A 56,355-nucleotide genomic window follows, 5' to 3' on the forward strand; every position below is an offset into this window, starting at 1 on the left:
ACCGCGATTGAAGCAACGTTTGGGGAGTGATCGAGGATGCCGATCAACTACGATGAGCTGATGGCGCTGAAGAACATCGGGCAGAATTATGCCTATGGCGATCGCGAGGTGATGCTCTATGCCTATGGCATCGGCATGGGCGCCGACCCGATGGACGAGAAGGAACTCGCTTTCGTCAACGAGGCCTGTGCCGAGCCACGGCCGCTGAAGGTCGTGCCGACCTTTGCTTCCGTGGCCGCGTGGGGCGCGGGCCCCGGCGAGATGAAGCTCAACCGCGTGCTGGTCGTCGACGGCGAGCGCGACATCACTTTTCACAAGCTGCTGGCAACAGCCGCCAAGATCACTGCCGACTCCACGGTGCTGGCGGTGTCAGACAAAGGCAAGGACAAGGGCGCCGTCATCCGCCATCAGACTATTTTGCGCGACGACAGCGGCGCGCGGCTCGCGACGCTGGTGGCCTCGCGCTTCGCTCGCGGTGACGGCGGCTTCGGCGGCCCCTCCGGCGGAATCCCCGATCCGCATCCGGTGCCGACGCGCGCGCCGGATATGAGCGTCGATATCGCGACCCGACCGGATCAGGCGCTGATCTATCGCCTCTGCGGCGACCGCAATCCGCTGCACTCCGATCCCGAGTTCGCGCGCCGCGCCGGCTTTCCCCGGCCGATCCTGCACGGCATGTGCACCTACGGCATCACCTGCCGCGCCGTGCTGCAGACCTATGCGGACTACGATCCATCAGCGTTCCGGCAGCACGGGGCGCGGTTCTCCTCGCCGGTCTATCCCGGCGAGACCGTGACTGTCGATCTCTGGAAGGATGGCGATCTGATCTCGTTCGAGGCCAGAGTGAAAGCGCGCGAGGTCACGGTCATCAAGAACGGCAGGACGGTGTTGGGATGATACTCGCCGTCATTCCGGGGCGGCCGCGACAGCGGCTGAACCCGGAATCTCGAGATTCCGGGTCTGGTCCTTCGGACCATCCCGGAATGACAGCAAGATGAGGAGGCGCAGATGGGATTGCTCGACGGCAAGGTGGCGCTGATCACAGGCGCGGGCGGCGGCTTGGGCGAAGCCTACGCAAGGCTGTTGGCGCGTGAGGGTGCGGCCGTTGTGGTCAACGATCTCGGCGGTCCGCGCGACGGCACCAGTGCCGATCAGGCGATGGCGGAGAAGGTCGTCGCCGCGATCAAGGACGAGGGCGGCCGTGCGGTGGCGAACCGCGCCGACGTCTCGACCATGGCCGGCGGCCAATCGGTGTTCGACGATGCCATCAAACATTTCGGCCGCGCCGACATTCTGGTCAACAATGCCGGCATCCTGCGCGATCAGACCTTTGCCAAGTCCAACGAGGCCGACTGGGACAAGGTGATCCAGGTGCATCTCAAGGGCACCTTCTGCTGCACGCTTCCTGTCTTCCGCTGGATGCGAGACAATGGCGGCGGCGTCATCGTCAATACGTCGTCGACCTCGGGCCTGATCGGCAATTTCGGCCAGTCCAATTACGGCGCCGCCAAGGGCGGCATCTGGGGCCTGTCGAACGTGCTGGCGATCGAGGGTCGCAAATACAACATCCGGGTCTGGACGCTGGCGCCGGGCGCGCTGACCCGGATGACCGAGGACCTGCCGCGCTACAAGGAGAATCCCGGCTCGGCGCTGACGCCCGAGGGCATCGCGCCGGCGGTGCTCTACATGGTCAGCGGGCTCTCCGGCGACCAGACCGGCAAGGTGCTCGGCGTCTCCGGCCCGCGCGGGGTCCGCGAGATGCGGATGATGGAGATGGAGGGCTGGAAGCCGCCTTTCACCGGCTGGAAAGCGGAGGATATTGTCAGCCATGCAGAGGAGATATTCTTCTCCGAAGAGGAGATCAGGAAGTCTGCGCGGCGGTTTTGATGTATTGAGGTCGTCATTCCGGGCCGCTCGCGATAGCGAGCGGACCCGGAATCTCGAGATTCCGGGTTCGATGCTGCGCATCGCCCCGGAATGACTACGAAAGGATGGACAATGAAACTCACCGCCGATGCCAAGGGCACCTTCGCGATCGCGCCGACGCCGTTCCATGATGACGGCCGGATCGACGAGGCCTCGATCGACCGCCTGGTCGACTTCTATGCCGAGGCCGGCTGCGACGGCATCACGGTGCTTGGCATCATGGGCGAGGCACCCAAGCTCGATGCTGCCGAGGCCGAGCAGGTGGCCGTGCGTTTCGTCAAACGCGCGAAGACCATGCAGATCATCGTCGGCGTCTCCGCGCCGGGCTTTGCGACCATGCGTGCGCTCGCCCGCGCCACCATGGATGCGGGCGCCGCCGGCGTCATGATCGCGCCGCCGCCGCATCTGCGGACCGATGACCAGATCACCGGCTATTTCAAGCAGGCGCAGGAAGCGATCGGCGAAGACATTCCATGGGTGCTGCAGGACTATCCGCTCACGCTCAACGTCGTGTTCACGCCAGCCGTCATCCGCAAGATCGTCATGGACAGCCCGTCCTGCGTGATGCTCAAGCACGAGGATTGGCCAGGCCTGGAGAAGATCTCAGCCTTGCGCGGTTTCCAGAAGGACGGCTCGCTCCGGCCGCTGTCGATCCTTTGCGGCAATGGCGGGCTGTTCCTGGATTTCGAGATGGAGCGCGGTGCTGATGGCGCCATGACCGGCTATGCCTTCCCCGAAATGCTGGTCGACATCGTCAAGCTGTCGAAGGCCGGCAAGCGCGATGCCGCGCACGACTTGTTCGATGCGCATCTGCCGCTGGTGCGTTACGAGCAGCAGCCGGGCGCAGGTCTCGCCGTGCGCAAATATGTGCTGCAAAAGCGCGGCGCGATTGCCTCCGCCGCGCAGCGCAAGCCGGCCTCGGGCATCAGCGCCGCCGCAAAGGCCGAGGTCGACTATCTGCTGTCGCGGGTGGCGCGCTATGATCGCCGCGCCAATTTGCAGCCGCAATCAAGTGCCGCGGGGTGAGCCATGACTGAACCTGCCGCCATCCGTCCGGCCTCGACCGTGCTGCTGCTGCGCGACGGCGCAAGTGCCCGCGAAATCGAGGTGTTCATGATGGTGCGTCACCATCAGATCGAGTTCAACTCGGGCGCGTTGGTTTTTCCCGGCGGTAGCGTCGATAAGACGGACCAGGAGATCGCGGCGCGCTCTGAGCTGTATTCGGGTGGAGCGGATTTGGGCGAGGAAGCACTCGGCTTCCGCATTGCTGCGATCCGCGAGACGTTCGAAGAAAGCGGCATCCTGCTGGCGCGGCCGCAAGGCTCAAACGCGTTGATCAGCGCGTCGCAGGCGCGGGAGATCGAGGCCGTCAGTCGTGCCGCCCTGTGCGAAGGCAACACGCATTTTCTCGATATCGTGGCCGGCAACGATCTCGTGCTCGCGCTCGACGCGCTCGTCCCTTATGCGCATTGGATCACGCCGGAAGGCATGCCGAAGCGCTTCGACACCTGGTTCTTTCTGGCCGCGGCGCCGCCGGACCAACTCGGCGCCCATGACGGCAAGGAATCGACCGACTCGATCTGGGTCTCGCCGCGCGAGGCGCTCGCAGGCGGCGACGATGGCCGCTTCAAGCTGCCGTTCCCGACCACGCGCAACCTGATCCGGCTCGGCAAACAGCCTGATGTTGCCACGGCTTTGGCTGTCGCACAGCAGATGGAGGTCGTGACGGTGATGCCGGTCATGACCAAGACGGCCGATGGTGGGCGCCAGCTGCGTATCCCGCGTGAGGCCGGCTACGATGGGGAGGTGTTCGCGTTTGGGCCGGCCGGCTGATTGGCGGTATTTGGTGCCGGGGGCACGAAAGCGGTTTTGTTCGTAATCTGTTCTGATATTCCGGACTCCGGTCGTATATAGTGCGGGTCCGAAAAGCGGACCCCATGCGTAGGCCAGCAGCCTTGGCGGCATTATCAAAATTCATTCGGTTGAAGTCGTTATCGATCGGGCAATTGACCTTTGGCAGCTTTCTTCTGCTGCTCGCGGTGATCACTGCCACCAGCATGGCGAGCGTGATCGCGATCCGCCATATCGATGCGACCTTTGCCGAGCTGCAGCGGCTGCAAGGCGTCGGCGATCTCGCCGAAGAGATCGACCGGCGCATGAACGAGCTCCGACTCGCTGCGCGCGATTTCGTCACCGACCCCGGCGCACGCTCGGATCGGGTCGGGCAGGCGGCAACCGAGCTCGGGGCGCTCTTGAAGAAGACCCGGCTCGAGCTTGCGCCCGAGCAGCAGGCGACGATCGACGGTGTCGCTCAGCGGCTCGCCAATTATCGCGAGGGTATCGATCGCATCAGCGCCTTGATCGCGCATCGCGCCGAGCTTCTCGCCACGCTGCCGGCGGCGCGGGTCCAGTTCGAGGTGGCGATCGCCCAGATACCGGAGCGGTCGACGGCGCGGGCGCTGTTCCGTTTGCAGAACCAGGTGGGAGCCGCGCTGCTCGCGCGCGATCCCGCCGGCGCCGAGCAGGCTGCGCGCAGCATGCGGGCGCTGCAAATCGACGACCAGGCTCTGCGCTCGGCCACCGATAGCTACGCTGACTCCATTGTCGCGATCGCCGGGACGGAGGACGAGATCGCGAGGCTCGACAAGGAGGTGCTGGGAACCGAGGGCCGGCTGATCGGACGCGTCACTGAGCTGCTGCGGTCGCTGAGCGCCCAGCAGGGGCGGGTCCTGTCACGCGACTTCGCTCGCACGCTCGCCGAGACCAAATGGCAGAGCATCATTCTTGGGTCGACCGGCGTGCTGATCGGCATCTTTGCCGCTTTGTTCGTGGTTCGCCGCACGGTGCGGCCGCTCGCCTCCATCGCGGGGTCGATCCGGGCGCTGGCCGCAGGCGAGAAAGACGCCTCAATTCCGCAGACCGAGGTCGAGAACGAGATCGGTGACATCGCGCGTGCGGCCGAAGTGTTTCGTCGCACCTTGCAGGAGGCCGATGCCGCGCGCGAGGCCGCGGTGCGGGCACTTGCCGAACAACGCCTTGCCGAGGAGAGCTATCGCAAGCTGTTCGAGGCGTCCATTGATGGCATCTACGTCACCACGCCCGGCGGCCTGGTCGTCGACGCCAACCCCGCGCTCGCCAGGATCATGGGCTACGACTCGGCCAGTCAGCTGATCACCGGCGTCAACGACATCGCTGAGACCATCTATGTGCATGCGTCGGCGCGCGAAGAATATCAGCGGCTGATGGGGCGCGACGGCATGGTGCGCGAATTCGAATACCAGGTGCGTCGGCGCGACGGCGACATTCGCTGGCTTTCGGACAGCGCCACCGTGGTGCGCGACGAGAACGGCGAAGTAATGCGCTACGAGGGGATCGTGCGCGACATCACCGATCAGAAGCGCGCGGAAGATGCGATCGCGGAAGCGCGCAAGCTCCTGCAGCAGGTCATCGACACCGTACCCGCCGTCATCAACGTCAAGGACCGCAATCTGCGCTACGTCCTGATGAACCACTATATGGCCGGGATCTTCAACGTTGCGCCCGAGGAGGCGCTCGGCCGCACCACCGGCGAACTCATGTCGCGCTATGGCGCGAACAAGACCGACGAGAACGACAAGCGCGTGCTCGCAACCAACTCCGGTCTCGGCTTCTACGAGGAAGAGTATCTCGACTCGTCCGGCACTATGCGGCAATGGCTGGTCAACAAGATGCCGATCCTGGATGCCGACGGTGAGGTCGACCGGATCGTCACGGTGGCGCTCGACATCTGTGAGCGCAAGAAGAGCGAGCATGAGATGCGCAAGGCCAAGGAGGCGGCCGAGACGGCGCTGCGCAATCTCCGCGAGACGCAGGCCTCACTGATCGAGGCGGAGAAGCTGGCCGCTCTCGGGCGCATGGTTGCCGGCGTCGCGCATGAGGTGAACAACCCCGTCGGCATCAGCCTGACCGTGGCCTCCGCCCTCGAACGCAAGACCGAGCGGTTTGGCGAGGAGGTCGCGCGCGGCGAGCTGCGCCGCTCCAGTCTCAACGACTTCCTGGAGACCAGCCGCAATGCGGCGGGACAGCTCGTGGCGAACCTGAACCGTGCTGCCGAGCTGATCCAATCGTTCAAACAGGTCGCAGCTGACCGCAACTATTCCGACCAGCGCAGCTTCGACCTCGCCGATCTGACCGAACAGGTCGTCATGAGTCTGCGGCCAAGCCTGCGCAAGCACAATCTGACGCTCAATGTGGACTGCCAGCCCAATCTGGTCATGAACAGCTATCCCGGTCCGTATGGTCAGGTGCTGACCAATTTGTTTCTCAATGCGGTCGCGCACGCGTTTCCCGACGGCCGGCCTGGCATCATCGAGATCCAGGTTCGCGAATCCGGGCGGGACAATGTTGAGGTCATCTTCTCCGACAATGGCTGCGGAATGAGCCTCGATGTGCGCCGCCGCGCGTTCGACCCGTTCTTCACTACCCGCCGCGACCAGGGTGGCACCGGACTCGGACTGCACATCGTCTACAACATCATCACCAACCGACTCGGGGGCCGGCTCGATCTCGACTCCGAGCCCGGCGGCGGCACGCGCATTCAGATCATTCTGCCGCGCATCGCGCCTTTGGAGCAGGCTGCGGAGTAGGAGCAAGAGGAGTACGAGCAAGAGCTGCGCTGTTTTCGGCTCACTCGGAACTCGCGTTGCTGTGAACGGATGGCACTGCATTTTCCCGTAGTGTTGCGTCTTGACTGTCACGAAGCCGCGAACGAATCTAATTCTGGCCCAGTTGATGCATATTCTTCAACGCACCGTGGGGTGGTGCAGGAGCTAGATCGATATGAGCAACTGGATGTTTTCCGGCGGCCATGCGCCGCGGCAAGTTGGTGACGCGTCCCCCCGTAACGAGCATCGGAAGCAGCAGGTGAGGCGCTTGAAGCCATGCTTTCAAGTGACGGGTGCAGCGTTGCTGATCGCGCTTGCTGCGCCGCCCAGCTCAGCGCGCGACCGCGGCCAGTTTGTCAACTCGTCGCCGGAGATGAAGGCCTGGTTTGACGGTCTGCGCAGCGGCAAGGGGCCGTGCTGCTCAGATGCCGACGGTTCGGCGGTGAGCGACGTGGATTGGGAAACGCGGAATGGTCACTATCGTGTACGCATCGACGGCGAATGGATCGACGTACCGGATGACGCCGTGATCACCGAACCGAACCGGGTCGGCCGCACCATGGTGTGGCCGATGCGCGGCTATCAGGGCGTGTCGATTCGCTGCTTCATGCCGGGCAGCATGACGTAGGCGGCGCAGGCCGCCGCAAGTCGCTGCAGCCTGTTCATGCGTATTTCTTGTCGCGCTCGAGCAGCTCGACCGAGATGCCTTCCGGGCCGCGGATGAAGCAGATCCGCACGCCGGGCCGGATCGTGGTGGGCTCGGTCGTGAACGTCACGCCCTTGCCCTTGAGTTCGGCTGCCACGGCGTCGATGTCCTTCACCGTGAGGCCGAAATGATCGAGCCCCTGATGCGGCGTCACGGGAGGCGCGCCGACGCCGTCGCCGGGCTCGACCTTGGCGATGAACACGCTGGCGCCGCCCAACCTGACGTCAATGCGACCAGGGTTGCGGATGATCTCGCCCCCGAGAATATCGTGGAGCCACGTCGCTGTCGCTTCGGGATCGGGGCTGCGCAGGTGAATGTGGTCCCAGGTGACCTCGGGCATGGGCGACGTCTTTCGTGATGATGTGACCGCGCTTCGGCGGCTCTCGCGGAGAAAGGATGGTGAGGGGGTCATGTTAGCGAGCGGAGCGCACCAAGGCCATCCCTGCCGGCAGCGGAGAATCATGTCCGGGAGTAAGCTTGCCCTCCAATCGTCGGCTTTACGTGGAACCAATATTGCCGCTGCGCATTGGGATCTTGGAGCGCGGCTGACTGGGCCGTCGATGGTGCTGACATGAGCGCAGGGCTCTACCGCTTGCTGTGGCGCCGGTTCGGTGGAATCGGGACATCATTCGGCGCCCGCGCGGCGAAGCCCATCCTGCCATGGAAGTCCGCGTTGATCGGATTGGCAGTGTTTGCGATCCTGCTGGTGGGCGCTGCCGCTTGGCTCGTCATGTCGGTTGATGACAGCGAGAGCGCGGACAGCACTGTGACGCAACTGACCGGCGACAATTCGGCGGACGACAGCTCAGTCACGACCGCCATGTCCTCTGATCCGCGACCAGCCTCGCCTGCTGGCCAAGGGCAGCCTGCGCCGGCCAGCCAGAGTCAAGCCAGCATAACCCCGGCCGCCCCGGCTATCGACGAAAAGCCGACCGGTGCGGTCGAGCCGTCACCATTGGATGGCTTGAGGATCAGCTCGCAATCCTGGCGCCGCGGTGGCCTCGGTTCCAAGGCGCTGGTCACCTTTACGCTGCGCAACAGCAATCTCTACGCGGTGAAGGATGTCGAGATCTCCTGTGCCTTTAACCGGCGAGATGGCAGCCACGTGACCGACCGAAGGCGGCTGGTTCCCGGTGAGGTGGACAAGAAGAGCCGCAAAACCTTCGCGGCGGTCCATGTCGGATTCGTCAACGTTAACGCCAGCAAGGCGAACTGCACTCTGGTCTCTGCGAGCAAAAACTAGGAATTCTGCGCAAAGTTGCAGGCGCGTTGAACCGCCATGGCTCTGTCTGGAACATATTCTTGTAGTCCCGGTTAGGACGATAAGTCCGCGTCTATCGCGGACGGAGTGGTACTGTTATGCCTCTGTTGCGCTATTTCGTGTTCGTCGGTGGAGCCCTGCTCGCGCTGTTGTTCGTCTGCGATGCGGTCTTTCCGAGCGCTCCGCTCCCGACCCCGTCCAGCGCCGGCTACGAACTGCCCGCCATTCGCATTCGATCAAACAGCAAATGGCCTGAACGTGTCGTGATCGATACGTCGATCCCAACGCCGGCGCCGGCAAAGGTGGCCGCGGCCGAACCCGTTACCGCTGGGCCGGCGATGGCGCACGTGCGCGACGCGCTGGCACAGATGCCGGCCAAGGAACTGAAGCCAGGGGTTGGCCAAGCGCAGCGGGCAGCGGCGCCGGCGCCAACCCGGGTTGCCGAGACGACGGCCAAACCAACCGAACCAAAACCGCAGCCGAAGCGGAAGAGCGCCAGGACTCATCCTGGACGACCCATGATTATCGTCGCACAGCAGCCGCGTTTCGGCTGGTTCGCTTCGACCTGGTAAGCTGCCCGTTCTCCCGGGCCTAACAGCCGCGGCAGATGCTCTTCATCCTGGTGTCGAGCAGCCTGTCGAGTTGGTCGGAGGCGGCTTTGACATAGCGGCCATCGGCGTCCCGGCCCTCGGTTGCGAACCGCGTACGGCCCGCAGCGTGGACCCCGCTGACAGATCCGTGACTGCTAAAGCCGTGGCCTATCCCGTGACGGCTGCGCGCGGATGCCGGGAGAACCGCCGCACCGATCAGAAGAGCGGCAACTCCAGCTGCCGCTGCTATGCTCTTAACCATTTCAGTCTGTATCGATGTCGTGGATGCCGATCGCCGGTGTCACCGACTGGCAGATGTTACGCGGGCAGTTTCACCCGGCAAGGGCGCGCGTGCCGGACAGGGTACCCGCTCTCGATCATGTGAGTTTTGGTGAGGCCGCAACGATAGCCGGACCCGCGTCGGGCCGGATCTCATCGACAATGGTGCCCCGCGGCGGCCTTGATCCTGCGCAAAGTACGGCTCCCTCGAACCGCCTAGCGTGCGGTTGTCGACACCGACGGGCATTGCCCGGTCGTTCAGAGAGATGCTGTATGCCAACAATTCCAAACCTGTCGATTTCGCCGGACAAGGTCGCCTTCGTCGTCAACAAGGTCCACCAATACGAGATGGAATCGAGCGAGCCCGAGCTGCTCTCCGACCTGACCGACGACGATACGGTCCATGGTTCGTCGGGAGGACGCGGCGCGAACACGGATCGCGCTGAACTGGCGAGCTTCATCCAAGGGCTCAACGTCGATGAGCAGATTGATCTGGTCGCCTTGATGTGGCTCGGACGCGGTGACGGCGGGCTGGAGAACTGGGACGAACTGCGCGCACAGGCCGCTCAGGCGCATAACAACCGCACAGCCGCTTATCTGATCGAGACCCCGATGCTTGGCGATTACCTCGAGGAAGCCCTGCCGGAGTTCGGTCTGTCGCTGGAGGATTTTGAGGAGAGCATCTAGTGGAGCGGATTTGACGTTCGCCAGCTGCGGCGTGCCGCACACCAAGATACGAATGTCAAATCCAAAGCTCTACCGGCATCGATTAGTTATCTGGAGACACTTCGACGCCAACATTCGCACACCTACGTCCCCGATCGGATAGGCTGTTGGCGCGGTGCAAGAGGAGCATGCTATGGACAAGATCAAAGTAGGGGCGGGAGACTGGGTCGTCGTTTGTGACGGGCGCAAGGCGCTGATCCTGGAGAACATCGGCGACGGCATGTTTCCGAACCTGCACATGAAGGAAGTGCACGAGCACCCCGACGAGCGCACCTCCGACGTCGGCACCGATGCGCCCGGTTCGGTGCATCCGTCCATTGGTACCGCTCGCAGCTCGATCGAACAGACCGATTGGCACGACGAATCGGAGCGTGTGTTCTTGAAAGGACTGGCCGGGCGGCTGCACCAGGCGGTTCTCGCCGGCGAAACCAAAGCGCTGACCGTCGTGGCATCGCCACGTGCGCTCGGCATGATTCGCGCGGACTATTCCGATGCGGTGCGCAGGGTCCTGCATGGCGAAGTCCATAAGGACCTCGTGAAAATGCCGGTCTACGAGATCGAGAAGCAGCTCTTGGCTTGAACTCTCAAAGATCCACGCCAGTATCAGGAGGTTGAGGCATCAGGGACGCCGAGTGCATCTCTCGGTCCCGGTGCGCGTCGGATTCCACACAACGTGGGGCGCACTGACGCGGGCTCCAGAATTGAAGCTCTACTCAGTGCGCCGGCTCCAGCTTCGCGTGATCCCGCTGCTCGGATTGCGCAGGGACCAGGCTCGCGTCCTCGTGGACTGATTTCTTCTCGACGATCTCGTAGCCACAATCGGCGAGCCAAGCGATCAGTCGATCGGCCATCGCATAGTCCCAAGTGGGGTAGGAGCGGGCAATGACCTGCCGCGGCGTAAGTTTGCGAGACATGGCGATAAATCCTCTTGACGCTCTCTGACTTCGAGCCGTCACGACAAGAACCCGAAATCCGCAGGCAGGTTCCTCGATACCACGGGAGCTCGGACACGCCACACTCACATCCCGGTGTAACCTGTGCAGTCTGCATTGCAGACGAGTTGATCGGCGATCGCCCTTAGGTTTCCCGGCTTGACCGACAGGCGACAGCGGCACGGCGGCTTCTGAGGCGAGGAACCGATCGGCGATCTCAGCCTTGGCTTTTCGACGATCGCGCCGCTAGCGGCAGAGCGTTTGCCATCCGCAGCTATACGCGCCACATACCTGAGCCTGTCGGCATTGCGACGTCCCAAGTGGCGGCAAGGTCGGTCGATTAAGGGGCGCGACTTGTGGTGCCGGGAGGGGACAGAGCGTCGCCGGACATGGTTGGGGCAGGTCGCCAGTCCTGTCGCAGACTGGCTGGACCTGGCCGTCGACACAGCGGCAGGTGCAGGCGGCGTTCGCAGCACCAGTGTACAGCAGCAGCGCCACGCTCATCGACAGCCAACGCATTCTTCCCGTCCTCTCACTAATGGCCCAGAGCTAGCCGAGAGGCGGCGCGTGTGCAACGAGCCAGCGGCGCCGGCTACTCCCCGCGTTGCAGCAGTGCCAAGGTTCGATCGGAACCGAGCGGCCTGGCTCGGAATTGCGAGTCGAGCCGCTGCTCAGGCTTATCGTTTTCGGATGTCGGCCTCAGGAGGAAACAATGGCAAAGCCTTTCCTTGCAGCTCTGTTCGTGGCTGCGTTTGTTGTGCCCGTGGACTTTGCGCAGGCGGCCGATGGTTGTGGGCCCGGCTGCCACCTGGCTAGCAATGGCGGCTGCATGGTGGACGGATGGGACAGAGGCGCACCGGTGTGGAACGAATGCCCAGCCGGAATTCAAGCACGGCCGCCGTGCGGAACAGGCTTCACCTGGAGCAAGCGCGACCGCGCTTGCAGACTCAAGTGAGGCGGCAACGATTGGCCGCCGCCGACGAGGAGTTCGCTTGAACTCCTCTGATCGGGTGCTCGTCAGCATGATCGGAAAAAGTACGTAGCCGCGTTAAGACGAATATGCGCGATCCAAGAACTGGAGCGCAGCGCAATCGCATCACGTCTCGCTAATCCAGCCCTGCGCGGCGCAAACCATCCAAAAAGTGGGAGAGCTCCGGCTCTTTGAACCGGAACGGCAGTTGGGTTCCAACCCAGTGAAGCGAAATGTTGGGCTGGACACGGCGCAGCTCCTTGAGTGCTGCGGCCGCGAACTCTCCTTGGCCTGCCATGCCGGCCGCCGCGGCCAGGACGCGGTGAGCGCCGGCAAAATCCGCGCGCTGACGAATGGCTTCGCGACACAGCCGGATCGCTTCCACATAGTCGTGTTCCACGAACGCCGTATAGCCCGCTACGCCATAATAGATTGCAGAGAACGGATCGCGCGGTGACAGCCGCAAGGCCCGGCGCGCAGCCTCGCCGCCTTCGCGGGATTGGCCGGTCCAAGTCAAGACCAAGCCGTAAAATCCGTGGGCCAGCGAAAAATTTGGATTGAGCCGCAGCGCCACCGCGAACGCGGCCAGTGCATCGTCGAGGCGTCCAAGATAGGGATTGACCGAGCCACGCGCGAGGTGCGCCCAGGCATCTTCGCTGTCCGCATGGATCGCAGCTAAGCTCGCACGTTCGGCAATCGGCGTGGCGGCCGCTGCGTTTTCCCAGCCCATCTGGGCACCGAAGATATGGCTGACCGCGAGCACCGCGAGCGCCTGTGCGTAGTTGGGGTCGAGGCCTATCGCTCGCTCCAACAGCTCTTGAGCCACAACATTGTCCTCGCGGGTCATGCGCCAGAAATGGGACAACGCGCGCATGACCAGGTCCCACGCATCGAGGCTCTCCGGGGCCTTGCGCCGCGCCCGAAAATTCTCCGCGGCATAGAGCTGCGGCTCGATAGTGGCAACGATGGCTTCGGTGATCTCGTCCTGCACGGCGAAGACGTCGGCGACCTCGCGATCGTAGCGCTCCGCCCATAGATGGCTGCCGGTTGTGACGTCGTTGAGCTGGGCAGTGATACGAACGCGCGCGCCTTCTTTCCGCACGCTGCCTTCGATCACATAGCCGACGCCGAGCTCGTCGCCGATCTGCTTGATATGGACGGATTTGCCTTTGTAAGCGAAAGAGGAGTTGCGTGCGACCACGAAGAACCAGCGCAGCTTCGACAGCGCGGTGATGATGTCCTCGCTGATCCCGTCGGAAAAATAATCCTGGTCCGGCTCGCCGCTCATATTGACGAAGGGAAGCACCGCGATGGCCGGCCGCTTCGATGACGCCAGCGCCCGTGCCGCCCTCAGCTGTCCGTCCGGCCGTTGATCGGGTGACAGCGCAGCGTGGCCGGCAGCTGCCCGAAGCCGCACGGCGCCGACGAAACGAACACCCTTGCGCGCGACCGTGCGGATCAGCCTCTGCTGCTCACCGCTGTCTCCGACGGCCCTCCGCGCTGCGTTGATACGGGTGGCGAGCGTCGAGTCCGAGACGATCCGTCCGGCCCAAACCGCTGCGAACAGGTCGTCTTTGCTGACCACGCGGTCGCGATTCTGGATGAGGTAGGTCAGGAGATCGAAGACCTGAGGCTCGACAGCAATCTGCGCGCCCGAGCGCCACAGCTCGCGTCGATCAGTGTCAAGTACATGATCACTAAAGAGAAATTCCACCGGACGACAACGCCTTCTCGATCAAAAATCAAGCGCAGCTCGCGCGAAAATCAAGCTCGGCACAAAGCCTGTTGCCGCGGCATCCTGTATCTTCAACGCGGCTTTCGCATGAAGAGCCGTCGATGGTCTGCAACGGCGCAACCGTGACACGTGAGGCGCCTCGCATCTGATGAGGCCGCTCACATTTTCATAATCAAATCCTGGAGAGCACAGTTGCCTGTCGATCCCTGGACCGCAACCTCGGCCGGCCTCTGGGCCGATATGGCGACCTATGAGAGCGTCGGTCGAGAGCTCATTTTCTTGCGATTTTTAGTTGAATAATTTTGTTGGCCATCACACCTATTCGTGAGCCGTGCGCCACCCCCCGCTGAGCCGTTGCCGGCAGCCATTGCGCTATTCTTCCCGTCATCCGTCATGACAGCGAAGGCAGGTCGGGAGCGCTGGGGCCATCCGGCGCGATCGCCCGATAGGTTTGCGAAAGTGCCAAAACAGCTGGTTCGAGGCAGCCATTTGGGCTCGACTCAACCCACCAACCTAAGTCTTCCGCATCAGGCGGGCCGGCCGCTACAAATCGTTCAGTCCAAGACGATCAAAACAAGCAACGACAGGAGACGTCCATGTCCAGCATTCGATTGTCTTTGTTGTACCTGCTGTTTGCAATCCTGCCCGCCGCGAACGGCGGCCAGCTGTCCCCGATGCAGCCTGCCTGGATCGATGATCTGCGGCACGGCGGATACGTGATCGTGATTCGTCACGGTGCGACCGTCTCGGACCAGTCGAACACCGATTCCATGAGTCGGAAAAACGTGCCCGCAGAGCGGCAGCTCAACGCCGAGGGACGCGCGCAGGCGAAATCGACCGGGGAGGCGATGCGCAAGCTGAGGATTCCGGTGGACAAGGTCGTGACCAGTACGATCCAGCGCGCGGTCGATACTGCAACGCTGCTCGGCTTCGGCACGGTGGCCGCCACACCGGAACTGGCCGAAGCCGCTTCTCCCGATGAAAGCAATCAGCGCGCACTCGCACTTCGCAAGCTCGCTGCTACCACCCCGCCGGCCGGAACCAACGTCGTGATCGTCTCGCACAAGCCGAACATTGTCGCGGCGTTCGGGAGCGACTGGTCAGACGTCCGCGAGGGCGAAGCATCGGTGTTCGAACCGGATCGGCTGGGCGGCTACAAACTGATTGGGCGTATCCAGGCCAGCGATTGGACCAGGTGGGCGCAGGCTGCGGACTGAGTTCGTGCATTGCGTTGTATCGGAGATGAAGATGTCGCAATTTCAATCCACCAACCCGGGCATTCCGGGTTTTCGAATAGTCAAGCTCATCGCCTTTCTCTACGGCATTGCCGCCTATATCGCCTTCTCTTTCACAATCATCTACGCCATCGGTTTTGTGATGGGCGTTTTCGTGCCCAAGACGATCGACACCGGCGCTGAATCGCCTGATGTCGAGGCGCTTGTCGTCAATCTGCTTCTGCTGTCCTTGTTCGCCGTCCAGCACAGCGTGATGGCACGCAGGCAATTCAAGGCGTGGTGGACAAAGTTCGTCCCGCGGCCGATCGAACGGAGCACCTACGTCCTGTTCGCGAGCCTGCTATTGCTGCTGTTGTTTTGGCAGTGGCGCCCGATGCCGGCGGTCGTTTGGCAGATCGACAATCCCGATATCGCAGCCATCGTGGCCGTCATCGCGCTCTTGGGCTGGGGCTTCGCGTTCACGTCGACCTTCCTGATCAATCATTTCGAGCTGTTCGGGCTGCAACAGGTCGCCAACAGCCTGGCCGATCGCGCTGCCTCGGCGCCACGGTTCAGGACGCCGCTTTACTACCGGTTTGTGCGCCATCCTATCTATCTCGGCTTCATCATTGCGTTCTGGGCGGCTCCCAGCATGACGGCCGGGCATTTGCTGTTCGCGGCGGTGAGCACGGCCTATATTCTTCTCGGCATTGTCCTGGAGGAACGCGATCTCGTCGAGCAGTTCGGCGAGGAGTACCGTGACTACAGGCAGCGCGTCGCCATGCTCATCCCTTGGCGCAAATCCGCTTGATTACATAAACCCATGAGGAGGAATCAATCGTGAAGCATGTTGGAAGCTGCTTTTGCGGCGCGGTCGAACTGGAGATTTCCGGGGAACCGGAGGCGATGGGTTATTGCCATTGCCGCTCTTGCCGCTCCTGGTCCGGTGGCCCCGTCAACGCCTTCAGCCTATGGAAGCCTGAGGCGGTTCGGATCACGGCCGGAAAGGAGCAGGTCGCGTCCTTTTCCAAGTCGCCGTTGAGCGAGCGCCAATATTGCAGGACATGCGGTGGTCACCTGATGACCAATCACCCGACGCTGGGACTGGTCGATGTGTTCGCCGCGACCATTCCGACGCTGGTTTTCGCGCCCGGTGTTCACGTCAACTACGCCGAGACTGTGCTGCCGATGCGCGATGGCCTGCCCAAGCTCAGGGACTTCCCAGCCGAGTTTGGCGGCTCCGGAGAGATAATACCAGAATGAGCTCGTGCGAGCCGGATCAATGCGGTCGTCATCTGCTCGCCTCACAGGGCGGCTCGGCCGGCCTCCGTGATCCTGTATTCGACCTCACCTGAGGCGAGCGGCTCCGCCTCCACCAGCCCCAGTTCGACCAGTCTCGCCACGCGCTCGTGATCGAACGTCGGCGAGCTGGTCCATGGCTCGGAAGCCAATCGAGCCAGAAAATGACGCTCGATCTCGGTGAGATTCATGGAAACCCGGACCTCGTTTGCGTCGATGAGATCGGAGAACTTTGCCGTGCCAGGGGCGCCGAAACGGGCCTGATGTCCGGTTTCCGCCGCGGAGGATTGGCGCTGCAACCGTCAGATCCAAGACGTAACCGGTATCGACGTGGGCGGCGTTCGTCGCGCTAACATATGCCAAGCAGCTTCCTCAAGGCAGATGAATGTCAACCGTGGAACAGGGACGAGGTTGCGATGTCATGTCGGCTCTTGTGTTGGTTCTTGGGAACAGAATTGGGACAAGATCGCTGTCCGTTCGAGACGTCGTCCACGGCTGCTATGCTTTGAGAATGTTCTCGGGTGAGGGGCGGCGATCACCGCGGCGCCAGAGGCCTTGCAGCCGAGGAAGCCTCGGTCGAGGCATAGGAACCGCGACCTGGCCAAGCGGGTGGGTCGGCCACCGTCACAGCCGAAATGTTCGGTTCCGTGTTTGTCGGGCCCAGCACCGCAATTTGGTGTAGCGCAATCGGAAACCCGCCAACGTCATGGAGCGGTAGATCCGCCGCTGCTGCGTCGGCAGCCAGCACCACCAGAGCGCCAATAACACCAGCTGATCAACGAAAAAAGAACATTGAAAGGCTCCATATTTCAAAAAGTAACTCGCGCGTGAAGTCGCGCCCTCAAGGGAGGCCGGCGGTCCGCGCTCGGAAATGCCACGATGTCAGGGTGCGGTCCCGCCGCGGCGGGCCGAGCAGGCTCCAGACGCAGATTGCGATGAGAACCGATGATCCGGCACACCACGCCACGAGCCGAAATTGATCTCTGGTCATGGCAGCGTCATCGTGATGGCGACGCTCGTATCAGCCGCATCCGGCGCTGGCGAGGTGAGATAGATCGTGGCGATCATGACGACGCTGAACATCACGTAACCGCAGATGATCCAGCGCTCGTAGCTGTGGGTCAGAGATGGCTGATTAGTTATACGTTCTGAAATTGTCATGATGAACTCCCAATAAATTCGATATCAAAGTGCTCGTGATCCGAGCATGGCGCATCTGCGAATCCTGCCGTCGGCTGTTCGGAAATAGCTTTGCGCAATGTAGTGCGTGCGGAGATCGAAAGTCCTTACGATGCCCTTACATTTCGCTGATGGTTTTCTTACAGCGGACCGTGGCACAGGACCGGATCGCGCCGCTGCTGCGGTTGTACGTGCGACTTGCAGGTTCAGAAGCAGGGGTCGGGAATGCAGTCGGCAAGCTGGAACAGAGGTCGGCGACGCGGACTTGTGAACCAGGCCACAGTGTTGTGAGCGACCTCGCTGTAGATTAGCGCAGGCGTGCGCGTGCAAATGCGGATCGTGGCGAACTTCATGATGAAGGGGTGTGCGAAGAGGTCTGCCGTTACCCCGGCGTGCTCTTCGGCCGCTTTACATTTTTCCGAGCTATCCCTTAAGATCAATGCGCATCCGGAGGGCCGGCCGTGAGAATGGACGAGCTTGCCTTTGGCCAGTTCCGGCTTGATCGCGCCAACGCGCTGCTGTGGCGGGGCGAGGAGCGCATCTCGCTGGCACCAAAGCCGTTCGCGTTGCTTTGCCGCCTGGTCGCGCGGCCCGGTGAACTCGTCACCAAGGACGAACTGCTCGACACGGTCTGGGCTGATCTCCACGTCAGCGATGCCAGCCTCACGGTGGCGATGAACGCGCTGCGTGCTGCGCTTGGCGACGACAGGCAATCGCCGAGCTACATCGAGACAGTCACCCGGCGCGGCTATCGTTTCATTGCGTCGGTCGTCCCGTCACCATCGTCCGCGCTCGTTCAGCGTGAGGCGGAAGCTCAGGCATCCGACGACGCGGTTGATCCGCGTCGCCACTGGCGGGTCGGGCGCGCGGTGCCGTTGCAGATGCTGGACAGCATCTTGCACCACGTAGGCAGTGGGCAACGGCAGGTCGTCTTCATCACGGGCGAGGCGGGCATCGGCAAGACGACGCTGGTGCAAATGGCCCTGGATCGCGTGAAGCGCGACGGGGTAGGAGTCCTCCATTGCGCGTGCAACGAGTTGTTCGGGACACATGAGGCATTTCTGCCGCTGATCGAGGCGCTCAATGAGCAATGCCGCGGGCCCGACGGCGTATCCCTGCTGAAGGCGATCCGCGACCACGCGGCGACATGGCTCGTGCAGATGCCTAATCTCCTCGGTGAGGGAGAGCGGAGTGCTTTCCAGCAGGAGGTGTTTGGCGCCACGCGCGAGCGCATGTTGCGCGAATTCAGCGAGCTCATGGAAAGTCTCGCCGCCAGGCGGCCATGGGTTCTCGTTCTGGAAGACCTGCATTGGAGCGACTTCGCTACGGTGGACGTGCTGTCGCGTCTGGCGCGACGCGAGCGAAAGGCCGCGATCCTTGTACTTGCCACCTACCGGCCGGCGGACGTCATGGCCGGCGGCCACCCGATCCGAACCTTGCATCAGGATCTGCAGATCCACGGGCAATGCACCGAACTCGCGCTCGATCGCCTCAGCTCGGCCGAGGTCGAGCGCTATCTCGCCTTGCGGTTCAGATCCCGCGAGCTCGCGGGCGAGCTGGCCGAACGGGTGTTCGGGCGTACTGGTGGGCAACCGTTATTCGTGACGTCCCTCCTGGATCACCTCGTGGCGCAGGGAACGCTGGTTGAGGATAGCGGCCAGTGGCGGCTCCAGCGCGATGCTGCTGCATCACACGATAGCATGCCGCGGGACCTGCAGGGCATGATCGCGCGGCAGATCGATCATCTCACGGCCGAGGAGCGTAGCCTGCTTGAAGTCGCAAGTGCCGCCGGCGCGGAATTCTCGGCGGTCCATGTCGCTCATGCGCTTGCGCTTGATGTCCTGGATGTCGAGGCGTTGTACGAGGACCTCGCGCGGGCAGGCCGGGTCATCGTTGCTGCTGGCATCACCGAATGGCCGAACGGAGAGGTGTCAGGCCGCTACGCCTTTCAGCATGCGCTGTACCAGGAGATCCTCTATCAGCGCCTTGCGCCGGCGCGCCGCGTCAAGACCCATGCCGGCCTCGGGGCGAGCCTGGAAGAAGGCTATGGGTCGCAAGCGACGGAGGTCGCTTCGGTGCTGGCGCATCATTTCGAGCTTGGGCGGGATTTCGCCAAGGCGCTGCGCTATCTGACCATGGCTGCGGAAAGTTCCTCGCGTCGGTTCAGTCCGCCCGAGGCGGCCAACTATCTGAGCCGGGCGCTGGAGCTCGTATCGCATCTGTCCGACGACATGCAGGTTAAAACGCGTCTGAAGCTCCTGCTGCTGCGAGCCTGGGCCTGGCGCGCGGGCGGAAACTTTGTCCGCTCGATCGAGGATTTGCGCTCCATCATTGCCCATGCAGCCGGCAACGGCTTGCTGCGCGAAGAGGTCAACGCCATGGTGGACCTCTCCCGCTTCGTGCTCTATCTCGATCCACGACAATCGGTGCCGCTGGCCGAGCAGGCGCTCTCAAAGAGCCTTGCGATCGATGATCCCGCATTTCGGGCCTTGGTGCGGGGCAACGCCGCCAATCTTCGCATCATGTTGAAGGGATGGACGGCGGAGGACGCGGCGTTCGCCCGCCAGGCTGCCGAGCTGATCGGTGACTCCGAGGACCTCAGCATGCGGCTGCGGCGCTGCTCGATCGAGGTGGTTCTCGAAATAGCGAGCGCGAATTATCCAGCCTGCTGCGCAGCCGCCCGGCGCGGCAAGGCCGTCATCCGCCTGATCGGGGACGTCTACATCTTCGTGATCTTCACGATGGCCGAGGCATTTGCGCTGCTCTATTCCGGAGAATGGGGCGGCACGCAAGACGTCGTGAATTCGGCGCTCGAGATATCGATGCGCAACGCGAATCCGCAGGCGACGGCGATATGCAAGCTGACGCTCGGCTGGCTCTATGCCGAAGCCCAGGAATTTGATCGTGCGGTCCGGATGGCTGAGGAGACGCTGAACGCGGCGATCGAATCCAACCCGACCAGCTTCTATATCGGTCGAAACCTGCTGGCGAGGGCGTATATTGCGCTCGGCAACCTGCCGCTGGCGCGCCAGCATCTTGCGGCCGTGGAGCAGCGGCTCGAGGTCGACGGCGTGCCGATGGAGACGTCCGTGTTCCCGCCATATCTGCTGAACCGATGCAACTACTTCATCGCGACGGAAGATATGGAGCAGGCGCATAGCGCCGCGTTGCGATTCCATGAATTCGTGACGGCGGCGCCCGATCTGCCGTTTTTGGCGCTGTCTTACGAGGTCATGGCAAGGCTTGCGATGCGCCAGGGCGATACGCCATCGGCCCGGCGGCATCTGCGCGAAGCAGTTTCAGTCCTCCGTCGCGCCAGGTTGCCGCATGCGGCCGGGCGCGTCTACGGCTCGGCCGCCGCGTTCTACGAGAGCCTCGGCGAGATAGGGCGGGCTGCCAAGTGGCGCCAGCGCGCGCGACGTGAGATCAGCTTGCTGGCCAACTCGCTGCCTCCTGAAGATCCGCTGCGGTCCGCTCCGCTCCTACGCGTAGACGTGCGCAGCCGGCCGGCAGATCTCGTCGGGAGTGCTTCAGTGAACTCAGTTCGGTAACTCCGAGATGTCGCGAGGCTCGATCATTGGCGTCTTGTTCTGCTGATGGCGGAGGGTTCGTGACATGCGATAGGCGTCCCGGCGCAGGCGCATGATGGAGCCTAGCGGCTGGTGGTCCGCAAGGCATCGCCAGGGATCGAATGACAGACAGTCATCTGCATAGCTGCGCCGGGCGGGACTGTCTGCAATCTGCGACGGGATCGTGATTCTGCCGACGGTTTGCGGCGGCGAGACGTCTTCGGGCCAGTCGATCGACGAGTCCTCGATCGGTGTATGTTGCAGATCGGTGCAGAGCTGGACCTGGATGTCGTAGTCGGCCGAATTCTCTCTGAAGAATCTGGCGACCGACTCCAGCACGATGTCGTCGCCGTCGTTGCAAGGCTGACCGGTCAACCTGTGTACCGCTTCGGAAGCAGGTACCGCGCGAAGTCTTGCGACGTGGGCTCCAAAGCGGAGCGCTCCTTCGGTATGAAAGGTTTCCCCAAGAGGATGATCGCCGTGATCGCTGAGCCCCTTCAGGACCAGGGGGACGGGAATGCCGATCTTCTCCGCCAGTGGAACTCCGACACGAGCCCCAATTCCAAGTCCTCTCAGCACGACATCGGGCGTGTTCAAGCTGCGCTCGACGTCACGCTGTAAACTCAAGTAAGCCTTGGCATCCGAAACATAGCTCGGGTGATTGACGAGCAGAAAATCCTGATTGGCCGAATTGTCGTCGACCAGCGCTTTCGGGCCTGACACGCCGAGCACCTTGATCGCCATGCCCCGGGGCGCGCAAATGCGATCGCTCTTGATTGCGCCCAGGGCGGTGGAGAGGCGGACGATGATCGGATAGCGGGACGCTGTTGCGAACAGGCCCTGGCGCAAATGATCCGGCAGACCATCTCGGACCGTCAGCTCGCCGCGCAAATAGCCCGCGCCCTTGGCATGTTGTTGCCGGATCCCGTGGTGGTAGGTGTTGAAGGAGGCGACGCTGGTCCGTCCGATCGAGGCAACGATGGTTTCGATGATAGCAGCCTCGTCCGGCTGCGGCCGTTCAATCGAGGGATCGTAGCGAAGATACCGATCGCCTGACATGGCGTACATCTCCGGTTGGCTTACCCAGATCGTGGCGCAGGCTGTAACGGTCGAGCGGCGGGGTCAAATCCTAGATCGCGCACGTTTGGTGAGCAAGTTGGTCGGCTGGAGCGGGCCCGTTTCCGAGTACCACGCTCGGCATTCTGGGCGAGGCCCGGCCGGAAATCCTTAGAGCACTGTTAAGTTCGGCTGAGCGTTTGCTTAAGCTCCGGCAAGCGCCCGTCCGCCGCACGGCGCGACACCGGTGCGGTGAGGCGTTTCGAGGCTCACGCAGGTCATATCCTCGGGCCCGATGGTCAAGACAGCTTCAGCTCCAGATGTCTGACACTGGGGTCGCCGGCGGAGCGGGGCTTGAACCCAAGCCGCTCGAATACCCTCAACATCGGCGCGTTCTCAGGCAGCACCTCTGCCGTCAATGCCTGCAGTCCGGCTTTGCGCGCAATCGAAACGAGGTGGCGCAGCAACGCGCTGGCGATGCCCTTGCCGTGATAGGCGTCCACCACCACGAACGCCAGCTCGGCCCGTCCAGGCTCGCTCACGATGTAGCGGCCTCCGCCGACGATGACGGGCTGTCCGTTCTCATCCGATTCGGCGACGAGCGCGACGTGGTTATCGAAGTCGATGTTCATGAAGAATGCGATTTCCGTGTCCGAGAAGCCGCGCTTGGGGATAAAAAAGCGGCGTCGCAGCGACTGCGCGCTGGTCCGGCCGATCGCTTCGAGCATGTCGTCGCGGTCAGCCGGGCGCAGGGCACGGATGTGGATCGTGCTGCCCTCGCGCAAGCGCTCGGAAGCAGAGTAGGTAGCGGCATCTCCCATGCGTGTAGCAATCGCCGAGCCCGGTCGGATCGCTTGATATAGATCAACCGTTGTCCGTGGGCGCATCACTAGGTCCTGGCCCGTCGGCTCCCGCGCCAAGCGGGACATTTGCTTGCCGAGGAATGGACGGGCAAAATGCCGCTGCGCGTGTTTCGTCAAAGCTGGTCTGGCGAGGAGATGCTCCAATTCGCCGTCCGCCTCGGCTTGCTGGTGCTGTTGGTGGCCTGGTGCTTCATCCTGGTGCGACCATTCATCCCAATCCTGGCCTGGTCGGTGGTTCTGGCCGTCGCGCTCTATCCGCTCTACAGCTGGTTGGCCGACCGTCTCGGCAAGCGTCCGAAGCTCGCCGCAGCCATTGTGACCGCGATCAGCCTTGCCGTGATGATCGGGCCGGTCACCTGGATCGGGTTTGGACTTGCCGATGGGGCAAAATACCTGACTGAACAGCTCAGCGCGGGAGGCTTTCAGGTTCCGTCACCGCCTGCGAGGATCCGCGATTGGCCGCTGATTGGTGAAAGGCTGTTCGACGTCTGGAGCACGGCGTCGAGCAATATCGAAGCGCTGGCTCAGCCGCTGTTGCCGCACATCAAATCTCTGCTTCGTTCTGTCGTCGCGATGTTGGGCAGCGTCGGCTTCGGGGCGCTCAAATTCCTCGCCGCAATCATTCTCGCAGGTTTTCTGTTTCCGTCGGGACCAGGTCTGGTCGAGACCAGTCGGCGCATTATGGCGCGCATTCTGCCGCAGCGAAGCGAGGATCTCCTCGCGCTTGCCGGCGCAACAATTCGCAGCGTGTCGCAAGGCGTGATCGGTATCGCGCTGCTTCAGGCGATTTTGATTGGAATCGGCCTGAAGTTCATCGGGATGGCCAGCGCCGGCCTGCTGGCATTTGCGGTGATGATTCTATCCATCCTGCAGCTTGGCGCCGCAATCGTGCTGCTTCCGTGCCTGGTCTGGATCTGGATGACCAAGGAATTTGCGATCGCGCTGCTGATCACGGTCTATCTCGTGGTCGTCGGACTGGCGGACAACGTCCTGAAGCCGCTCTTGATGGGGCGGGGCCTGACAACTCCGATGCCGGTCATTTTCATCGGGCTGCTCGGCGGGACGATCGCCCATGGCCTGGTTGGGTTGTTTATCGGGCCGATCATCCTGGCAGTGGGCTGGCAGATCATGATGGCATGGATCCGCGACGACGAGCGGCAAGAGCGGGTTGCGCGTGCCGCGCGGGTGTCCGCGGAGGCATGAGCGATCATATCGGCATGGTGCGTCAGAAAGACACTTTGGTGACCCGGCGGAGCCCGCTGCCACCCTTGACCTATGTCAATGGTCCCTTTCGCCGCCACGCGAAGCTGAGTGGGAGCATACCGGCAAGAAGAGGTCTGAAGCATGTCCACCGACAAGCCGACCATCTCGGGCAAGAGCGCGCCAGCGCTTTTTGCATCCACGATCGAATACCTGGTCGATGCCGGCCAGCGCAGCATCCTGTTCCTCGATGTCATGCGCCAGCGCGGCAATCAGTACCGGGAACACATGTCGGAAAACGCGCCGCACGTTCTCAACTATCAGGTCGAATTGATCGTCGACGGACGGACCCTGCCAAAGCCCGTCAATTACGGGCTGGTACGCATCACGCCGCCAAAGGGCGTTGAGATCAATCTGAAGCGCCGTCCGTTTGTGGTGGTCGATCCGCGCGCCGGGCACGGCCCGGGGATTGGCGGTTTCAAGGCCGACAGCGAGATCGGCGTTGCCATGCAGGCCGGCCATCCCTGCTATTTCATCGGGTTTCTGCCCGATCCGGTGCCTGGACAGACCATCGAAGATGTCGCTAGGGCCGAGGCTGTCTTTCTCGAGAAGGTCATCGCATTGCATCTCGACGCCGATGGCAAACCCTGCGTGATCGGCAACTGCCAGGCAGGCTGGGCCGTGATGATTTTGGCATCGCTGCGGCCGGAACTGTTCGGTCCGATCATCATCGCCGGCGCGCCGCTATCCTATTGGGCAGGTGTCCGCGGCAAGAACCCGATGCGTTACACCGGCGGCCTGCTCGGCGGAAGCTGGCTGACCGCGCTGACCAGCGATCTGGGCGGTGGGAAATTCGACGGTGCTTGGCTGGTGCAAAATTTCGAGAACATGAATCCGTCGAATACGCTGTGGACCAAGCAATACAACGTCTATTCGAAGGTCGATACCGAAGCGCCCCGCTACTTGGAATTCGAGCGGTGGTGGGGCGGGCATGTCAATCTCAACGCCGAAGAGATCCAGTTCATCGTCGATGAGCTCTTCGTCGGCAATAACCTCGCGGCCGGCCGCATCAAGATGTCGGACGGCGCGACCGTCGATCTCCGCAACATACGCTCACCGATCGTCGTGTTCTGCTCGAAAGGCGACAACATCACCCCGCCGCAACAGGCGCTCGGCTGGATTCTCGACCTTTACAATGATGTCAACGAGATCAGGGCTTACGGGCAAACCATCGTGTACACTGTGCACGAAACCGTCGGGCATCTCGGCATCTTCGTCTCGGCAGGTATCGCCAAGAAGCAATATAGCGAATTCTCCAGCAATATCGATCTGATCGACGTGCTACCGCCGGGACTGTACGAAGCGACGTTCACAGCAAGGTCTGCCGATGCGACCAACCCGGACCTGGCGTCGGGCGCCTGGATCATGCGTTGCGAGCAGCGCACGCTGGATGACTTGCGGGCGATGGGCGGCAACGACATCGACGATGAGCGTCGCTTCGCGACGGCGGCGCGGGTATCGGAGATCAATCTGACCGCCTATCGAAATTTTGTACAGCCCTGGGTCAGGGCCTTTGCGACGCCGGCACTGGGCGACTGGACCCGTCGCACCCATCCGCTCCGCGTGCAATATGAGGCATGCTCGGGTGACGGCCCGGTCGCCAAGACGATCGAGGCCGCGGCGAACACTGTCCGGAAAGACCGCAAGCCGGCTGCAACCGATAATCCGTTTCTCGCGATACAGGAAGCAGTCTCGCAAAACATCGTGCACGCGCTGGACTGGTGGCGGGACGCATCCGAGCAATTGAGCGAGAAGATATTTCTCTCGATCTATGGCTCGCCCACGCTCCAGTCTGCCGTCGGTATCGATCCGCAATCGAACCCGTCGCCTCGGCGAGAGATGTCGGACGAGCATCGCCGGCGCCTCAACGCCCGGATCGAAGAGCTCAAGGCGCGAATCGGAACCGGAGCGCTGCGCGAGGCTTTCATTCGCGCGCTGCTTTACATCGGCATGACGCGCGGCATGGTGGACGAACGAAGCATCGAGGCTTTGCGGCGAGCAAGGTCGAGCGACGTCGAATCGCAGCTTACGCTGGCCGAGTTCAAGGCGATGGTGCGCGAGCAGTTCTTCATGCTGCTGCTCGACGAGGAGGCGAGCGTCGCCGCTATTCCCAAGCTGCTGCCACAGGATCACGAGGCACGGCGGGCGGCTTTCGCGGTGATCCAGGACGTGCTCTCCGCCGCGGGCGAGCCGTCGGGCGAGACGGCCAATCGTTTGCGGCGCGTGGCGGACCTGTTCGGCGTGGTAGGACAGGATAATACGCGAGCGAAAGCATCTTAGAGGAGAGCCACCATGAGTTTACAGGGTGACACAGGCGAGGGGCGGCCCCGTCCGAAATATGATCGGTTGATCACGGCCGCCAAGCACGTGCCTTCGGCGGTGACCATCGTCGTACACCCCTGCGACGAAACCTCCTTGACCGGAGTCTGCGAAGCCGCCGAGCTCGGCATCATCAAGCCGATCCTCGTTGGGCCGGCGGGCAAGATCAAAGCCACAGCGGAAAGTCATAAGCTGAACATCACGAAATTCGAGATCGTGGACGCTCCGCATAGCGAGGCGGCGGCGGCAAAAGCGGTCGAGATGATCCACGCCGCCAAGGGCGAACTGCTGATGAAGGGCAGCCTGCACACCGACGAATTGATGAAATGCGTCACCGCAGGCGCCGGCGGCTTGCGCACCAATCGGCGGATCAGCCATGTTTTCGTGATGGATGTGCCGACCTACGCGGAGACGCTGTTCATCACCGATGCCGCAATCAATATCTTTCCCGACCTCGATGCCAAGCGTGACATTGTTCAGAATGCCATCGACCTCTTTGTCGAAATCGGACTCGGCTCGCATCCCCGCGTGGCGCTGCTCTCGGCTGTCGAGACAGTCACGACAAAGATCCCATCGACCATCGAGGCGGCCGCGCTGTGCAAGATGGCGGATCGCGGCCAGATCAGGGGCGGCTTGCTCGACGGCCCGCTGGCCTTCGACAACGCAATCGACCCGCAGGCGGCAGAGATCAAGGGAATCAAATCGGCGGTCGCCGGACGCGCTCAGATCCTCGTCGTTCCGGACCTCGAAGCCGGCAATATGCTGGCGAAGAATCTCACATTCCTTGCCAAGGCGGACGCGGCCGGCATTGTGCTTGGCGCGCGCGTGCCGATCGTTCTGACGTCCCGGGCCGATAGCGTTCGAGCCCGCATGGCATCCTGTGCGATCGCTGTTTTGCATGCCGATGCGCGGCGACGACTCCATCCCGTGGCCGCCGCATGACGGAGGGATGTCATGGACACGATCCTCGTCGTCAACGCCGGGTCTTCCAGCGTTAAGTTTCAGATCTTCGCGGTGGATGCGAATGCGCGTCTTGAGCGCGTTCTGAAAGGGCAGGTGGATGGAATCGGCAGCCGGCCGCGCCTGCGCGCCACCAGGGCCAGCGGTGAGACGCTCGCGGACCGAGCCTATCCGGTCGAAGCCATCATGGACGTTCCCGCGGCGCTCGCGGTCGCGAGTTCCTGGTTGCGGGAGGAGCTTCGCATCACGCCGCTGGCCGTCGGGCATCGTGTGGTCCATGGCGGTCCGGACTATGCCAAGCCGGTCGCCGTCGACCATGGTGTTGTGACGCGCCTCGAACGTTATGAACCGCTGGCCCCGCTGCACCAGCGTCACAATCTCGCGCCGATCAAATCGCTGCTCGCCAATTACCCTGCGCTTCCGCAGGTTGCCTGCTTCGATACCGCCTTCCATCGCCGACATGACGCGGTCGCGGATAGCTATGCGATTCCTTATCGCCTCTATGAGGAGGGCGTCAGGCGCTACGGCTTTCACGGGCTGTCCTATGAGTATATCGCGAGAGCACTGCCGCGGCTCGCACCTGACGTTGCGGACGGTCGCGTCATCGTCGCGCATCTCGGCAGCGGCGCCTCGATGTGCGCCCTACGCGCCGGTCGCAGCATCGAGAGCACGATGGGCTTCACGGCCCTTGACGGACTTGCCATGGGCACGCGGCCGGGCCAGCTCGACCCGGGCGTGGTGCTGTACCTCATCATGGCGAAAGGGATGTCGCCCGACGAGGTCCAGACGTTCCTTTATCGCGATTGCGGGCTGAAGGGACTTTCCGGGGCCAGCAATGATATGCGCGAGCTCCTCGCCAGCCATGATCCCCACGCAGCGTTTTCAGTTGAATATTTCGTCTATCGGATCGGGCTTTTTGCCGGCTTGCTGGCCGCCGCGCTGGAAGGGCTCGATGCTTTCGTGTTTACCGCGGGTATCGGCGAGAACTCCGACGCGATCCGCACCCGCATAGGCGACAGGCTGAAATGGCTCGGGGTCAGCCTCGATGAAACCGAGAACGCAAGGGCCGCTCTCAAAATATCACGCCCTGACAGCCGGATTCCTGTCTACGTGATTCCGACCGATGAAGAGCGAATGATCGCCGAGCATACCGTGTCGTTGCTTTGGACTGCGCGCTCACATGCAAATAGCGAGAGAGCATCATGACCATTCCGGTGTATCCTGATACGAAGGTGGCCTTGAAGGGCAAGAAGGGCCTGATCGTCGGCATTGCGAACGATCAGTCGATCGCCTGGGGCTGTGCCAAGGCCTTCCGCGCGCTGGGGGCCGAACTGGCTGTTACCTATCTCAATGAGCGGGCGAAGCAATATGTCGAGCCGCTGGCCAAGGTCCTTGAAGCGCCAATCTTCATGCCGCTTGACGTGAATGTGGCGGGACAGCTCGAAGGCGTGTTCGAGCGGATTCAAATCGAATGGGGGCAGCTCGATTTCCTGCTGCATTCGATTGCCTTTTCGCCCAAGGAAGCGCTGCACGGGCGGGTGATCGACGTCGGCCGCGACGGCTTTCTCAAGACCATGGACGTGTCCTGCTGGTCGTTCCTGCGGATGGCGCATCTGGCGGAGCCGCTGATGAAGAATGGCGGCACGATGTTCACCATGACCTATTACGGCAGCCAGATGGTGGTGGAGAACTACAACATCATGGGCGTCGCAAAGGCCGCCTTGGAGGCCGCGGTGCGCTATGTCGCAGCAGAGGTGGGTCCAAAGGGCATTCGGGTTCATGCCATTTCGCCCGGACCGCTCGCGACGCGCGCGGCCTCAGGCATTCCGGAATTCGATGAACTCCTCGATAAGGCGCAGAGCAAGGCGCCGACGCGGAGCCTGGTCAGCATCGACGATGTCGGGGCTGCAACGGCATTTCTCGCGCTCGACGGTGCGAAACTCATCACCGGGGATGTGATGTATATTGACGGCGGCTATCACATCATCGACTGACGTCAGCGATAGTGCAGGGCGATCAGCTCGGCCACGCAGGCCGGGCGCTGCCCGCCCTCGATCTCGATCACCATGTGATAGTTGACCCGCAATCCCTCAGGGGGGACATCCTCGGCCTCTGCGATAGTGATGCGGCCTCTGATCCGCGATCCCGCCGGAACAGGCGAAAGATAGCGGATGCGGTCGGCGCCATAATTCAGGGTGTTGCGCAGGCCCTTCAGCCCCATCACCGAGCGGATGAACATTGGCGCCAGGCTGAGCGACAACAGCCCGTGGGCGATGGTCCGGCCGCCCGGCAATTCACGCTTGGCTCGCTCCTGGTCGACATGGATCCATTGCTCGTCGCATGTCGCCTCGGCGAAGCGATTGATGCGATCCTGGGTGATCTCCACCCATTCGCTTGCGCCGATTTCCTTGCCGACAGCCGCTTTTATGTCATCGAATCCATTGAATATTTTCATGACACGTCGCTCGTGTTTGCCTCGGTTTTTGATTGCGCATGATCCTTTCGGAAATCCGCTTCGCACTTTTCCGGATCATGCTCTAGATTTTCATTTCCGGGACTTCGGTCGGGATCATCAGGTCTGCCTCGGTGACGGCCAGCACTTCCGCCACGCGGACACCCGGCGCGGTCTCGAGCAGCGTGATCCGCCCGCCGGGGAAGCCGATGACGGCGAGATCGGTGACGACGAGATCGACCGGTCGAGACGAGGTCAGTGGTAGGTTGCACTTCCGGACGATCTTCGACTTGCCTTTCGCGGCGTGCTGCATGGCAACGATGACCCGCTTGGCGCCGGCGACAAGATCCATGGCGCCGCCCATGCCTGGCACCATCTTGCCTGGGATCATCCAGTTGGCGAGATGACCGTCAGCGTCGACCTGCAGCCCACCCAGCACCGTCATGTCGACATGTCCGCCGCGGATCAAGCCGAAGGACATTGCGCTGTCGAACGTCGATGCTCCCGGAAGCGCGCTGATCGGGCGGCCTCCGGCGTCGGTCAAGAGCGGATGGGCCATGCCCTGTTCCGGAATGGGCCCTGTGCCGATCAAACCGTTCTCGGATTGAAAGAACACGTTCAGTCCGGCCGGAACGTAGTTGGCAACAAGGGTCGGAATGCCGATGCCGAGATTGACCAGATATCCCGAACGAAGTTCGAGCGCGACACGGCGAGCGATCAGCGTTTGTGGGTCCATGATCTTATCCGTTCGCTACGAGGTAATCGACCAGGGGCGCGGGTGTTGCGACGTGATCCGGAGCGATCACGCCGACCGGCACCACGTGCTCGGCGGTGACGATCACGGTGTCGGCCGCCATCGCCATCACGGGATTGAAATTGCGCGCGGTCAGCGCATAGGTAAGGTTACCAAGATAGTCCGCCAGGAAGGCATGGATCAGCGCGAAGTCGGATCGAAGCGCGGTCTCGAGCAGGTAGGTCTTGCCGTTGAGCTTGATCTGTTGCTTGCCTTCTTCGACCATGGTGCCGACGCCGGTCGGGGTCAGCACGCCGCCGAGCCCGCAGCCGCCGGCGCGGATCCGCTCGACCAGCGTCCCCTGGGGGACGAGGTCGACCGACACCTGCTTGGCCATCATCTGCTGTTGAACCTTCGGATTGAGGCCGATGTGGCTGGCCGTCAGCGTCGAGACGAGGGCGGCGTCGAACAGTTTTCCGACCCCGCGACCGGGCACGGCGCCGTCGTTGCAGATCAGGGTCAACTCCGTCTTGTGTTGCCGGACCAGCTCGTCGAGCAGGCGCTCCGGCGTACCGACGCCCATGAAACCTCCGACCATCACAGATGCGCCGTTCGGGATCAGGGCGACGGCTTCTTCTAAAGAGATGGGTTTCATGCGTCGGCTCCGATCAAAACTTGCCGTTGCTATGTCCGGTAGAGTGGCAGCCGAAGGCGGGCGTTTCCTTTGATCTGTATCAATGGTCCCTATCTCGCATCCGGCGAGCAAGGCTGTCTGCTCAGGCCGATGCTTCGCTGGCCACTCCGATGCTTGCGAGCACCTCCCGCCAGAGCCTGCGGACCTGCGCATGCCGCCTGTCGACAGCGGCCCCGACCGCGTCCCGCATGGAGACGAACTCGGGGCTTTTCAGGAACAGGATTTGCGCCTGGATCAGCCGTCCGCTTTCGAACTCGGTTCTCCGGAGCGCCTCTGCAAAAGCGTCGTCGCGCGGCGTGCCATCAGGAAGCACCGCAGCCGGCCGGACGGCGCCGTGGATCGCATGGCCCAGGGCAGCAAGGTCGATGATCCAGCCTTGGGTTTGATCCGGAATGTTCGGGACAGGAGTGATGAGCCAAGCGGCTTCCCAGGACGGGCACAGAGCCAGCAGCTCGAGGTCCGGTACCCAGCGTGTCGCTTGAAGCATCAGCGACACGATTTCCGTTTCGCGAAAGAGCTGTGCATTCAGTTCGGCGAGCCAGCTTCGCTCCGACGGCATCCCCAAGGCCAGCGTCAGCTGCCGCATCAGAGCGCCGTGCGCAGAGATCAGAAACGCCCCGATGCGGGTCTGCTGCTTCGGAGGCAGGCGGCCCGATATATCCAGCGGCCCCAGGAAGCAGCTCATGTCGCCGCCCCGCGCACAGGGATCGCTCGAAGATGGTCATATCCATCGGGGAATGGCTCGAGCGGACCGCCGGCGTCATCGGGTGCGATCCAGATCGACCGGTTGCCGATCCATTGCTCGGCGAGCACCTGCTCGGCAAATCTGGAGAGCAGGTCGACCGTCAATTGTGGCTTCTCCAGCGTAAACGCGTGATAGGCGCGCGGAATGATGATCAGTCCGCTGTTGGGGATCTCGATGCGCAGCGTTTCATGCAAAGCGCGTGGCGTGAGGAAGTCGAATTCGCCGTTCAGGATCATGGTGGGGACGGTAATCGAGGAGAGCTGCGGCGTCAGCGGTTTGAAGTCGAGGAATGACTCCATCAGATTCTGCAGCGCATAAACATCGTTGGTGAGCCAGCCTTGCCGCTTGATCTTGTCGAGATTGGTCAGCTGCGGTCCCAGCCACGCATCGGACAGATTCATCGGCAGCAGCAGATCCTGCAGGTAGCTCGTGCCGCCGAGGATCAAGCCGGTGCGCAACGCATTGCCGAGAAGGAGCAGTTGCGGCGAGAGCTCCGCGAAGCAGCTCATCGGCACGAGTCCGGCCAGCCTGTCGCTATGAGCGATGGCATATCGCAATGCAATGAGCCCGCCGAAACTGATGCCGCACAGGAAAACGGGCCCGCGGCCGAGCTCCTCGATCAGCAGCCGCAGAACCGCGACCTGATCATCCTGGCCAATGAACAGACCCGGCTTGTCGGAAATGCCTTGGCCCAGCAGGTCGAAGGTTGCAACGCGAAAGCCCTTCGCGACCAGAGCGCCGCCATAGCTGTCCCACAGCTCGGCATATTGCGTCAGGCCGTTCACGAACACATAGGCGGGCGCATCGGCCGGGCCGGCCAACGCATAGCGTATCCGATAGGAGCCATAGTCCAGAAATGGCACGAGGTCAGCCCGCTGATGTAGCCGCCCAGCCAAGCTCCACTCGTGCGCGTCCGGACCTTTGAGATAGATCAATGGTCGGCTGACGACGCTTCCTAGCTTTTGGCGCAAGTGACAGTTTCGTTGCTGGGAGAGACGCCATGACACGTTGCTTCGCGAGCCTGGTCGTACTGCTGCTGACGATATCATCGGCACTGGCAGATCCGCCGTTCACCCGACGGTCCTCGCAACAGCAACACGATGCCCTGAAGAAATATTACGAGATACCCAACTTCAAACTGGGCGGCCGCTATGATCTTGCCAACCCCGCGAGCTGGGAGTTCGGCGGCGAAGGCGGCAAGACGCTGGAGTCCCTTGGTGCCGGAAAGCTGCGGACGGCCTACATCGCTGTCGGTACGCCGCGCCGCAACGATGCTGGCGAAATCACCAACGCCGTCATCGTGAACTCGTACTATTCCGGTGATTCCACGGATATGTACGAACAGTGGTTCAAGGGCACGGCGCTCTCGGGGACCGATCCCGTCATCGGCCCGGGGCGTCCGATCGATACCGACCGCTACTATGTCGTGTTCGTGGATCCGATCGGCACGTGGGGTGATAGCAAACCCTCCGACGGTCTCGGCATCAAATTCCCGCAGTACAGCTACTTCGATATGGTGCAGGCCAACTATCGGATGCTGCGCGACCACCTCAAGGTCTCACACGCTGCGCTGGCACTCGGTGTCTCCATGGGGGGCACGCAAACCTATGTGTGGGGCGTCATGCATCCGGAGTTCGTCAGCGCGCTGATGCCGATCGGCGGCACCACGCAGTCTGACGCGGAGGATCCGGTCGGCAACTGGACCTTCCAGCTGATGACCGCTGCGATCGAGTCCGATCCGGTCTGGCAGGCGACCAAGGGCGATTATTACAATCTCCCGAAGGAGAAGCATCCCGCCGCCGGCGTGGCATTCGGCTGGTCCGTGCTTGGATTAACCGGTTATGACTTCGCCTTCCGGTCATCGCAGAACTTCGCGTCTGTTCAGCCCGAAGTGTTCTATTGGGATCCGCCGAACGAGAAAGCCGGCAGCAGCGTCACTAACCGTGCGAAACTCTACGATGCGGTCGATCTGGTGTGGCGAAACAAGGTCGGCGAAGGGCACAACATCAATGACGATCTGTGGCGGATCAGCTCCCGCACGCTCGTCATGCACATCACGAACGACAATTGGCTGAACTTCAAGCTGGCCGAGCGTGCTGTTGAGCGAATTCCGGGCGCCGATCTGATCGCCGAAGAAAGTCCTGTGGCGCATTACGGCGTGTTCTCGATCGTCAACCATCGCAAGAACGACCCGAAGTTCGTCTCGTTCATGCAGGACGTCGACAGACTCGATAAGGCGCAGAAATACGTCGACAAGAATTATCGCGTGCCCGGCGTAGCGTCCAATATCGACCCGAAGAAGTCGTTCTGGAAGGACTACGTGACCTATCCCTATCCGGTCAAATATGCGGATGTGAAGGACAGCACCGGCACGACCTGGCAGATCGGCTATATGGACGAGTATGCCGGCGACAAGCCGGACCCGCAGGTCCTGGTGATCATTCACGGCAAAGGTGCGTTCGCCGGTCATTACGGCAACGTCATGCAATATGCGTTGCGCAGCGGCTTCCGCGTGATCGCGCCGGATCTGCCGCACTACGGCATGTCCGGACCTGGCAACCTCGACAAGAGTCCGGCCCGCACGATGCAGGACATGCGTGACGTCGTGCACGAGCTTGTCGTCAATCAACTCGGCGTCAAGCGTGCGGCGTATCTCGGCCATTCGCTCGGCGGCCAGCTCGTGATGGGTTATGCCCTAACCTGGCCGGACGCGGTGCAGGACCTCATCCTCGAGGCGCCAGCGGGGCTCGAAGAGTACCCGCGCGACGTTGTCGTCGCTCCCGGCAAGACTGCCGCGCTGTTCGACCCGTCGTTCGCGCGCGATTTCACCAAGTGGAAGGCGGCGTGGGATCAGACCGGCGTGCTGGCGTCGGAGATCGGGCGGACCGAGCAGGGTGTGCGCGACTTCTTCTATTTCAAGAAGCGCGATCCCGTGACCGGCGCCGTATCACGGAGCCAGAGCGGCTATTTCATGAACGACAGCGAATATGCTCGCTTCCACACCGATCAGCGCATCGGGCTGATCAAGGGCAATCCCAAGGAGCTCGAGCAGTGGGCGAATGTCTTCATCTTCGACATCTATGCGATGGTTGCGGAGCTGCAGAAGGACGATCCCAAGAACCTCTATGAGCGGCTGACACAGATCAAGGCCCCGATCTTTCTGGCCTTCGGTGACAAGGAGCCATTCATTCCGGGGACCTCGCTCAACGGGCTCAAGGATCTCGGCCGCGACATCATCAATCCCTTCATGATGCGGATGAGCGAGGTCGGCAATCGGCCGGTGCTGAAGATCTATCCCGATACCGGACACTTCATCCACACCGACAATCCGGTGGAGTTTGCGGCTGATGTCGTCGACTTCATCACGCTCGGCAGGGTCGAGCCCTCGCCGGTTGCTGTGGACCGGCTCATTAATGGAGCAACCACGGTGGGGATAGCTGTTGCGCCAACCCCTCCGGGGCCGTCGCCGACGGCAGGCCTCAACAAATAGGTGGGTCCGTATGCCGCGGGTGAAGGCCGGAGAGGTTCAGCTGGGATGGCGTGCCTGGGGTGAGGGCGATGTGACCGTCGTCTTCATCCACGGCAACCTCGCCTGCAAGGACTGGATCGAACTCGCCACGCCGCTGTTCCCGGAAGGCGTGCGTGTTGTCGGGATCGACTGGCGCGGCTGCGGTGAGAGCGACCGTCCGCCGGCAGCACCCGATTTCTCCAACTATTCCATGCGCCAGCATGCGCTCGACATGTTGGCGGCCCTCGATGCTCTGGAGCTGTCCTATTGCCATCTTGCGACGCACTCGACCGGCGGGATCATCGCGGCGCGGATGCTTCTGATGCAGCCGCAGCGGTTCGGCCGGGTGTTTGCGCTCGATCCGGTGACGCCGCTTGGAATGGCCTTCAATGCGGAACAGATCGAGCTCTTCCGGTCGATGATGCTCAGCCATGACGTGGCGCGCGCGGTCATGGCGACCGCGGCAGTGACGCTCTTCACGCCGGAGAGCATGGCGTCCGGCACGATGCCCCGCTATCGCGAAGGCCTGGGCGAATTGCAGCCGTTCTATGAACGGATGCTGGAACAGACCTTTGGCGTCGCTGAGGGCATTTGGCTCGGCACGCCATTCAATCTGAACCTGGAAAAAGAGAATGGCGAATTGGAGCAGCAGATGCGGCACATCACGCATCCGCATCTGGTGCTCTGGGGCGACAAGGATGGCTGGATTCCGTCCGCGGACCTGAAGGCCATGGCCGCCGCGATGCCGGATTGCCGAGTGGTGACTGTGCCCGGTATCGGGCATTCCATGATCCTGGAAATGCCGGCGCTCTATGCGGGCTACTTCGGAGCCTGGTTCGGGGGGCTAGAGCCCGGCTTTGACCGCGCACAGCGACAGGCCCGCGGCGCACGAGGAGCTTGAATGCTCGTCCAGCTGTTGGTCGGTCTGGCGATCAGTGCGGTCTGCATCGTCGTGCATGCATTTGTGACCGTCGGTGCAGTGAAGATCGCCCGCGCGGCCGTTACCTTGAATGCATCCTATCGTGCACTTCACTTGGCCGGGGTCATGACGGCAACGGCGTTCGTGCTGATGCTCGCCCATATGCTCGAGATCTTTGTCTGGTCGGTCGGCTACGTTCTGACCAAGGTAGCTCCCGAGGGCGCCAGCCTCGTCTATTTCGCCTTCGTCAATTACACGACACTGGGTTATGGCGACGTGGTGCCGCGGCCCGAATGGCGGCTGCTGGGGCCGATGACCGCGATGAATGGAATATTGATGTTCGGCTGGTCGACCGCCCTCATCTTCGAGGTGTTGCTGAAGACGATTGATCGGCAGCAATCGCCGCCTCCGCAGTCGGCCGTCTGCGGGCTGATCGATCACAGTGTGGCTGCCTCAGGTTCCCCGAGCAACTCGAGTGGCCGGTGAGTTGATCCAGGCCGCCGGGCCCTAAAGGTCCAGTTGTGCCAGCGCAACCCGGTCCAGAAGTACGATCTGCCGCTGCGTTTGGCCAAGGAACTCGAGAATCCCCTGGGCGTGGAGTTGAGAGAGGGCGCGGGATACCGTCTCGAGCGTCAATCCAAGGTAATCGGCAATATCTCGTCGGCTCATCGGAAGCGCCATCACGTCCGCAGCCTGCAGCCGTCGATCCATTTCGAGCAGGAAGGCTGCGACGCGCTCCAGCGATGTCTTCCGACCCAACAGCAACATATGATCCTCAGCATGCTGCAGATTGCTGGTGGTCATGTTCAGGAGATCGCGGGCGACAACGGCATCCTTTTCGGCGACTTGTTCGAGACTTTCGCGCTTCATGAGCCGCACGGTCGTATCGATGATGGCCTCGGCGGTAAATCGGTGTGATGCACAATTCTCAAGTCCGAATATGTCACCCACCATATGGAATGCGCCGATCTGGCGGCGGCCGTCGGAGAGCAGTTTGTAGCTGCGAACCGCACCGTCCACGACCTGATAAACATAGTCCGCCGGTTCGGCTTCCCCGTAAATTTCCGTGCCGCGACGATACCTGAACTCGCTGGCAGCGACCTGAGAACGGGAAAGCCCGCCAAGCACGCCGCTGAATCGGGCCTGCTGGGGCCGCCGGGCGTTGACGTTGACAAACATGGAATCGTCTCCCTGTCTGACCAAAGTTTCTGCATCGGGCGCTGGTCACGAAGGCGAGCCTAGGACCTGGCGGCGCGGCTGGGCTATTGGACCGGGAGGCATTGTCCCTAGGGACAATACGGATTAGGTCCATCGCCCTTAAGGCCATTGTCCTTGAGGGCAGGGATGCCCCTCAAAATTGCATCAAATTGAGCGCATGACATGTTGCCCGCTTGTGTCGTGCGGTCGCACACGCGGATGTTGCGCACGATCGGTCCGATGCTAGGATGGATCGCATAAACAGACTTGGCGCTTGGCATGGTGTTGCGGATCGGCGCTCTTACCGTTTGGATCGCGTTGATAGTTCCGGCCGATCTGCTGGCAATGGACACCTCTGCCCGCGCCACCTCGATCTCGGACCAGTGTGATCTGTGTCCCAGCTATTATCAAAACCTCCTGTCAGCTCCATGCGAAGCTCTCGACGCGGAGATTGTGCGCGGATTATTTCGAGTGATCTCTTGGGAATTAGCGGCTGAAATTGCCGTGGTGTTTGCCGACTTGGTTGGTCCGAGCGACGGGTCGATGCAGATCGTTCAATGGGGCGTCTATGCGGCAAGAATTTCGACCGATAACACAACGAGCCTCGGTGAAGGCAGCCGGTGGGACGGTTACGGATGGCCGTCTTTGCTCGTTGCTGCGACCATCATTGTTCAAGCCGGGCTGATCTGGATCTTGATCCTGGAGCGACGAAGACGAAACTTTGCTGAATTCGAATCGCGCCGACGTCTCTCTCAGCTCGCGCATGTGCATCGGCAGGCCATTGCGGGTCAGTTGTCGTCGGCGATCGCGCACGAGATCAACCAGCCCCTTGGCTCGATCCTGACGAACGCGGAAACGGCCGAATTGATCCTAAATTCTGAAAATCCGGATTTGAGCGAGGTCAAGCAGATCCTTGCGGATATCAGGCACGATGATCAGCGTGCGAGCCAAGTCATTCTTCACATGCGCAGTCTGCTGAAGCGCACGCCATTCGAGTTGAAGCGACAGGATATGAACCTTATCGTGCACGACGCCTTCGAGCTGATGAAACCTCAAGCCGCGGCCAGAAATGTCGCGCTCTATTTCCAGGCCCATAGCACGCCGCTTTGGGTCGAAGGTGATACGATCCAGCTTCAACAGGTCATTATCAATCTCATCGCCAATGCGATGGATGCTATGGCGGATATGCCGTTCGGACGCGCGATCATTGGCAGGACGGAGATCAGTGAGGAGGACGCGTTGGTTTCAGTCGCTGATTTTGGTCCGGGGATTCCTAAAGACAGGAGAGCCGGAATTTTCGAGCCGTTTGTTAGTACAAAAGAGCAAGGCATGGGAATCGGACTATCGATCGCCCGTACCATTGTGCTGTCGCACAAAGGGAGGATCTGGGCTGACAACCAGGAGCAAGGCGGCGCGGTCTTCTTCCTGGCCTTGCCGTTGACAAAATAGGAGGGAATGTGTGCCGGGTACAATCCACATTGTCGACGACGACGCATCATTCCGGACGGCGCTGGAGCGCCGCCTCAAGAAGGCCGGATATGCGGTCACGATCTATCCTTCGGCGCAGCAGTTGCTCGACCGCCTGCCGGATGAAAATACGCCGGGTTGCGTTCTCCTCGACGTCTGCATCCCCGGCATCAGCGGTCCCGAGCTACAGGAGCGCCTGGTCAAACGGGGGTTCAGGTTACCGATTTTATTCTTGACGGGACACCCGGACCTTCGAACGACGGTCAAGACAATCAAGGCCGGCGCGGAAGATTTTCTGACCAAACCGATCAGTTCGACGAGGCTGCTCGAAGCGATCGAACAAGCGATCGCGCGTCATGAAGCAACGCGCCCAATGAGGCTGGAGCTCGTAGCGCTCCAGGATCATCTCGACAAGCTCACCCCGCGCGAGGAACAGGTCTTCGAGCTGGTGGTGCAAGGCAAAATGAACAAGCAGATCGCGGAACGATTGGGTGCGGCCGTACGCACCATCAAAGCGCATCGTCAGAAGGTAATGGCGAAGATGGGCGTTCGTTCGCTTGCTGAGCTCGTGTCGATTGCTCAGCGCTTAGGTGTTCTAAAACCACCATCCCAACAATAGCGGGACGGAAAATGAACCTGATTTGGCGGTTGGGACGCCACAAGAAAGATATTCTTCAGTTTGGAAAATAACTCAGAAGGGGAGTACCTTACGTTAGTGCCGACGGTTCAGATACGGTGTAGGAGGTGAACTCGTTGGTCGGAATATATGGGATTTCGCAGTGTCGTCTCGGAAACTCGTTGTGGTCGTTGATGACGATCCGAGTACCCTCAAGGGGCTGGGGCGCCTGCTGAAGCAGCATGGCTACGATAGCGAGCTCTTTGCGTCCGCCAAGGCGTTTGAGCTCCATGCTGATTGCGACCCCGCTGTTTGTATCGTCCTGGATATTCAGCTGGACGGCGAATCCGGGATCGATCTGCGGCTCCGCCTCTCTGCGGCAGGTGTCGGGCTGCCTGTAATCTACATTACCGCCAACGACAACGACGCTGTGAGAATAGCTGCGCTGGAGTCGGGCTGCATCGCATATCTCACAAAGCCATTTCCCGCGCGCGCGCTGATCGAACCGATCGAGCGCGCGGCCGCCGCAATGTTGTAGGGCGCAAGCGTCCGGTTCGGATCGCTATTCCTCGATATCCTGTTCGTAAATCCGGCTAGGGACGCTGTGCCGGACGCCGGCAAACAGGGCGAGCGGCATATCGGTGCTGACTGTGAGCAGATTGGAATCGACCACTTCCAATGTGAGAGTCTGGCCGTTTTCCATGGCCTGCAGCAGCGTTGGATCCGCCGGCTTGCCAGCGATGCACAGGTTGGTCAGGCACCAGACGAAGGGGATACGATAGTCTGACTGATGATCGATGCTGAGCTTGACGCCGGCAGGGAGATAGAGGCCGACAGGGAGAAAGAGCTGCAGCCTCGCCGTGGGCTCTCCTTCGCGTTCGATCAGGTCGGCACGGACAGCCGACTGTCCGGTTTGCCAAGTCCCGCCGAGCGTGGTCCTGCAAACCATTTTGGCGCCGCCCGCCTGAAAGCAGACCTTGCGCCACTCGCCATAACGTATGTCGCGAATCGTTGACCGCTGACCGCGTGACTCCGACTCCGGCGCTGCGGGCTTCGCGTCCTTGTCGGGGCTCGAAGATTGAGCCAGCGCCGTCGCCCACAACGCGAGCAGCATCAGGAGGCTGAGCAGGAACGGCACAAGGGCGCCGGAGCGCGGGGGTGACTGTGGCGTCAGGTTGGTCATGGCGTCCTCACGCAGTGCGATTACCGATGTTGAGCGAGAAATTGAACAACCAAGGGAGCCCACAGCGGGATTGCATCCGGGGAGCCGATCAGGAAATGGCCGTCGTTGCCGAACGGCGGCAACACCCGGTATTCGGCGTGGCCGCCGCCAGCGGTGTAGGCGTCGTGCATCCGTTTGGTCAGCTCCGGCCCGAAGAATGTATCGTTCTCAGCATAGATCCAGAGCATCGGGGTGCGCGCGGTCCGGCCGAAATCGGCTGCTGCCTCGACCAGCTTGTCGGGCGCGCAATTGTTGTTGGGCTTGCCACCGACCCGGCCACCGCGCCCGGCTGCAAAGGTGATGATGGCCTTGACCGAGGGCGGGTTGACGCTCGACAGCGCGATGGCGCCCCAGCCGCCCGCCGATTGTCCGACCACGATCGCATCATCGGCCAGAGCCGGCCCTTCCTTGGCCATGTATTCGATGATCCGGCTGTCGAGCAGCGCCACAGCAAGGCCGGCGTCGTGGAAGTTAGGATTGTCGCAGCTGCCGACCTTGGAGAAGAAGACGCTGAACAATCCCTTCTCCGGCTCGTCGAGCGCGGCGGCGCCGTAGCTGGGGCCGGTCGGCACCACCACCAGATAGCCTTGCCTGGCGAACCACATGGCCGCGTCCCTGAACTCGACCAGTGGGAAGAAGCTCCGCTCACGTGCATCGAGCGCGACACCGTGATTCATCACGGCGATTGGAAATGGACCCTTTCCGACCGGACGGACCACGTAGGCCAATGTCGGATGGACCACTGGTAGTGCCCAGATCTCTTCCTGAATTGGGCGCGCATCAGGACTATCAGCGGCCGACACACCGCGCGACGGGGCGGATGCGAGCAGCGCGATCAGCAACACAGATGATGCGAAAGAACGGAACATATGGAGCGTCCGATCCGGCCACCGAAGTCTGGGACGCAGCGCCTCAGTGGCACACATGAATGCAGACTCGGCAGCTGGCGTCGACGGTGCTTGATCTAGATCAAATGATCCGCAGGAGAATCGCCGCCGTCAGCTGCATCAGGCCGGGAATGTGAGCGTGACGATCAAGGGGCCCAGGATGGTCAAGACGACATTACCGACCGCGTAGGGCACCGCCACGCCGAGCACAGGCGTCTGGCTTTCCGCAACATCGCAACAACCGCTCACGGCGGCATCGACCGTCATCGCTCCTGCAAGCGCGCCACAGACAATGACCGGATTCATGCGCAATATCCGATGAGCGAAAATCGTGGCGGCGATGAGCGGCGTCAGGGTCACCACGACGCCGATCCCGAGCAGGAGGAGACCATGCGTCTGGATGGCCGCCCATGCGGCCGGCCCGTTGGCCAGCCCGATCGCCGCGATGAAGCCGCCCAGCCCGAGATCGCCGATCGTCTGCTGTGCGGCCGGCGGGAAGGCGCCAATATCCGGACGCCGCATCGCGAGCCAGCCGCAGACCAGTCCCAGGATGAGCGCTCCGCCGGCTCCGCCGAGCGTGATAGCAAACGAGCCGGCCTTCAGGCTGATCAGCCCGATCAGCAGGCCCGCCGCAATCCCTCCCGCCAGGAACGCAATGTTGCTCCGCTCACTATAGCGCAGCACATGCCCGACATGAGCAGCCGCTCGTTCGATATCGCTCTCGGTGCCGACCAGCGTCATGATGTCGCCAAGATAGATCCGGGTCTCTGGTGTCAGCGGCACTTCGCGTCCGCCGCGCTTGAGGTCGCGCAGGAAGACGCCATGTGCGTCGTCGCCGACAAGATCGACGATCTCCTTGAGCGTGCGTCCGTGGAGCTTTCTCTCGTTGACAAGGATATCGAGAATCTCCCCGGCCATGTCGCGAAGGACGTCGCCGCCGTCGATTTCCGGCCCGATATCGGCAGCCGCGCCAATCAGTGCTGCGGCGGGACCGGTGAGCACGACCTCGTCGCCCCGCTCAAGCGCCAAGGCCGGGTGCGGCTCGATCTTTTCGCGATTGCGAACCACGCGTTCGATTGCGACGCGATGGCCGATGCGGGTCTCGACCGTGTCGACGCTTTGCCCCGCAGCGACCGTCACGCTGTACACCCTGGCCTTGAACTTGCGATAGCCGAGGCTTCCCTTGGCCGGCTTGGTCCCGTGGGAGAGCGACGCTTCGAGCTCGGCGGCTTCCTTCCTGAGATCGATGCCCATCAGCTTGGGTGCGGCCAGTGGGACGAAAAGCAACGTCAGGACGTAGCCGAGGATGTAAGTCACGGCGTAGCCGGCGGCGATGTTGGCCTGCTGCTGGCGGAGAGCTTCATCCGGCAGGCCCAACTGCGCCAGGGCGCCGGACGCGGTGCCGATCATGGAGGATTGGGTGAGGCCGCCGGAGGCGATGCCGGCTGCAGTGCCGGGATCGAGGTGAAAAGCGAACGCAAATACAAGAACGACAAACAGTCCGGTGATCCCGACGACCAATGCAACTGCGACCTGAGACAAGGTCCGCAGGCTGAGAGACGCAAAGAATTGCGGGCCGGATCGGTATCCGATCGTAAACACAAAGAGGCTGAAGAGCACCGACCGGAATAGGGGCGGAATGACGAAAGTGCCAAGCTGGCCCAGGATCACCGCCACGATCAGGATGCAGGCCGTGGTCCCGAGCGCAAATCCTTTGAACCGGACGCGGCCGAGAAGCGTTCCGACGGCAACCGCGAGCAGAAGAAAGATCTCTGGCGCGGTCGCGATGATCCAGCGTGTCGTCGTCATCCTGTATCCCCCAGCCAACGCCTCTGAAACCTCTTGCTGCCGGAATGAGGAGGCTTGATCCAGATCAAGGCAGCTCACGTCCTTCCTCCTTGTGTTTTGCTGCTTTGCGCAATGCAGGCTGCGCTAAAGGGAGCGATTGGACGATGGAGCGCCTCGGCAGCGCGCAGTTTCCACGAGAGGCGACTCTCTATGTCGCGCTATGCCTTGCTTTTACCGGCGGCTATATCGACGCCTACACCTGGATCGTCCATCGCGTCTTCGCCAATGCGCAGACGGCCAATCTCATCTTCCTATGGATCTACGTCATTGCGGGAGAGTGGCTGAAGGCACTGCACTACGTGCCGCCGCTGCTGGCGTTCATGCTGGGCGTCATCATGGCGTCCTATCTTCGCAATGCGGCTGGGCCAAAGTCGCCGCGGATCAGCATCCTTTGTGAAATCGTGTTCCTCTTCGTCATCGCGATTTTGCACAATCGTCTGACGGAGCTCGCCGGTACTTGGGGAATCTCCTTTGTTGCTGCAATGCAGACTGCGAGCTTCCCGCGGGTCGAAAACTGGAGTTACAGCTCGGTGATGGCGACGAGCAATTTTCGTCAGGCCATCGAGGGAGTTTTTGCCGGATTGGCCGGCGGCAGGCGAGAACCTGACAAGTTTCGCCGCGCGCAAGTCTTCGGTGCGCTGTGCGTCGCATTCGGGGCCGGGGCCGCACTCGGCGCGCTCGTGACGGAGATGGCGCGCACCATCAGTCTCATTATTCCTGTGGCGACGCTGACGATCGTTCTGCTGCTTTGCGAATGGAGTAATTGGAACGCCGTGATGAACCCTCGCCGAGACGATCGGAGGCTTGATTTAAATCAAGCCTCCGATGAGCCGCAGGTCCCTCACTCGCAATCAAACACAATCAGTATTGGGGAGAGGCCCATGCAGGAGCAGCACGCGGAGCGACGGATCGATCAGTTCTTCTCAGGCCCTGGCGCGCGGGCGGATGATTGGCGCGAATTGGTCAATGCGGCGCGGGCATGGAAGGACGGCACGCAGGATCGGGCTCGCTTTGAAGGGCTTCTCGCCGATATCGCGGCAACGGAAGAATTTCATGCTTATCCCGGCAGCCGGTTGATGAACGAGCTCAGGGAGCGCGCAGCGTCTGGCGATGCGGCGGGGACGCTTGCGCTGGTCATGCGATTGACCCAGGCGTTGCAGACCCGCTCGTTCCGACAGCACACCAGTGACTGGGATGTGCACGGCGAGAGCGAGGGTGAAATTCCAGACCTGCTGCCGCCGGCATTGGGCCATACGGGCGCACGCCGACCATATTTCGAGGTGCTCATCGTCACCGGTGTTCCGAGCACAAGCTGGGCGGGGCTTGCCGCCGAGTGGCGCAGGCTGAGGCGACCGGTGGATTCGTTCATCTACGAACCCGTGTTCGTTGGCAGCGCCGAAGATGCATTCTGTGCGGCCATGCTCAATCCAGATCTGGCGGCCGTCATCATCAATGAAGGTTTCCAATACCGCTCGCGACACAACGCGCCGGTGTTGCGTGAGCTCACGGCGTCGATCCAGAGCAAAGAAACAGACTCGCCGTTGATGTTGGCGCAAACGCTCAAGCGCGTGCGCCCGGAGCTCGATTTATATCTCATGTCCAATCAGCGGGTCGAGGAGCTGGCAGGCCGTCCCGAAACCAGCGTGTTGCGTCGCATCTTCTACTCGGTCGAAGAGTTGCTTGAACTGCATCTCTCCGTGCTCGAAGGGGTTCAGGATCGTTACGAAACACCGTTCTTCGACAATCTCAAGAAATACGCGCAACGCCCGATCGGTACCTTCCACGCGCTGCCGATTGCGCGCGGAAAATCCGTGTTCAAGTCGGACTGGATCCGCGACATGGGCGAGTTCTATGGTCCGAACCTGTTCCTGGCTGAGAGCAGCGCCACGACAGGCGGCCTCGACAGCCTGCTCGAGCCGACCGGCAATATCAAAAGAGCGCAGGAGAAGGCGGCGCGCGCATTCGGAGCCGACCAGGTCTTCTTCGTCACCAATGGAACGTCGACCTCGAACAAGATGGCCGTGCAGGCGCTGTTGGCGCAGGGCGACATCGCGATTGTCGACCGCAACTGCCACAAGTCTCACCATTACGGCATGGTGCTTGCCGGCGCGCAGCCGCTTTATGTCGAAGCGTTCCCGATGACGGAATATTCGATGTACGGCGCAGTGCCGTTGCGGACCATCAAGCAGGCTTTGCTGAACCTGCGCGCCGAAGGCCGGCTGGACCGCGTCAAGATGGTTGACCTGACCAACTGCACGTTCGATGGCCACATCTACAACACGCGTCGCGTGATGGAGGAATGTCTCGCGATCAAGCCTGATCTGATCTTCCTGTGGGATGAGGCTTGGTTCGGCTTCGCACGCTTCTCGCCGTTCCTGCGGCCGCGTACGGCGATGGGCGCTGCGAACGACATCGAAGCCTGGATGCGCGAGCCGGGCTCAGCCCAGGCCTACGACAAACAGCGCGCCGAGCTTGGCGAGAATCCGTCCGCCGAGGTGCTGCTAAAGACCCGGTTGATCCCGGATCCGCGAAAGATCCGGCTCCGCGTCTACCAGACCAACTCGACCCATAAGTCGATGTCGGCGATCAGACAGGGATCGATGCTGTTCGTCAAAGACGTCGAATTCCACACGGTCGAAGCCCAATTCCGCGAAGCCGTGTTCACGCACGCATCCACCAGTCCCAACCAGCAGCTGATTGCGAGTCTCGATGTCGCGCGCCGGCAGATGGAGCTCGAGGGCTATGGGCTCGTTGCCAACGCCATCGAGATTGCGTTCGCGATCCGCAAGGCGGTGGCGGCCAATCCGCTGATATCGAAATATTTCAGTGTCCTCGGTGCCGATAAGATGGTGCCGGCCGAGTTCCGGGGAAGCGGCTTCACTGATTTCCTGGCCGATGGCGTCAATTGGGGCCAAGTGCTCCGAAGTCTGCACGACGACGAATTCTGCCTGGATCCGACGCGAATAACGCTGGTCTGCGGCACGGCCGCTTACGACGGAACGCAGTTCAAGGGCCTGCTGGCGAGCCGCTACGGCATCCAAGTCAACAAGACGTCGCGCAATTCAGTGCTGCTGCAGTCCAATATCAACAATACCCGCAGCGACGTTGCGCATCTGATCCGGGTGCTGGCCGAGATCGCCGGCGAGATCGAGCATGATCTCAGCCAGGGTGGCGTCAACGCGGTGAAGGCGTTCGATGCGCGGGTGAGAAGCCTGATGACCGACGTACCGGATTTGCCAAACTTCTCGCGCTTCCATGACAGCTTCCGCGCCGATGCCGGGGAGAAGACCAACGAGGGCGACATTCGCAGCGGCTTCTATAGTGCCTATGACGCCGCCGGCTGTGAATATATTCGCCTCGCCGATGCCGAGATCGATCGGCGGCTCAGGAACGGGCCAGAGCTGGTGTCGGCCAATTTTGTCATTCCGTATCCGCCGGGATTCCCGATCATGGTGCCGGGGCAGGTGATCACACAGGAAGCCATCGACTTCATGCGTAAGCTCGATGTGAAGGAGATCCACGGTTACAACGCGGTCCAAGGTCTGAAGCTGGTCCGTCCGGAAGCGCTGGCAAGGTTGGGCGAACGTCGCCGGCCGCCGGCTCCGCGATTGCGGCCAGCCGATGCGGCTGAGTAAGGGAGAGGGCGATGCAGGGCTTTTTCTCGTTCCTCCAGCAGAATCCGTATCTGCTGCTGTTCTTTGTCGTCGGTCTTGCCGTCTGGATCGGCCGCGCAAGCATCAAGGGTTACGGCCTCGGCATGGTGGCCGGGGCGATCGTCGTGGGAGCCGCCATCTCGGTGACGGCATCGTTGTATGGCGTGAAGCTCGAGCTGAACAACTTCGTCAAGAGCCTCTTCTATTATCTCTTCATGTACGGGGTCGGGTTACGTGTCGGACCGAGCTTCATCAACAGCCTCAAAGGTGATGGGCTGAAGTTCACCGTGCTTGCGGTGGTCTCGAGCGTGCTCGGCCTTGCGCTGGTAGTCACCGGAGCCAAGCTGTTCAACCTGCCGACTGGTGCTGCAGGCGGCATGCTTGCGGGTTCGCAGACCATGTCGGCCGCGATCGGCTCGGCCGAACAGGCTGTTACGTCGGGCGTGGTGAGGCTGGCGCCCGGCGCCAAGCCGGAAGATGCCGTTGGTATGATCGCGCTCTCCTACGGGATCACCTATATCTGGGGAACGGTCGGCATCATCCTGATCTGTAAATACTTGCCGCGGTGGTGGGGCGTGGACGCGAAAGCGGCTGCCAAGGCCTATGAAGCGGAGTTCGGCGTCTCCAATGTCGAAGGTGGCGGCCTGACAGGGTACCGTCCGTTTGGCGTGCGCGCCTATCGGTTGGAAAATCCCAAGCAAGTGGGTCGAAGCATCGCGCAGTTTCGGCAGAGCAACCCGGAATACCGGATACTCAATGTCCTGCGCGGCGATGAGCTGCTCGGCGCCGGGGCCGATCTCGTCCTGCGGAATGGTGACGTTATCGCGCTCGGCGGATCGATCGGGGCGTTGACCGACAAGATGGGACTGATCGGCCCGGAAGTCGCCGAGCAGAAGGCCCTGACAGTTCCCCTCGACCAGGCTGAAATTCTGGTGACGAACAAGAAACAGGTCGGCAAGACGCTCGAAAGCTTCCGCGATCTGGCGCTGGCGGGGCAGCTTCAGATTGTGCGCTATGAGCGGGGCGGCGTGCCGTATCCCGCAGGACTGAAGACGCAGCTGCAGCGGATGGACATCATCTCGGTGGTCGGCCTCAAATCGGCCGTCAACGAGCTCGCGGACATGTGGGGCCGAATAGCCCGGACCAATACCTCGACGGACCTGTTGACGTTGTCCGCAGGCATGATCCTGGGACTCCTGATCGGGATGGTGCAATTCCCGGCGTTCGGCGCCTCGATCGGCCTCGGCAATGCCGGCGGGCTCCTGCTATCAGGCGTGATCGTGTCGTCGGTCGTTTCGCGCCTGCGCTTCTTCGGCAACACCCCAAACGCGGCTCGAAACGTGCTCGAGGATCTTGGGCTGGTCGTGTTCGTTGCGATTGTCGGCGTCAACGCCGGCGCAGGCCTTCTGGCTCAGCTCACGGGCGCGGTGGCTTTGAAGATCTTTATCGTCGGATTCATCGCCTGCACCATTCCGCCTTTCATCGTCTGGGCGATCGGATATCACGGATTCAAGATCAATCCGGCGGTCCTGATGGGCGGCGTTGCCGGCGCACGATCGCATTCCGGCCCGTGCCGGGAAGCGGCCGTCGAGATCCAGAGCAGCGTCCCGTGGATCGGCTTTCCGGTCGGCTACGCGGTCTCCGGAATCCTTCTCACCGTATTCGGCTATTTCGCGATGCTCCTGGCGCAATAGGGAAACGCAGCAACCGGGGCGCGGCGGCGGCCCGGCTCGCAGAGGTCTTCATGGAACAGGTAAGAAGTTTACTGATTGCGCTCGTTGCCCCTATGATGCTCGTGATTTCCCCAACGATGTCGCAGGCGGTCACGGGCCAGGTCTCCGTGACCGTCGCGAAAGCCGGGTTTCTGATCGGCGCCGGTGGTGGCCGTGGCGTCCTGACGTTTCGTCACCGCGACTATCCGTTCACCGTGCAGGGGCTCAGCGTCGGGCTGACCGCCGGTGCGTCGCTCAACAAATATGTCGGCAGGGCTGCCTACATCAACGAGCTGAGTGATTTTCCGGGGACCTACACGGTGATTGGCGCTGGAGGCGCGGTCGGAGCAGGAGTTGCCGTTGTACAGCTCAAGAATCCCAAAGGCGTGATCATTACCCTGCAGGGCCCAAAGGGTGGGCTCGAAGTCTCCGCCAACATCACAAAAGTCGTCATCACGCTCGACGAGTCCCGATCGTCACCGAACTAACACCGCCATTAAACTTACAACATCATCGGAGGGTTACCATGGTCTTGCGTCGTGTTCAGATTGTGTTCGCTGCGTTAGCTGTCTTGTTTGCATCGGCCGCGCCGTCGCGAGCGGAAACCGGCGCCGTCAGCGTCGTGTTCACGAAGGGCGGCTTCATCGTTGGTGTCGGTGGAGGCGAGGGTGTATTGCACTTCCGCGGCCGCAATTATCCGTTCACGGTGTCGGGCATGAGCGTGGGCTTCACGATCGGTGCGTCGACCACCAAGCTCGTGGGCCGGGCATTCAATCTGCGTAGTCCTGGGGATATCCAGGGAAGTTATGCCGTGATCGGCGCGGGCGGCGCGTTGGCGGCGGGCGCCGGCGGAGTGCAGCTCCAGAATGAAAGGGGTGTCATTCTTCAGCTGAGCGGTCCCAAGGTCGGGGCGGAGGTGTCGGCGGCAGTCGGTGGGGTCACGATCGCGCTTCGATGAAGCGCGATCACTTCTGTTCCGATCTCAGTATCGATCGGGGACAAGGTCTATTCCCCGCAGACTGGCTTGATCGTCATAGCGGCGCTTGCCGGATCGTGCCGGCAGGCGCACCTTCTTTTTGCCGAGCTTTCGGAAGGGTATCGCCTCCAACAAATAGGCGATGCAGTTCAGGCGCGCGCGCCGCTTGTCGTCGGATCTGACGATGCGCCATGGCGCGTGCTCGGAATTTGTCGCCTCGAACATCAGGTCGCGAGCGCGTGAATAGTCGTACCAGCGACGATAGGATTCGATGTCCATCGGGCTCAATTTCCACTGTCGCAAGGGGTCGTCGATCCGCGCTCTGAACCTTAGCTCCTGCTCGGCCATGCCGACTTCGAGCCAGAGCTTGACCAGGATGACGCCGGCTTCGATGATGTATTGCTCGATCTGCGGACAGAGCGTCAGAAACCGCTGGTGCTCGTCCTTGGAGCAGTAACCCATCACATACTCGACCCCGGCGCGATTGTACCAGCTGCGATCGAAGATCACCACTTCACCGGCGGCAGGGAAATGCTGGATGTAGCGCTGCATGAACAGTTGCGAGCGCTCCCGATCGGATGGCGCTGGCAGGGCGATGACGCGAAACACGCGCGGGCTGACCTTCTCTGTGATCGCCTTGATCGTGCCGCCCTTGCCGGCGGCGTCCCGGCCTTCGAATACGACGATCACGCGGAGCTGCTTCTCCTTGACCCATGACTGCAGGTGGCAAAGCTCGACCTGGAGCTTGCGCAGCTCCTGTTCGTAAGCCTTTCGCTTCATCTTCGGCATGGTCGCGACGGGCTGCTGGCGCACTCATTCACCCCAATGGATGGTTACGCCGATATCGCCCGGCAAGCCTCCTGGGAAATCGATGACCTGGTAGCTGATGCGATAGCCGCGCGGCTTGAGATAGTCGTTCCAGAGCTGAAAAATCTCCTTCGGGATGCCGGTCAATGTCTTTTCCCAACCCGGTTCCATCTGGTTGATGGCGCGGCCGCGGTCGGTGCAGAGCACATTCGGAAACCGGTAGACCTGGACTTCGGTCAGGCCGTTGCGGACGGCGCGCTGTATCACGCTGGACGCAAGCTTGACCTTTTCGTCTTCCGAGAGGCCGGATGGCTTGCCGAGCTTCTCGAGTAATGCGCGCTTCTCGGCCTCTGCCGCCGCTGCCGTGCGCGCATATTGATCGGCTTTTTCCGCTTCCTTTAACGCGGCCTGGCGCTGGATTTCCTTCGCTGTCGGCAACAGGCTGTCAATATTTTCGGGCATGGCTCGATCTCCTAAAGGATCCGTCCAAGAGTGCGGTAGCGCCAAAGGCTGGGGGATTTGGCTCAGTGACCTTTGATCCAGATCAAGCGAGCCAGCAGCATGGCGGCCAGATTTAGTCGGGGCGTGCTTGCGCAAGGGAGCATCAATTGACCGATCAGCTGCATCCGATGACCCCGCACCACCTTCCGTTCTATATCGCCAGGCCCGGCGAGACGGACGTCTTGATGATCGTCATGGGCGTGTTCCTTGTCGCAGCAGTGCTCTGCGTGGGAAACCTCTATCTTAAACTCCACTCGCTCCCGGAGCGAATGGCGCATAAATCGCAAAAACTGCAGTTCGAGATCGTCGCGGTGCTCGGACTGTTGGCTCTCTTTACCCACATCCATCTGTTCTGGATCGCCGCTCTGCTGCTTGCCCTCGTCGATCTGCCGGATTTCGGAACGCCGTTGCGCAATATCGCGGGCTCGGTGGAGAGGATCGCGGATTCCGCTGACAGTCCCCCTCGATCAAACGAGCCTGAGAGCGGCGAGCTCGAAGAGGTATCGACCCGGGCGGATCGGGGCAAGCCGGAAGTGGAGCCTCAGAAGGGGGCGAAACAGGGAGCGCACAGTCATGCTTGAACTGCTTCTATGTTCAATGCTCACCGTACTCCCGGACTACCTCTATCGGCGCTACGTGCAAGGCAAGCGCATTGGCAAGGAAATTACGTTATTCTCGGTCTGGTTCGAGTTGCGGTGGGGCATCACGGCGTGTTTGATGCTGACCATTTCGCTCATAACTTTGATCTTCTATTTCCATCCCTCGACGACATCGGCCATGTTGTTCTTCCGCACAATTCCGATTGCGCCGGAAACAGTCGGTCGCGTCGCTGAAGTGAACGTCGGCTACAGCGCGCCGGTGACCAAGGGGACGGTCCTGTTCAGGCTCGACAGCGCGAAGCAGGAAGCGGCTGTCGAGACAGCACGCCGAAAAATCGCCGAGGTTGATGCCGATCTGGTTGCAGCAAAGGCTGATGTCGTCAAGGCGGAGGCGCAGATCGCCCAGGCTAAGAGCGACTATCAACAGGCCAAGGACGAGTTGGATGTCAAGACCGAGCTGCAGCGACGCAACCCAGGCATCGTTCCGCAGCGCGACATCGACAAGCTCCAGGTTGCGGTGAACGGTCGGCAGGCGGCGATCGATGCTGCAGTGGCGGCGAAAGAAGCGGCCGAGGCTCGGGTGACGACGTCCCTGCCGGCCGATAGGTCGAGCGCGGAAGCTGCACTCGCCCAGGCTCAGGTCGAGTACGACAAGACCATCGTTCGCGCCGGAGTCGATGGCCGCGTCGAGCAGTTTCTGCTGAGACCTGGCGACATCGTCAACCCGCTGATGCGGCCGGCGGGCATTCTGATTCCGGCAGGCTCTGGCCAGCGCGGGCTGCAGGCGGGTTTTGGGCAGATCGAAGCACAGGTGCTGAGGCCCGGCATGGTCGCCGAAGCCGCCTGCACGTCGCTGCCGTGGACCATCATTCCGATGGTCGTTGTCAATGTGCAGGACTATATCGCAGCGGGGCAGTTCCGGGGCGGCGAGCAGCTGGTTGACGCGAGCGCGGCCCGGCCGGGGACCATTCTTGCATTCCTGGAGCCGCTTGACCCGAACGGCTTGGCAGATGTGACCGCCGGCAGCAGCTGCATCGTCAATGCCTACACCAGCAACCATGAGGAGATCGCAGCCAAGGACACGACGACCTCGCAACGTATTGTGCTACACACGATCGATACGGTCGGCCTAGTGCATGCGATGCTGCTCCGGATTCAGGCGCTCCTCATGCCGATCAAGACGCTGGTCCTGAGTAGCCATTGAGAGGCCGCGTTAGATTCCGGGATGCCGCCGAAGCGGTGGCCTTGGGGCTGGTCACGTTAGGCACCGTCTGTTCGGAACCGTGCGGCGCGGGCAGGACGACCGCGTCGAATGCGCGATAACCGCCTCCGCTTTCGCTTTGTGGAGAGCTCGCCGGCGACCCCGCGCACGAGGGCGAGGTTGGCTTCGTCAAAAAGTGCTCGCGCGGCCTCGAGCGCGGTCGGGCTCTCTTTCACGTGCAGCCGCCAATACACCGGGGCAACACCAGGAGCACGGCAGTCGCGGGAGACCCCGCCACCGCCAAATGCGCGTCCGCCGCGGCAGTCCGGCCGGAGCGGACGGTGTCAATTCAGCACTGCGTATAGACGCGGCCATAAGCGTCCGTGACCTGCCTGCAGCCCGGACTGACCGCATAAGCGCCTGCTGCGGCAGCTGCCGCGGCGCCACCATAGACTACAGCCCGCCGGGTCGTCCTGCGTGCGACACCGGCGTAACTCATCGGCGTCAGCGGACGACCGACGCGGGCCGCTGCCGTGGACACCCAGCCCTGCGGGGCCGATGGCATCGGATCGAACAGGAGACCGCCGAGCAATGCGGCCACGGTCCCGATGCCGGCGATAGTCTTGCGAGTGGCCATTGTCATTGGTGTCCTCCTGGGGAAACGCCTGCTGGGACTTCATCGAACTCGGACATGGATTCAGGTGCGAGACTGACCTTCGTCATATTGGCCGATGGCTTGAAGGCGAATGCGTTGGCATCGCTGATGGCGTCGGTGTTCCAGCTCTTCACACGCAATGTATATTGCGGTGCGCCTGCAAGGGTCTTGCTTGTGATGACATACTTCCTCGGGATAGGATTCGATCCGGCCTCGATCCAGATCTGCCAATCCGTGTCGGTCCCGCGGAATGCCAAGTGCTCGCATTCGACGCCGTCAACGATAGCCGGACCGATGTGTTTCCCTTCGATGACGTCGCTGGTCAGGAGATCGAAGGCGTTGCTGACCAGGAGATCCATGCCCGGCAAGGTGACCGCGTGCGACTGTATGACGTCGACGATATGGTCGATCGATCCAGGCTCGTCGGCCTGGATATATGACTTGGCGTTGTTGCCGTAGATCGTGAGCGTCTTGCCGTCATAGATCAGCTCGGCGTCGGTATATCCTCCCGTGCGGTGAATTCGGAGCTTGTCCGGACGAGAGAGCCGAAAATCGCCGGAGCTGGCGAATTGAATTTTTTGCAGCTCCGGTGTGACCACCTCGACGTCACTGTCGAAACTTGCCGTGATCGATGACTGCGCCGCGACATAGTCGGTCGAGGCCTTGAGAATTGCCGCACTGTCGTCTGCGCGCGCGGCGCCGCTTGCGGTAAGCGCAGTGACTATCGCGGCGCATAGCCCGTTTCGAAAGCGATGCTTGCTGCTCATGACTGTCCTCCGGTTGTACGGCGATCCTTCAAGCGAGCGCCGGGCGCTCTCTTGATCTATGTCAAGCGTCCTAACTGCCATTGACCGCGGAGATGCCGCCGGCATCGGTCCGGCAGAACCCGCAAGACCCTTGATTTTTGTCAAAGGTCACTAAGCGCGCCTGCAGTTCGCTCGCCGCAGATTTGAATGGAGAGCACGATGGTACGTCGTGGAATGACGTTGTTGATCTTTGCGATTGTGCTGATGAGTCCGGCTGCGGCTTTGGCCCAGGCAGCGCCGACAGCGGCATCGCAAGACGAGCAGTTGCTCCTCAAGCCCGAGCAGCTCGAGGCGCTGGTAGCTCCGATCGCGCTTTATCCCGACGCGCTGCTTGCCAACATGCTGGCGGCCTCAACCTATCCACTGGAGGTGGTCGAAGCGGATCGATGGGTCAAAGACCACAGCAAGCTCAAGGGCGATGCGCTGAAAAAGGAGGTCGACAAGCGGGGCTGGGACGACAGCGTCAAGGCGCTCACGGCCACGCCGAGCGTCCTCGCGATGATGAATGACAAGCTCGACTGGACCAAGGAACTTGGCGATGCCGTTCTGGCGCAGCAGCCTGACGTCATGGATGCGATACAGCGCCTGCGCGCCAAGGCCCAGGCCAACAACAAATTGAGCTCGACCAAGGAGCAGAAGGTCAGCGTGCAGACCCAGGGCGAGAAGCAGGTGATCGTGATCGAACAGACCGATCCGGATATCGTCTATGTTCCGTACTACGAGCCCGCGGTCGTCTACGGTGAATGGCCGTATCCGGCCTATCCGCCGTATTATTTCGGCTATCCGTCCTATATCGGTGCCGGGATCGTCGCGACGGGGCTGGCCTTCGGCGCCGGCTTTGCGCTCGGTCGATGGAGCAATTACTGGGGCGGCGGCTGCAATTGGGGCAACAGGAACTTCTTCATCAATCGTTCGAACACGATCAACAATGTCGGCAATAATTGGCAGCACAATCCGGCGCACCGCCAAGGCGTTCGCTACAACAGCGCTGCGGTCCAGCAGCGCTTCGGCAATGGCCCGCGCGCAGGTAGCGCCGACCGCATGGACTTCCGCGGCCGCAGTGGAGAGCAGGTGCTCAATCCAGGCAAGGACCGCGCGGGTGCAGGTGATCGTGCAGGTGATCGTGACCGCGGCGACCGCGGGGCGCAAGCGCGTACGGGTGATCGCGCTGCGGGTGATCGAGCCGGTGGCGATCGGGGTAAGGCCGGTGACCGTGCGGGCGGCAACCGGCAATCGAAAGGCAGCGCCAACCGAAGCAAGGGCGGCGGGACCAAGCAGGCGCGCGGCGGTGATCGCAATCGCGGTGGCGGGCAGGCCGCCCGGGGCGGCCGCGACAATGCGCTGCGGGTGCAATCCGGTCGGGCGGCAAGCGCACAATCCGCGCGCGGCCGCGCTAGCTTCGCGAGCGCATCCGTGGCAAGAGGTGGCGGAGCCATGCGCGCCGGGGGCGGCGGTGGCGGCGGTTTTCGTGGCGGTGGCGGTGGTGGTGGGCGCGGCGGAGGAGGGGGCCGGCGCTCGGATCTCCTGCTGAAGCGCGATGTCGTCCTGCTCGGGCATCTGGAGAACGGTCTCGGCTATTACCGCTTCAGCTATCTGAACAGTCCGCAGACCTACGTTGGCGTGATCGCGCAGGAGGTGGAGGCTTTGAGGCCGGATGCTGTCACACGCGG

General features: G+C 61.9%; 52 protein-coding genes and 1 pseudogene (1 of these 53 only partly in view). 33 read left to right on the top strand and 20 right to left on the bottom strand.

The window, feature by feature from the left end:
* Positions 1 to 36: 36 nt before the first annotated feature.
* From BRAS3843_RS29520 to BRAS3843_RS29545, 6 genes are all read left to right on the top strand, one after another.
* Complete coding sequence (locus tag BRAS3843_RS29520) at positions 37 to 897, top strand: MaoC family dehydratase (protein WP_008972815.1); 861 nt, start codon at positions 37 to 39, stop codon at positions 895 to 897.
* Between the two features lie 111 nt (positions 898 to 1,008).
* Positions 1,009 to 1,887, top strand: coding sequence for an SDR family oxidoreductase (locus BRAS3843_RS29525; protein ID WP_008972816.1), 879 nt, complete (start codon positions 1,009 to 1,011; stop codon positions 1,885 to 1,887).
* Positions 1,888 to 1,998: 111 nt separating this feature from the next.
* Positions 1,999 to 2,952: a dihydrodipicolinate synthase family protein gene (locus BRAS3843_RS29530; protein WP_008972817.1), complete on the top strand. Its 954-nt coding sequence runs from the start codon at positions 1,999 to 2,001 to the stop codon at positions 2,950 to 2,952.
* A 3-nt stretch (positions 2,953 to 2,955) separates the two neighbouring features.
* Positions 2,956 to 3,759: an NUDIX hydrolase gene (locus BRAS3843_RS29535; RefSeq protein WP_008972818.1), complete on the top strand. Its 804-nt coding sequence runs from the start codon at positions 2,956 to 2,958 to the stop codon at positions 3,757 to 3,759.
* A 104-nt stretch (positions 3,760 to 3,863) separates the two neighbouring features.
* Positions 3,864 to 6,551 carry a PAS domain S-box protein gene (locus tag BRAS3843_RS29540; protein WP_050886543.1) on the top strand — a complete coding sequence of 896 codons (2,688 nt, stop codon included), beginning with the start codon at positions 3,864 to 3,866 and terminating at the stop codon, positions 6,549 to 6,551.
* A 193-nt stretch (positions 6,552 to 6,744) separates the two neighbouring features.
* The gene (locus tag BRAS3843_RS29545; RefSeq protein ID WP_008972820.1) at positions 6,745 to 7,197 is read left to right on the top strand and encodes a hypothetical protein; all 453 of its coding nucleotides are present in this window, start codon (positions 6,745 to 6,747) and stop codon (positions 7,195 to 7,197) included.
* A gap of 34 nt (positions 7,198 to 7,231) precedes the next feature.
* Here the strand turns inward: BRAS3843_RS29545 and BRAS3843_RS29550 are convergent, their stop codons facing one another.
* Positions 7,232 to 7,615 carry a VOC family protein gene (locus BRAS3843_RS29550; RefSeq protein WP_008972821.1) on the bottom strand — a complete coding sequence of 128 codons (384 nt, stop codon included), beginning with the start codon at positions 7,613 to 7,615 and terminating at the stop codon, positions 7,232 to 7,234.
* A gap of 231 nt (positions 7,616 to 7,846) precedes the next feature.
* Here BRAS3843_RS29550 and BRAS3843_RS29555 point away from each other — a divergent pair, with 231 nt between their 5' ends.
* The 4 genes from BRAS3843_RS29555 to BRAS3843_RS29575 all read left to right on the top strand — a co-directional run bounded on the left by BRAS3843_RS29555 (position 7,847) and on the right by BRAS3843_RS29575 (position 10,711).
* Positions 7,847 to 8,518: a hypothetical protein gene (locus BRAS3843_RS29555; protein ID WP_008972822.1), complete on the top strand. Its 672-nt coding sequence runs from the start codon at positions 7,847 to 7,849 to the stop codon at positions 8,516 to 8,518.
* A gap of 116 nt (positions 8,519 to 8,634) precedes the next feature.
* Positions 8,635 to 9,108 carry a hypothetical protein gene (locus tag BRAS3843_RS29560; RefSeq protein ID WP_008972823.1) on the top strand — a complete coding sequence of 158 codons (474 nt, stop codon included), beginning with the start codon at positions 8,635 to 8,637 and terminating at the stop codon, positions 9,106 to 9,108.
* Positions 9,109 to 9,678: 570 nt separating this feature from the next.
* Complete coding sequence (locus tag BRAS3843_RS29570; RefSeq protein ID WP_008972825.1) at positions 9,679 to 10,092, top strand: DUF3775 domain-containing protein; 414 nt, start codon at positions 9,679 to 9,681, stop codon at positions 10,090 to 10,092.
* 172 nt (positions 10,093 to 10,264) lie between these two features.
* Entirely contained in the window at positions 10,265 to 10,711 is a 447-nt protein-coding gene (locus tag BRAS3843_RS29575) for a host attachment protein (RefSeq protein ID WP_008972826.1), read from the top strand.
* Between the two features lie 133 nt (positions 10,712 to 10,844).
* On the opposite strand, the gene BRAS3843_RS29580 is transcribed toward BRAS3843_RS29575, so the two are convergent.
* Together BRAS3843_RS29580 and BRAS3843_RS29585 are read right to left on the bottom strand one after the other, a co-directional pair.
* Positions 10,845 to 11,045 carry a hypothetical protein gene (locus BRAS3843_RS29580; RefSeq protein WP_008972827.1) on the bottom strand — a complete coding sequence of 67 codons (201 nt, stop codon included), beginning with the start codon at positions 11,043 to 11,045 and terminating at the stop codon, positions 10,845 to 10,847.
* 1,124 nt (positions 11,046 to 12,169) lie between these two features.
* Complete coding sequence (locus tag BRAS3843_RS29585) at positions 12,170 to 13,747, bottom strand: winged helix-turn-helix domain-containing tetratricopeptide repeat protein (protein WP_008972829.1); 1,578 nt, start codon at positions 13,745 to 13,747, stop codon at positions 12,170 to 12,172.
* Between the two features lie 617 nt (positions 13,748 to 14,364).
* Between BRAS3843_RS29585 and BRAS3843_RS29590 the strand changes: the two genes are divergently transcribed.
* The 3 genes from BRAS3843_RS29590 to BRAS3843_RS29600 are packed head-to-tail and all read left to right on the top strand — an operon-like array spanning position 14,365 to position 16,245.
* Entirely contained in the window at positions 14,365 to 14,985 is a 621-nt protein-coding gene (locus BRAS3843_RS29590; protein WP_008972831.1) for a histidine phosphatase family protein, read from the top strand.
* 31 nt (positions 14,986 to 15,016) lie between these two features.
* On the top strand, positions 15,017 to 15,793 hold the full coding sequence (mddA, locus tag BRAS3843_RS29595; protein WP_008972832.1) for a methanethiol S-methyltransferase: 777 nt from the start codon (positions 15,017 to 15,019) through the stop codon (positions 15,791 to 15,793).
* A 29-nt stretch (positions 15,794 to 15,822) separates the two neighbouring features.
* Positions 15,823 to 16,245 (top strand): GFA family protein, encoded by a 423-nt coding sequence (locus BRAS3843_RS29600; protein WP_035983214.1) that lies wholly within the window; start codon positions 15,823 to 15,825, stop codon positions 16,243 to 16,245.
* A gap of 41 nt (positions 16,246 to 16,286) precedes the next feature.
* Here BRAS3843_RS29600 and BRAS3843_RS42345 read toward each other — a convergent pair whose 3' ends face one another.
* Positions 16,287 to 16,580, bottom strand: a complete 294-nt coding sequence (locus tag BRAS3843_RS42345; RefSeq protein ID WP_008972834.1) for a hypothetical protein — start codon at positions 16,578 to 16,580, stop codon at positions 16,287 to 16,289.
* Positions 16,581 to 17,268: 688 nt separating this feature from the next.
* Positions 17,269 to 17,442, bottom strand: coding sequence for a hypothetical protein (locus tag BRAS3843_RS41730; protein ID WP_008972836.1), 174 nt, complete (start codon positions 17,440 to 17,442; stop codon positions 17,269 to 17,271).
* Positions 17,443 to 17,927: 485 nt separating this feature from the next.
* Here BRAS3843_RS41730 and BRAS3843_RS29615 point away from each other — a divergent pair, with 485 nt between their 5' ends.
* On the top strand, positions 17,928 to 21,011 hold the full coding sequence (locus BRAS3843_RS29615; protein ID WP_008972837.1) for an AAA family ATPase: 3,084 nt from the start codon (positions 17,928 to 17,930) through the stop codon (positions 21,009 to 21,011).
* Here the strand turns inward: BRAS3843_RS29615 and BRAS3843_RS29620 are convergent.
* Together BRAS3843_RS29620 and BRAS3843_RS29625 are read right to left on the bottom strand one after the other, a co-directional pair.
* Complete coding sequence (locus BRAS3843_RS29620; protein ID WP_244425496.1) at positions 21,000 to 21,920, bottom strand: catalase family protein; 921 nt, start codon at positions 21,918 to 21,920, stop codon at positions 21,000 to 21,002. The two genes, BRAS3843_RS29615 and BRAS3843_RS29620, sit on opposite strands and share 12 nt — an antisense overlap.
* Positions 21,921 to 22,384: 464 nt before the next feature.
* On the bottom strand, positions 22,385 to 22,906 hold the full coding sequence (locus BRAS3843_RS29625) for a GNAT family N-acetyltransferase (protein ID WP_008972840.1): 522 nt from the start codon (positions 22,904 to 22,906) through the stop codon (positions 22,385 to 22,387).
* A gap of 177 nt (positions 22,907 to 23,083) precedes the next feature.
* Here BRAS3843_RS29625 and BRAS3843_RS29630 point away from each other — a divergent pair, with 177 nt between their 5' ends.
* The 5 genes from BRAS3843_RS29630 (at position 23,084) to fabI (ending at position 29,481) form a co-directional block, all read left to right on the top strand.
* The gene (locus BRAS3843_RS29630) at positions 23,084 to 24,151 is read left to right on the top strand and encodes an AI-2E family transporter (protein WP_244425497.1); all 1,068 of its coding nucleotides are present in this window, start codon (positions 23,084 to 23,086) and stop codon (positions 24,149 to 24,151) included.
* A 141-nt stretch (positions 24,152 to 24,292) separates the two neighbouring features.
* Positions 24,293 to 26,488, top strand: a complete 2,196-nt coding sequence (locus BRAS3843_RS29635; RefSeq protein WP_008972842.1) for a DUF3141 domain-containing protein — start codon at positions 24,293 to 24,295, stop codon at positions 26,486 to 26,488.
* A gap of 12 nt (positions 26,489 to 26,500) precedes the next feature.
* Positions 26,501 to 27,469 (top strand): phosphate acetyltransferase, encoded by a 969-nt coding sequence (locus BRAS3843_RS29640; protein WP_008972843.1) that lies wholly within the window; start codon positions 26,501 to 26,503, stop codon positions 27,467 to 27,469.
* A 12-nt stretch (positions 27,470 to 27,481) separates the two neighbouring features.
* Positions 27,482 to 28,693, top strand: a complete 1,212-nt coding sequence (locus BRAS3843_RS29645; RefSeq protein WP_008972844.1) for an acetate/propionate family kinase — start codon at positions 27,482 to 27,484, stop codon at positions 28,691 to 28,693.
* On the top strand, positions 28,690 to 29,481 hold the full coding sequence (fabI, locus tag BRAS3843_RS29650) for an enoyl-ACP reductase FabI (protein ID WP_008972845.1): 792 nt from the start codon (positions 28,690 to 28,692) through the stop codon (positions 29,479 to 29,481). Before BRAS3843_RS29645 ends, fabI begins: the two co-directional genes overlap by 4 nt.
* A 2-nt stretch (positions 29,482 to 29,483) precedes the next feature.
* Here fabI and BRAS3843_RS29655 read toward each other — a convergent pair whose 3' ends face one another.
* The 5 genes from BRAS3843_RS29655 to BRAS3843_RS29675 form a co-directional block, all read right to left on the bottom strand.
* Positions 29,484 to 29,942 (bottom strand): MaoC family dehydratase, encoded by a 459-nt coding sequence (locus BRAS3843_RS29655; protein WP_008972846.1) that lies wholly within the window; start codon positions 29,940 to 29,942, stop codon positions 29,484 to 29,486.
* An 82-nt stretch (positions 29,943 to 30,024) separates the two neighbouring features.
* Positions 30,025 to 30,675, bottom strand: coding sequence for a 3-oxoacid CoA-transferase subunit B (locus BRAS3843_RS29660; protein ID WP_008972847.1), 651 nt, complete (start codon positions 30,673 to 30,675; stop codon positions 30,025 to 30,027).
* Between the two features lie 4 nt (positions 30,676 to 30,679).
* Positions 30,680 to 31,327, bottom strand: coding sequence for a 3-oxoacid CoA-transferase subunit A (locus BRAS3843_RS29665; RefSeq protein ID WP_035983219.1), 648 nt, complete (start codon positions 31,325 to 31,327; stop codon positions 30,680 to 30,682).
* Between the two features lie 121 nt (positions 31,328 to 31,448).
* Entirely contained in the window at positions 31,449 to 32,051 is a 603-nt protein-coding gene (locus BRAS3843_RS29670) for a hypothetical protein (RefSeq protein ID WP_008972849.1), read from the bottom strand.
* Positions 32,048 to 32,974, bottom strand: a complete 927-nt coding sequence (locus BRAS3843_RS29675) for an alpha/beta hydrolase (protein ID WP_035983239.1) — start codon at positions 32,972 to 32,974, stop codon at positions 32,048 to 32,050. The genes BRAS3843_RS29670 and BRAS3843_RS29675 overlap by 4 nt, the downstream gene beginning before the upstream one ends.
* 137 nt (positions 32,975 to 33,111) lie before the next feature.
* Here BRAS3843_RS29675 and BRAS3843_RS29680 point away from each other — a divergent pair, with 137 nt between their 5' ends.
* Genes BRAS3843_RS29680 through BRAS3843_RS29690 form a run of 3 tightly spaced genes read left to right on the top strand, consistent with a single transcriptional unit; the run spans position 33,112 to position 37,024 of the window.
* On the top strand, positions 33,112 to 35,601 hold the full coding sequence (locus BRAS3843_RS29680; protein WP_008972851.1) for an alpha/beta hydrolase: 2,490 nt from the start codon (positions 33,112 to 33,114) through the stop codon (positions 35,599 to 35,601).
* Positions 35,602 to 35,611: 10 nt separating this feature from the next.
* On the top strand, positions 35,612 to 36,520 hold the full coding sequence (locus BRAS3843_RS29685) for an alpha/beta hydrolase (protein WP_008972852.1): 909 nt from the start codon (positions 35,612 to 35,614) through the stop codon (positions 36,518 to 36,520).
* The gene (locus BRAS3843_RS29690; RefSeq protein ID WP_008972853.1) at positions 36,521 to 37,024 is read left to right on the top strand and encodes a potassium channel family protein; all 504 of its coding nucleotides are present in this window, start codon (positions 36,521 to 36,523) and stop codon (positions 37,022 to 37,024) included. It abuts the gene before it with no gap.
* A gap of 21 nt (positions 37,025 to 37,045) precedes the next feature.
* On the opposite strand, the gene BRAS3843_RS29695 is transcribed toward BRAS3843_RS29690, so the two are convergent.
* A complete protein-coding gene (locus BRAS3843_RS29695; RefSeq protein ID WP_008972854.1) occupies positions 37,046 to 37,717 on the bottom strand; it encodes a helix-turn-helix domain-containing protein in 672 nt (223 codons plus the stop codon).
* 297 nt (positions 37,718 to 38,014) lie between these two features.
* Here BRAS3843_RS29695 and BRAS3843_RS29700 point away from each other — a divergent pair, with 297 nt between their 5' ends.
* From BRAS3843_RS29700 to BRAS3843_RS29710, 3 genes are all read left to right on the top strand, one after another.
* Positions 38,015 to 39,184 carry an ATP-binding protein gene (locus BRAS3843_RS29700; protein WP_008972856.1) on the top strand — a complete coding sequence of 390 codons (1,170 nt, stop codon included), beginning with the start codon at positions 38,015 to 38,017 and terminating at the stop codon, positions 39,182 to 39,184.
* 10 nt (positions 39,185 to 39,194) lie between these two features.
* Positions 39,195 to 39,821, top strand: coding sequence for a response regulator (locus tag BRAS3843_RS29705; protein WP_008972857.1), 627 nt, complete (start codon positions 39,195 to 39,197; stop codon positions 39,819 to 39,821).
* Positions 39,822 to 40,002: 181 nt separating this feature from the next.
* Positions 40,003 to 40,356, top strand: a complete 354-nt coding sequence (locus BRAS3843_RS29710; protein WP_244425498.1) for a response regulator — start codon at positions 40,003 to 40,005, stop codon at positions 40,354 to 40,356.
* A 24-nt stretch (positions 40,357 to 40,380) separates the two neighbouring features.
* Here BRAS3843_RS29710 and BRAS3843_RS29715 read toward each other — a convergent pair whose 3' ends face one another.
* The 3 genes from BRAS3843_RS29715 to BRAS3843_RS29725 all read right to left on the bottom strand — a co-directional run bounded on the left by BRAS3843_RS29715 (position 40,381) and on the right by BRAS3843_RS29725 (position 43,736).
* Positions 40,381 to 41,001, bottom strand: a complete 621-nt coding sequence (locus tag BRAS3843_RS29715; protein WP_008972859.1) for an invasion associated locus B family protein — start codon at positions 40,999 to 41,001, stop codon at positions 40,381 to 40,383.
* Between the two features lie 20 nt (positions 41,002 to 41,021).
* On the bottom strand, positions 41,022 to 41,909 hold the full coding sequence (locus tag BRAS3843_RS29720) for a dienelactone hydrolase family protein (RefSeq protein WP_008972860.1): 888 nt from the start codon (positions 41,907 to 41,909) through the stop codon (positions 41,022 to 41,024).
* A gap of 138 nt (positions 41,910 to 42,047) precedes the next feature.
* A complete protein-coding gene (locus BRAS3843_RS29725) occupies positions 42,048 to 43,736 on the bottom strand; it encodes a TrkA C-terminal domain-containing protein (RefSeq protein WP_035983221.1) in 1,689 nt (562 codons plus the stop codon).
* Between the two features lie 143 nt (positions 43,737 to 43,879).
* On the opposite strand from BRAS3843_RS29725, the pseudogene BRAS3843_RS41735 reads away from it, so the two are divergent.
* From BRAS3843_RS41735 to BRAS3843_RS29745, 5 genes and pseudogenes are all read left to right on the top strand, one after another.
* Positions 43,880 to 44,509 (top strand): annotated as a pseudogene (locus BRAS3843_RS41735) (YoaK family protein); the annotation flags it as partial.
* A 147-nt stretch (positions 44,510 to 44,656) separates the two neighbouring features.
* Positions 44,657 to 47,410, top strand: a complete 2,754-nt coding sequence (locus tag BRAS3843_RS29730) for a decarboxylase (RefSeq protein WP_035983246.1) — start codon at positions 44,657 to 44,659, stop codon at positions 47,408 to 47,410.
* A gap of 11 nt (positions 47,411 to 47,421) precedes the next feature.
* The gene (locus BRAS3843_RS29735; protein WP_008972863.1) at positions 47,422 to 49,122 is read left to right on the top strand and encodes a transporter; all 1,701 of its coding nucleotides are present in this window, start codon (positions 47,422 to 47,424) and stop codon (positions 49,120 to 49,122) included.
* Positions 49,123 to 49,238: 116 nt separating this feature from the next.
* The gene (locus BRAS3843_RS29740) at positions 49,239 to 49,628 is read left to right on the top strand and encodes a hypothetical protein (RefSeq protein WP_244425499.1); all 390 of its coding nucleotides are present in this window, start codon (positions 49,239 to 49,241) and stop codon (positions 49,626 to 49,628) included.
* Positions 49,629 to 49,666: 38 nt separating this feature from the next.
* A complete protein-coding gene (locus BRAS3843_RS29745; protein WP_008972865.1) occupies positions 49,667 to 50,098 on the top strand; it encodes a hypothetical protein in 432 nt (143 codons plus the stop codon).
* Between the two features lie 24 nt (positions 50,099 to 50,122).
* Here BRAS3843_RS29745 and ppk2 read toward each other — a convergent pair whose 3' ends face one another.
* A complete protein-coding gene (gene ppk2, locus BRAS3843_RS29750; RefSeq protein ID WP_035983251.1) occupies positions 50,123 to 50,905 on the bottom strand; it encodes a polyphosphate kinase 2 in 783 nt (260 codons plus the stop codon).
* Positions 50,906 to 50,929: 24 nt separating this feature from the next.
* A complete protein-coding gene (locus BRAS3843_RS29755; RefSeq protein ID WP_008972867.1) occupies positions 50,930 to 51,385 on the bottom strand; it encodes a hypothetical protein in 456 nt (151 codons plus the stop codon).
* Between the two features lie 167 nt (positions 51,386 to 51,552).
* Between BRAS3843_RS29755 and BRAS3843_RS29760 the strand changes: the two genes are divergently transcribed.
* Both BRAS3843_RS29760 and BRAS3843_RS29765 read left to right on the top strand, forming a co-directional pair.
* A complete protein-coding gene (locus tag BRAS3843_RS29760; RefSeq protein ID WP_083841463.1) occupies positions 51,553 to 52,005 on the top strand; it encodes a hypothetical protein in 453 nt (150 codons plus the stop codon).
* Entirely contained in the window at positions 51,998 to 53,227 is a 1,230-nt protein-coding gene (locus BRAS3843_RS29765) for a biotin/lipoyl-binding protein (protein ID WP_035983225.1), read from the top strand. Before BRAS3843_RS29760 ends, BRAS3843_RS29765 begins: the two co-directional genes overlap by 8 nt.
* Before the next feature lie 346 nt (positions 53,228 to 53,573).
* Here BRAS3843_RS29765 and BRAS3843_RS29770 read toward each other — a convergent pair whose 3' ends face one another.
* Together BRAS3843_RS29770 and BRAS3843_RS29775 are read right to left on the bottom strand one after the other, a co-directional pair.
* Complete coding sequence (locus BRAS3843_RS29770) at positions 53,574 to 53,789, bottom strand: hypothetical protein (protein WP_244425502.1); 216 nt, start codon at positions 53,787 to 53,789, stop codon at positions 53,574 to 53,576.
* 74 nt (positions 53,790 to 53,863) lie between these two features.
* On the bottom strand, positions 53,864 to 54,646 hold the full coding sequence (locus BRAS3843_RS29775; RefSeq protein WP_008972872.1) for a DUF2092 domain-containing protein: 783 nt from the start codon (positions 54,644 to 54,646) through the stop codon (positions 53,864 to 53,866).
* A gap of 198 nt (positions 54,647 to 54,844) precedes the next feature.
* Between BRAS3843_RS29775 and BRAS3843_RS29780 the strand changes: the two genes are divergently transcribed.
* Positions 54,845 to 56,355 carry the 5' portion of a DUF3300 domain-containing protein gene (locus BRAS3843_RS29780; protein WP_008972873.1) on the top strand. It continues 109 nt past the right edge of the window, so only the first 1,511 of its 1,620 coding nucleotides appear in the window; its start codon is at positions 54,845 to 54,847; the stop codon falls past the right edge of the window.

Source organism: Bradyrhizobium sp. STM 3843 (assembly GCF_000239815.1).
Lineage (GTDB): Bacteria > Pseudomonadota > Alphaproteobacteria > Rhizobiales > Xanthobacteraceae > Bradyrhizobium.

What these genes read in the sequence shown, in the direction of transcription:
- BRAS3843_RS29520 (WP_008972815.1), top strand. Translation starts at nt 37, where the DNA reads ATGCCGATCAACTACGATGAGCTGATGGCGCTGAAGAACATCGGGCAG.
- BRAS3843_RS29525 (WP_008972816.1), top strand. Translation starts at nt 1,009, where the DNA reads ATGGGATTGCTCGACGGCAAGGTGGCGCTGATCACAGGCGCGGGCGGC.
- BRAS3843_RS29530 (WP_008972817.1), top strand. Translation starts at nt 1,999, where the DNA reads ATGAAACTCACCGCCGATGCCAAGGGCACCTTCGCGATCGCGCCGACG.
- BRAS3843_RS29535 (WP_008972818.1), top strand. Translation starts at nt 2,956, where the DNA reads ATGACTGAACCTGCCGCCATCCGTCCGGCCTCGACCGTGCTGCTGCTG.
- BRAS3843_RS29540 (WP_050886543.1), top strand. Translation starts at nt 3,864, where the DNA reads ATGCGTAGGCCAGCAGCCTTGGCGGCATTATCAAAATTCATTCGGTTG.
- BRAS3843_RS29545 (WP_008972820.1), top strand. Translation starts at nt 6,745, where the DNA reads ATGAGCAACTGGATGTTTTCCGGCGGCCATGCGCCGCGGCAAGTTGGT.
- BRAS3843_RS29550 (WP_008972821.1), bottom strand. Translation starts at nt 7,615, where the DNA reads ATGCCCGAGGTCACCTGGGACCACATTCACCTGCGCAGCCCCGATCCC.
- BRAS3843_RS29555 (WP_008972822.1), top strand. Translation starts at nt 7,847, where the DNA reads ATGAGCGCAGGGCTCTACCGCTTGCTGTGGCGCCGGTTCGGTGGAATC.
- BRAS3843_RS29560 (WP_008972823.1), top strand. Translation starts at nt 8,635, where the DNA reads ATGCCTCTGTTGCGCTATTTCGTGTTCGTCGGTGGAGCCCTGCTCGCG.
- BRAS3843_RS29570 (WP_008972825.1), top strand. Translation starts at nt 9,679, where the DNA reads ATGCCAACAATTCCAAACCTGTCGATTTCGCCGGACAAGGTCGCCTTC.
- BRAS3843_RS29575 (WP_008972826.1), top strand. Translation starts at nt 10,265, where the DNA reads ATGGACAAGATCAAAGTAGGGGCGGGAGACTGGGTCGTCGTTTGTGAC.
- BRAS3843_RS29580 (WP_008972827.1), bottom strand. Translation starts at nt 11,045, where the DNA reads ATGTCTCGCAAACTTACGCCGCGGCAGGTCATTGCCCGCTCCTACCCC.
- BRAS3843_RS29590 (WP_008972831.1), top strand. Translation starts at nt 14,365, where the DNA reads ATGTCCAGCATTCGATTGTCTTTGTTGTACCTGCTGTTTGCAATCCTG.
- mddA (WP_008972832.1), top strand. Translation starts at nt 15,017, where the DNA reads ATGTCGCAATTTCAATCCACCAACCCGGGCATTCCGGGTTTTCGAATA.
- BRAS3843_RS41730 (WP_008972836.1), bottom strand. Translation starts at nt 17,442, where the DNA reads ATGACAATTTCAGAACGTATAACTAATCAGCCATCTCTGACCCACAGC.
- BRAS3843_RS29615 (WP_008972837.1), top strand. Translation starts at nt 17,928, where the DNA reads ATGGACGAGCTTGCCTTTGGCCAGTTCCGGCTTGATCGCGCCAACGCG.
- BRAS3843_RS29625 (WP_008972840.1), bottom strand. Translation starts at nt 22,906, where the DNA reads ATGGGAGATGCCGCTACCTACTCTGCTTCCGAGCGCTTGCGCGAGGGC.
- BRAS3843_RS29630 (WP_244425497.1), top strand. Translation starts at nt 23,084, where the DNA reads ATGCTCCAATTCGCCGTCCGCCTCGGCTTGCTGGTGCTGTTGGTGGCC.
- BRAS3843_RS29635 (WP_008972842.1), top strand. Translation starts at nt 24,293, where the DNA reads ATGTCCACCGACAAGCCGACCATCTCGGGCAAGAGCGCGCCAGCGCTT.
- BRAS3843_RS29640 (WP_008972843.1), top strand. Translation starts at nt 26,501, where the DNA reads ATGAGTTTACAGGGTGACACAGGCGAGGGGCGGCCCCGTCCGAAATAT.
- BRAS3843_RS29645 (WP_008972844.1), top strand. Translation starts at nt 27,482, where the DNA reads ATGGACACGATCCTCGTCGTCAACGCCGGGTCTTCCAGCGTTAAGTTT.
- fabI (WP_008972845.1), top strand. Translation starts at nt 28,690, where the DNA reads ATGACCATTCCGGTGTATCCTGATACGAAGGTGGCCTTGAAGGGCAAG.
- BRAS3843_RS29655 (WP_008972846.1), bottom strand. Translation starts at nt 29,942, where the DNA reads ATGAAAATATTCAATGGATTCGATGACATAAAAGCGGCTGTCGGCAAG.
- BRAS3843_RS29660 (WP_008972847.1), bottom strand. Translation starts at nt 30,675, where the DNA reads ATGGACCCACAAACGCTGATCGCTCGCCGTGTCGCGCTCGAACTTCGT.
- BRAS3843_RS29665 (WP_035983219.1), bottom strand. Translation starts at nt 31,327, where the DNA reads ATGAAACCCATCTCTTTAGAAGAAGCCGTCGCCCTGATCCCGAACGGC.
- BRAS3843_RS29670 (WP_008972849.1), bottom strand. Translation starts at nt 32,051, where the DNA reads ATGAGCTGCTTCCTGGGGCCGCTGGATATATCGGGCCGCCTGCCTCCG.
- BRAS3843_RS29680 (WP_008972851.1), top strand. Translation starts at nt 33,112, where the DNA reads ATGACACGTTGCTTCGCGAGCCTGGTCGTACTGCTGCTGACGATATCA.
- BRAS3843_RS29685 (WP_008972852.1), top strand. Translation starts at nt 35,612, where the DNA reads ATGCCGCGGGTGAAGGCCGGAGAGGTTCAGCTGGGATGGCGTGCCTGG.
- BRAS3843_RS29690 (WP_008972853.1), top strand. Translation starts at nt 36,521, where the DNA reads ATGCTCGTCCAGCTGTTGGTCGGTCTGGCGATCAGTGCGGTCTGCATC.
- BRAS3843_RS29695 (WP_008972854.1), bottom strand. Translation starts at nt 37,717, where the DNA reads ATGTTTGTCAACGTCAACGCCCGGCGGCCCCAGCAGGCCCGATTCAGC.
- BRAS3843_RS29700 (WP_008972856.1), top strand. Translation starts at nt 38,015, where the DNA reads ATGGTGTTGCGGATCGGCGCTCTTACCGTTTGGATCGCGTTGATAGTT.
- BRAS3843_RS29715 (WP_008972859.1), bottom strand. Translation starts at nt 41,001, where the DNA reads ATGACCAACCTGACGCCACAGTCACCCCCGCGCTCCGGCGCCCTTGTG.
- BRAS3843_RS29720 (WP_008972860.1), bottom strand. Translation starts at nt 41,909, where the DNA reads ATGTTCCGTTCTTTCGCATCATCTGTGTTGCTGATCGCGCTGCTCGCA.
- BRAS3843_RS29725 (WP_035983221.1), bottom strand. Translation starts at nt 43,736, where the DNA reads ATGACGACGACACGCTGGATCATCGCGACCGCGCCAGAGATCTTTCTT.
- BRAS3843_RS29730 (WP_035983246.1), top strand. Translation starts at nt 44,657, where the DNA reads ATGCAGGAGCAGCACGCGGAGCGACGGATCGATCAGTTCTTCTCAGGC.
- BRAS3843_RS29735 (WP_008972863.1), top strand. Translation starts at nt 47,422, where the DNA reads ATGCAGGGCTTTTTCTCGTTCCTCCAGCAGAATCCGTATCTGCTGCTG.
- BRAS3843_RS29740 (WP_244425499.1), top strand. Translation starts at nt 49,239, where the DNA reads ATGTCGCAGGCGGTCACGGGCCAGGTCTCCGTGACCGTCGCGAAAGCC.
- BRAS3843_RS29745 (WP_008972865.1), top strand. Translation starts at nt 49,667, where the DNA reads ATGGTCTTGCGTCGTGTTCAGATTGTGTTCGCTGCGTTAGCTGTCTTG.
- ppk2 (WP_035983251.1), bottom strand. Translation starts at nt 50,905, where the DNA reads ATGCCGAAGATGAAGCGAAAGGCTTACGAACAGGAGCTGCGCAAGCTC.
- BRAS3843_RS29755 (WP_008972867.1), bottom strand. Translation starts at nt 51,385, where the DNA reads ATGCCCGAAAATATTGACAGCCTGTTGCCGACAGCGAAGGAAATCCAG.
- BRAS3843_RS29760 (WP_083841463.1), top strand. Translation starts at nt 51,553, where the DNA reads ATGACCCCGCACCACCTTCCGTTCTATATCGCCAGGCCCGGCGAGACG.
- BRAS3843_RS29765 (WP_035983225.1), top strand. Translation starts at nt 51,998, where the DNA reads ATGCTTGAACTGCTTCTATGTTCAATGCTCACCGTACTCCCGGACTAC.
- BRAS3843_RS29770 (WP_244425502.1), bottom strand. Translation starts at nt 53,789, where the DNA reads ATGCCATCGGCCCCGCAGGGCTGGGTGTCCACGGCAGCGGCCCGCGTC.
- BRAS3843_RS29775 (WP_008972872.1), bottom strand. Translation starts at nt 54,646, where the DNA reads ATGAGCAGCAAGCATCGCTTTCGAAACGGGCTATGCGCCGCGATAGTC.